General features: G+C 75.9%; 55 protein-coding genes, 3 pseudogenes and 1 riboswitch (2 of these 59 only partly in view). Of the genes and pseudogenes, 31 read left to right on the plus strand and 27 right to left on the minus strand.

Going from position 1 to position 54,001, the window contains the following annotated elements; all coding sequences use genetic code 11:
* The 3 genes in view from ACOQFB_RS02825 to ACOQFB_RS02835 are tightly spaced (at most 54 nt apart) and all read left to right on the plus strand, a layout consistent with a single transcriptional unit that may run on beyond the window.
* Window positions 1-612 carry the 3' portion of a glycosyltransferase family 4 protein gene (locus tag ACOQFB_RS02825; protein ID WP_421610404.1) on the plus strand. Its footprint begins 492 nt before the window's first position, so only the last 612 of its 1,104 coding nucleotides appear in the window; its start codon lies off the left edge, out of view; the stop codon is at window positions 610-612.
* Window positions 613-628: 16 nt separating this feature from the next.
* On the plus strand, window positions 629-1,852 hold the full coding sequence (locus ACOQFB_RS02830; protein WP_059436590.1) for an acyltransferase family protein: 1,224 nt from the start codon (window positions 629-631) through the stop codon (window positions 1,850-1,852).
* Window positions 1,853-1,906: 54 nt separating this feature from the next.
* Window positions 1,907-2,860 carry an alpha/beta hydrolase gene (locus tag ACOQFB_RS02835; protein ID WP_059436591.1) on the plus strand — a complete coding sequence of 318 codons (954 nt, stop codon included), beginning with the start codon at window positions 1,907-1,909 and terminating at the stop codon, window positions 2,858-2,860.
* Here ACOQFB_RS02835 and ACOQFB_RS02840 read toward each other — a convergent pair.
* Window positions 2,844-3,833, minus strand: a complete 990-nt coding sequence (locus ACOQFB_RS02840; protein ID WP_421610403.1) for an alkaline phosphatase family protein — start codon at window positions 3,831-3,833, stop codon at window positions 2,844-2,846. The two genes, ACOQFB_RS02835 and ACOQFB_RS02840, sit on opposite strands and share 17 nt — an antisense overlap.
* 232 nt (window positions 3,834-4,065) lie before the next feature.
* Here ACOQFB_RS02840 and ACOQFB_RS02845 point away from each other — a divergent pair, with 232 nt between their 5' ends.
* Window positions 4,066-4,509 carry a YciI family protein gene (locus ACOQFB_RS02845; RefSeq protein WP_059436593.1) on the plus strand — a complete coding sequence of 148 codons (444 nt, stop codon included), beginning with the start codon at window positions 4,066-4,068 and terminating at the stop codon, window positions 4,507-4,509.
* A gap of 28 nt (window positions 4,510-4,537) precedes the next feature.
* Window positions 4,538-5,827 carry an RNA polymerase sigma factor gene (locus tag ACOQFB_RS02850; protein WP_421610402.1) on the plus strand — a complete coding sequence of 430 codons (1,290 nt, stop codon included), beginning with the start codon at window positions 4,538-4,540 and terminating at the stop codon, window positions 5,825-5,827.
* 849 nt (window positions 5,828-6,676) lie between these two features.
* On the opposite strand, the gene ACOQFB_RS02855 is transcribed toward ACOQFB_RS02850, so the two are convergent.
* Complete coding sequence (locus ACOQFB_RS02855; RefSeq protein WP_059436595.1) at window positions 6,677-7,198, minus strand: YybH family protein; 522 nt, start codon at window positions 7,196-7,198, stop codon at window positions 6,677-6,679.
* Window positions 7,199-7,417: 219 nt separating this feature from the next.
* On the opposite strand from ACOQFB_RS02855, the gene ACOQFB_RS02860 reads away from it, so the two are divergent.
* The 7 genes from ACOQFB_RS02860 (at window position 7,418) to ACOQFB_RS02890 (ending at window position 14,369) form a co-directional block, all read left to right on the plus strand.
* Window positions 7,418-7,810 (plus strand): cupredoxin domain-containing protein, encoded by a 393-nt coding sequence (locus ACOQFB_RS02860; RefSeq protein ID WP_421610401.1) that lies wholly within the window; start codon window positions 7,418-7,420, stop codon window positions 7,808-7,810.
* The gene (locus ACOQFB_RS02865; RefSeq protein WP_421610400.1) at window positions 7,807-10,224 is read left to right on the plus strand and encodes a heavy metal translocating P-type ATPase; all 2,418 of its coding nucleotides are present in this window, start codon (window positions 7,807-7,809) and stop codon (window positions 10,222-10,224) included. Before ACOQFB_RS02860 ends, ACOQFB_RS02865 begins: the two co-directional genes overlap by 4 nt.
* A gap of 9 nt (window positions 10,225-10,233) precedes the next feature.
* The gene (locus ACOQFB_RS02870; RefSeq protein ID WP_421610399.1) at window positions 10,234-10,599 is read left to right on the plus strand and encodes a metal-sensitive transcriptional regulator; all 366 of its coding nucleotides are present in this window, start codon (window positions 10,234-10,236) and stop codon (window positions 10,597-10,599) included.
* Window positions 10,600-10,724: 125 nt separating this feature from the next.
* Window positions 10,725-11,000, plus strand: coding sequence for a MoaD/ThiS family protein (locus ACOQFB_RS02875; RefSeq protein WP_059436599.1), 276 nt, complete (start codon window positions 10,725-10,727; stop codon window positions 10,998-11,000).
* Window positions 11,001-11,002: 2 nt separating this feature from the next.
* On the plus strand, window positions 11,003-12,175 hold the full coding sequence (gene moeB, locus ACOQFB_RS02880; protein WP_059436600.1) for a molybdopterin-synthase adenylyltransferase MoeB: 1,173 nt from the start codon (window positions 11,003-11,005) through the stop codon (window positions 12,173-12,175).
* 16 nt (window positions 12,176-12,191) lie between these two features.
* A complete protein-coding gene (locus tag ACOQFB_RS02885; RefSeq protein WP_059436601.1) occupies window positions 12,192-12,647 on the plus strand; it encodes a M67 family metallopeptidase in 456 nt (151 codons plus the stop codon).
* Window positions 12,648-12,803: 156 nt separating this feature from the next.
* Window positions 12,804-14,369: a DUF3943 domain-containing protein gene (locus tag ACOQFB_RS02890; RefSeq protein WP_421610398.1), complete on the plus strand. Its 1,566-nt coding sequence runs from the start codon at window positions 12,804-12,806 to the stop codon at window positions 14,367-14,369.
* Between the two features lie 19 nt (window positions 14,370-14,388).
* On the opposite strand, the gene ACOQFB_RS02895 is transcribed toward ACOQFB_RS02890, so the two are convergent.
* Window positions 14,389-17,253 (minus strand): DUF748 domain-containing protein, encoded by a 2,865-nt coding sequence (locus tag ACOQFB_RS02895; RefSeq protein WP_059437617.1) that lies wholly within the window; start codon window positions 17,251-17,253, stop codon window positions 14,389-14,391.
* Between the two features lie 74 nt (window positions 17,254-17,327).
* On the opposite strand from ACOQFB_RS02895, the gene ACOQFB_RS02900 reads away from it, so the two are divergent.
* The 4 genes from ACOQFB_RS02900 to ACOQFB_RS02915 all read left to right on the plus strand — a co-directional run bounded on the left by ACOQFB_RS02900 (window position 17,328) and on the right by ACOQFB_RS02915 (window position 20,254).
* Window positions 17,328-18,248 carry a pirin family protein gene (locus ACOQFB_RS02900; RefSeq protein WP_421610397.1) on the plus strand — a complete coding sequence of 307 codons (921 nt, stop codon included), beginning with the start codon at window positions 17,328-17,330 and terminating at the stop codon, window positions 18,246-18,248.
* Window positions 18,249-18,362: 114 nt separating this feature from the next.
* Entirely contained in the window at window positions 18,363-18,710 is a 348-nt protein-coding gene (locus ACOQFB_RS02905; RefSeq protein WP_421610396.1) for a TraR/DksA family transcriptional regulator, read from the plus strand.
* Between the two features lie 60 nt (window positions 18,711-18,770).
* Window positions 18,771-19,532: a class I SAM-dependent methyltransferase gene (locus tag ACOQFB_RS02910; protein WP_059437620.1), complete on the plus strand. Its 762-nt coding sequence runs from the start codon at window positions 18,771-18,773 to the stop codon at window positions 19,530-19,532.
* Window positions 19,533-19,813: 281 nt separating this feature from the next.
* Window positions 19,814-20,254, plus strand: coding sequence for a hypothetical protein (locus ACOQFB_RS02915; RefSeq protein ID WP_494492446.1), 441 nt, complete (start codon window positions 19,814-19,816; stop codon window positions 20,252-20,254).
* 7 nt (window positions 20,255-20,261) lie between these two features.
* Here the strand turns inward: ACOQFB_RS02915 and ACOQFB_RS02920 are convergent, their stop codons facing one another.
* Window positions 20,262-20,645, minus strand: coding sequence for a hypothetical protein (locus tag ACOQFB_RS02920; RefSeq protein ID WP_421610394.1), 384 nt, complete (start codon window positions 20,643-20,645; stop codon window positions 20,262-20,264).
* A 90-nt stretch (window positions 20,646-20,735) separates the two neighbouring features.
* On the opposite strand from ACOQFB_RS02920, the gene ACOQFB_RS02925 reads away from it, so the two are divergent.
* Window positions 20,736-21,113 (plus strand): DUF1841 family protein, encoded by a 378-nt coding sequence (locus tag ACOQFB_RS02925; protein ID WP_421610393.1) that lies wholly within the window; start codon window positions 20,736-20,738, stop codon window positions 21,111-21,113.
* A gap of 43 nt (window positions 21,114-21,156) precedes the next feature.
* A complete protein-coding gene (crcB, locus tag ACOQFB_RS02930) occupies window positions 21,157-21,537 on the plus strand; it encodes a fluoride efflux transporter CrcB (protein ID WP_059437624.1) in 381 nt (126 codons plus the stop codon).
* A gap of 17 nt (window positions 21,538-21,554) precedes the next feature.
* On the opposite strand, the gene mobA is transcribed toward crcB, so the two are convergent.
* Window positions 21,555-22,157 carry a molybdenum cofactor guanylyltransferase gene (gene mobA / locus ACOQFB_RS02935; RefSeq protein WP_421610392.1) on the minus strand — a complete coding sequence of 201 codons (603 nt, stop codon included), beginning with the start codon at window positions 22,155-22,157 and terminating at the stop codon, window positions 21,555-21,557.
* A 61-nt stretch (window positions 22,158-22,218) separates the two neighbouring features.
* Between mobA and ACOQFB_RS02940 the strand changes: the two genes are divergently transcribed.
* Both ACOQFB_RS02940 and ACOQFB_RS02945 read left to right on the plus strand, forming a co-directional pair.
* On the plus strand, window positions 22,219-22,554 hold the full coding sequence (locus ACOQFB_RS02940) for a hypothetical protein (RefSeq protein ID WP_421610391.1): 336 nt from the start codon (window positions 22,219-22,221) through the stop codon (window positions 22,552-22,554).
* On the plus strand, window positions 22,551-23,363 hold the full coding sequence (locus tag ACOQFB_RS02945) for an SDR family oxidoreductase (RefSeq protein ID WP_494492447.1): 813 nt from the start codon (window positions 22,551-22,553) through the stop codon (window positions 23,361-23,363). Before ACOQFB_RS02940 ends, ACOQFB_RS02945 begins: the two co-directional genes overlap by 4 nt.
* 17 nt (window positions 23,364-23,380) lie before the next feature.
* Here ACOQFB_RS02945 and ACOQFB_RS02950 read toward each other — a convergent pair whose 3' ends face one another.
* The 4 genes from ACOQFB_RS02950 to ACOQFB_RS02965 all read right to left on the minus strand — a co-directional run bounded on the left by ACOQFB_RS02950 (window position 23,381) and on the right by ACOQFB_RS02965 (window position 25,889).
* Entirely contained in the window at window positions 23,381-24,037 is a 657-nt protein-coding gene (locus ACOQFB_RS02950; RefSeq protein WP_059437628.1) for an MBL fold metallo-hydrolase, read from the minus strand.
* Window positions 24,038-24,122: 85 nt separating this feature from the next.
* The gene (gene erpA / locus ACOQFB_RS02955) at window positions 24,123-24,506 is read right to left on the minus strand and encodes an iron-sulfur cluster insertion protein ErpA (RefSeq protein WP_082100221.1); all 384 of its coding nucleotides are present in this window, start codon (window positions 24,504-24,506) and stop codon (window positions 24,123-24,125) included.
* Between the two features lie 119 nt (window positions 24,507-24,625).
* Entirely contained in the window at window positions 24,626-25,327 is a 702-nt protein-coding gene (locus ACOQFB_RS02960; protein WP_059437629.1) for an SDR family oxidoreductase, read from the minus strand.
* A gap of 4 nt (window positions 25,328-25,331) precedes the next feature.
* On the minus strand, window positions 25,332-25,889 hold the full coding sequence (locus ACOQFB_RS02965) for a cob(I)yrinic acid a,c-diamide adenosyltransferase (RefSeq protein ID WP_421610390.1): 558 nt from the start codon (window positions 25,887-25,889) through the stop codon (window positions 25,332-25,334).
* A 58-nt stretch (window positions 25,890-25,947) separates the two neighbouring features.
* On the opposite strand from ACOQFB_RS02965, the gene ACOQFB_RS02970 reads away from it, so the two are divergent.
* A complete protein-coding gene (locus ACOQFB_RS02970; RefSeq protein ID WP_421610389.1) occupies window positions 25,948-27,288 on the plus strand; it encodes a hypothetical protein in 1,341 nt (446 codons plus the stop codon).
* A gap of 7 nt (window positions 27,289-27,295) precedes the next feature.
* On the opposite strand, the gene ACOQFB_RS02975 is transcribed toward ACOQFB_RS02970, so the two are convergent.
* Window positions 27,296-28,057: a hypothetical protein gene (locus tag ACOQFB_RS02975; protein WP_421610388.1), complete on the minus strand. Its 762-nt coding sequence runs from the start codon at window positions 28,055-28,057 to the stop codon at window positions 27,296-27,298.
* 133 nt (window positions 28,058-28,190) lie between these two features.
* Here ACOQFB_RS02975 and ACOQFB_RS02980 point away from each other — a divergent pair, with 133 nt between their 5' ends.
* The 3 genes from ACOQFB_RS02980 (at window position 28,191) to ACOQFB_RS02990 (ending at window position 32,368) form a co-directional block, all read left to right on the plus strand.
* Window positions 28,191-29,159: a diguanylate cyclase gene (locus ACOQFB_RS02980; protein ID WP_059437633.1), complete on the plus strand. Its 969-nt coding sequence runs from the start codon at window positions 28,191-28,193 to the stop codon at window positions 29,157-29,159.
* Between the two features lie 168 nt (window positions 29,160-29,327).
* Window positions 29,328-30,899 (plus strand): ATP-binding protein, encoded by a 1,572-nt coding sequence (locus tag ACOQFB_RS02985; protein WP_421610387.1) that lies wholly within the window; start codon window positions 29,328-29,330, stop codon window positions 30,897-30,899.
* Window positions 30,896-32,368 (plus strand): sigma-54-dependent transcriptional regulator, encoded by a 1,473-nt coding sequence (locus tag ACOQFB_RS02990; protein WP_059437635.1) that lies wholly within the window; start codon window positions 30,896-30,898, stop codon window positions 32,366-32,368. The genes ACOQFB_RS02985 and ACOQFB_RS02990 overlap by 4 nt, the downstream gene beginning before the upstream one ends.
* 58 nt (window positions 32,369-32,426) lie before the next feature.
* Here the strand turns inward: ACOQFB_RS02990 and ACOQFB_RS02995 are convergent, their stop codons facing one another.
* The 3 genes from ACOQFB_RS02995 to dksA all read right to left on the minus strand — a co-directional run bounded on the left by ACOQFB_RS02995 (window position 32,427) and on the right by dksA (window position 34,494).
* Complete coding sequence (locus ACOQFB_RS02995) at window positions 32,427-33,194, minus strand: hypothetical protein (protein WP_059437636.1); 768 nt, start codon at window positions 33,192-33,194, stop codon at window positions 32,427-32,429.
* Window positions 33,191-34,060 (minus strand): UTP--glucose-1-phosphate uridylyltransferase GalU, encoded by an 870-nt coding sequence (gene galU, locus ACOQFB_RS03000; RefSeq protein WP_421610386.1) that lies wholly within the window; start codon window positions 34,058-34,060, stop codon window positions 33,191-33,193. The genes ACOQFB_RS02995 and galU overlap by 4 nt, the downstream gene beginning before the upstream one ends.
* 65 nt (window positions 34,061-34,125) lie before the next feature.
* Window positions 34,126-34,494 (minus strand): RNA polymerase-binding protein DksA, encoded by a 369-nt coding sequence (gene dksA, locus ACOQFB_RS03005; protein WP_059437640.1) that lies wholly within the window; start codon window positions 34,492-34,494, stop codon window positions 34,126-34,128.
* A 93-nt stretch (window positions 34,495-34,587) separates the two neighbouring features.
* Here dksA and ACOQFB_RS03010 point away from each other — a divergent pair, with 93 nt between their 5' ends.
* Window positions 34,588-35,463, plus strand: coding sequence for a hypothetical protein (locus ACOQFB_RS03010; protein ID WP_059437638.1), 876 nt, complete (start codon window positions 34,588-34,590; stop codon window positions 35,461-35,463).
* Here ACOQFB_RS03010 and ACOQFB_RS03015 read toward each other — a convergent pair.
* A pseudogene (locus tag ACOQFB_RS03015) lies at window positions 35,448-35,999 on the minus strand (HNH endonuclease); the annotation flags it as partial. The gene ACOQFB_RS03010 and the pseudogene ACOQFB_RS03015 overlap by 16 nt on opposite strands.
* Before the next feature lie 105 nt (window positions 36,000-36,104).
* On the opposite strand from ACOQFB_RS03015, the gene ACOQFB_RS03020 reads away from it, so the two are divergent.
* Window positions 36,105-37,244, plus strand: coding sequence for an integrase core domain-containing protein (locus ACOQFB_RS03020; RefSeq protein ID WP_421611034.1), 1,140 nt, complete (start codon window positions 36,105-36,107; stop codon window positions 37,242-37,244).
* Between the two features lie 54 nt (window positions 37,245-37,298).
* Here ACOQFB_RS03020 and ACOQFB_RS03025 read toward each other — a convergent pair.
* The 9 genes and pseudogenes from ACOQFB_RS03025 to ACOQFB_RS03065 all read right to left on the minus strand — a co-directional run.
* A pseudogene (locus ACOQFB_RS03025) lies at window positions 37,299-37,805 on the minus strand (DUF222 domain-containing protein); the annotation flags it as partial.
* A gap of 373 nt (window positions 37,806-38,178) precedes the next feature.
* A complete protein-coding gene (locus tag ACOQFB_RS03030; RefSeq protein ID WP_421608605.1) occupies window positions 38,179-38,991 on the minus strand; it encodes an ABC transporter ATP-binding protein in 813 nt (270 codons plus the stop codon).
* A complete protein-coding gene (locus ACOQFB_RS03035) occupies window positions 38,988-40,034 on the minus strand; it encodes a FecCD family ABC transporter permease (RefSeq protein ID WP_421608606.1) in 1,047 nt (348 codons plus the stop codon). The genes ACOQFB_RS03030 and ACOQFB_RS03035 overlap by 4 nt, the downstream gene beginning before the upstream one ends.
* Window positions 40,031-40,945, minus strand: a complete 915-nt coding sequence (locus ACOQFB_RS03040; RefSeq protein WP_421608607.1) for an ABC transporter substrate-binding protein — start codon at window positions 40,943-40,945, stop codon at window positions 40,031-40,033. The genes ACOQFB_RS03035 and ACOQFB_RS03040 overlap by 4 nt, the downstream gene beginning before the upstream one ends.
* Window positions 40,933-42,381 carry an MXAN_6577-like cysteine-rich protein gene (locus tag ACOQFB_RS03045; RefSeq protein ID WP_421608608.1) on the minus strand — a complete coding sequence of 483 codons (1,449 nt, stop codon included), beginning with the start codon at window positions 42,379-42,381 and terminating at the stop codon, window positions 40,933-40,935. Before ACOQFB_RS03045 ends, ACOQFB_RS03040 begins: the two co-directional genes overlap by 13 nt.
* Complete coding sequence (locus tag ACOQFB_RS03050) at window positions 42,378-44,384, minus strand: TonB-dependent receptor plug domain-containing protein (protein WP_059438181.1); 2,007 nt, start codon at window positions 44,382-44,384, stop codon at window positions 42,378-42,380. The genes ACOQFB_RS03045 and ACOQFB_RS03050 overlap by 4 nt, the downstream gene beginning before the upstream one ends.
* A 67-nt stretch (window positions 44,385-44,451) precedes the next feature.
* Window positions 44,452-44,634, minus strand: a riboswitch (cobalamin riboswitch).
* A 122-nt stretch (window positions 44,635-44,756) separates the two neighbouring features.
* Entirely contained in the window at window positions 44,757-45,095 is a 339-nt protein-coding gene (locus tag ACOQFB_RS03055) for a ComEA family DNA-binding protein (RefSeq protein ID WP_059438180.1), read from the minus strand.
* Entirely contained in the window at window positions 45,092-45,343 is a 252-nt protein-coding gene (locus tag ACOQFB_RS03060) for a hypothetical protein (protein ID WP_421608609.1), read from the minus strand. The genes ACOQFB_RS03055 and ACOQFB_RS03060 overlap by 4 nt, the downstream gene beginning before the upstream one ends.
* Window positions 45,344-45,560: 217 nt before the next feature.
* Window positions 45,561-45,875 carry a DUF3467 domain-containing protein gene (locus tag ACOQFB_RS03065; RefSeq protein ID WP_059438178.1) on the minus strand — a complete coding sequence of 105 codons (315 nt, stop codon included), beginning with the start codon at window positions 45,873-45,875 and terminating at the stop codon, window positions 45,561-45,563.
* A 239-nt stretch (window positions 45,876-46,114) separates the two neighbouring features.
* Between ACOQFB_RS03065 and ACOQFB_RS03070 the strand changes: the two are divergent.
* Window positions 46,115-46,878: pseudogene (locus ACOQFB_RS03070) on the plus strand (alpha/beta hydrolase).
* Between the two features lie 3 nt (window positions 46,879-46,881).
* Entirely contained in the window at window positions 46,882-48,360 is a 1,479-nt protein-coding gene (glpK, locus tag ACOQFB_RS03075; protein WP_059438176.1) for a glycerol kinase GlpK, read from the plus strand.
* A 113-nt stretch (window positions 48,361-48,473) separates the two neighbouring features.
* Here glpK and ACOQFB_RS03080 read toward each other — a convergent pair whose 3' ends face one another.
* The gene (locus tag ACOQFB_RS03080; protein ID WP_059438175.1) at window positions 48,474-48,752 is read right to left on the minus strand and encodes a hypothetical protein; all 279 of its coding nucleotides are present in this window, start codon (window positions 48,750-48,752) and stop codon (window positions 48,474-48,476) included.
* A 72-nt stretch (window positions 48,753-48,824) separates the two neighbouring features.
* On the minus strand, window positions 48,825-50,213 hold the full coding sequence (gene radA, locus ACOQFB_RS03085; RefSeq protein WP_059438174.1) for a DNA repair protein RadA: 1,389 nt from the start codon (window positions 50,211-50,213) through the stop codon (window positions 48,825-48,827).
* Between the two features lie 142 nt (window positions 50,214-50,355).
* Here radA and ACOQFB_RS03090 point away from each other — a divergent pair, with 142 nt between their 5' ends.
* Window positions 50,356-51,279, plus strand: coding sequence for a hypothetical protein (locus tag ACOQFB_RS03090; RefSeq protein WP_421608610.1), 924 nt, complete (start codon window positions 50,356-50,358; stop codon window positions 51,277-51,279).
* A 16-nt stretch (window positions 51,280-51,295) separates the two neighbouring features.
* On the opposite strand, the gene ACOQFB_RS03095 is transcribed toward ACOQFB_RS03090, so the two are convergent.
* On the minus strand, window positions 51,296-51,448 hold the full coding sequence (locus ACOQFB_RS03095) for a lmo0937 family membrane protein (protein ID WP_152643356.1): 153 nt from the start codon (window positions 51,446-51,448) through the stop codon (window positions 51,296-51,298).
* Between the two features lie 188 nt (window positions 51,449-51,636).
* Between ACOQFB_RS03095 and bioB the strand changes: the two genes are divergently transcribed.
* Entirely contained in the window at window positions 51,637-52,722 is a 1,086-nt protein-coding gene (gene bioB, locus ACOQFB_RS03100; RefSeq protein ID WP_059438172.1) for a biotin synthase BioB, read from the plus strand.
* A 3-nt stretch (window positions 52,723-52,725) separates the two neighbouring features.
* Window positions 52,726-53,910, plus strand: coding sequence for an 8-amino-7-oxononanoate synthase (gene bioF, locus ACOQFB_RS03105; protein WP_421608611.1), 1,185 nt, complete (start codon window positions 52,726-52,728; stop codon window positions 53,908-53,910).
* 8 nt (window positions 53,911-53,918) lie between these two features.
* Here the strand turns inward: bioF and ACOQFB_RS03110 are convergent, their stop codons facing one another.
* A protein-coding gene (locus tag ACOQFB_RS03110; protein ID WP_421608612.1) for a hypothetical protein crosses the window boundary here: on the minus strand, window positions 53,919-54,001 show its 3' portion. 415 nt of this gene lie beyond the right edge of the window; the window shows 83 of its 498 coding nt (coding positions 416-498); its start codon lies beyond the right edge, outside the window; the stop codon is at window positions 53,919-53,921.

Below are 54,001 nucleotides of genomic sequence, written 5' to 3' on the forward strand. Positions count from 1 at the left end.
CGCGACGACGTGCAGATCGTCCCGAACGGCGTGGACGCGGAGGGGTTCGGCCAGGGGCGCCGCCCGGCGCGCTTCGACGACGGCCGCTTCAACGTGCTGTGGGTCGGCCGCCTCGAGCCGCGCAACGGGCTCGACCGCATGCTGCGCGCGTTCGCGCGCCTGCGGGCCCGCCTCCCGGCGCGGCTGCTGGTGCTGGGCGACGGGCCGCTCCGCCGCCGCTACGAGCGGATGGTCCCGCGCGACCTCGCCGGCGACGTGGTGTTCGCCGGGGCGGTGATCGAGGGGCGGGCCGACTGGTATGCCGCCGCGCACGTCTACTGCGCCCCCACCAGCGTCGCCTCCTTCGGCGTGACGCTGCTGGAGGCCATGGCGGCCGGGCGCCCGGTGCTCGCGTCCGACATCGACGGGTTCCGCGAGGTGCTGCACGACGGGCAGGAGGGGCGGCTGCTCCCGCCGGACGACGCCGACGCGTGGGCCGGCGCGCTCGAGGCGCTCGCGCGCGACCCGGCGGGCGCCGCCGCCCTGGGCGCCCGCGGCCGGGCGACCGCGGCGAGGTACGCCTGGCCGATCGTGGCGCGGCGCGTGCTCGACCTGTATCAGCAGGTGGTCTGAGGAGCAGTCCGGGGCGATGCCGACCGAGGTGACGCCGACGGGGTACCGGAGCGAGCCGCGGCGCGCGGACCTCGACTGGCTGCGCGTGCTCGGGATGCTGGCGGTGTTCCTGGTGCACGCCGCCGAGCCCTTCAACCCCTGGGACACCTGGCACGTGCAGAGCGCGCTGCGCAGCAAGTGGCTCGGCGAGCTCGTGTTCTTCCCCGCGCCGTGGATCATGCCGCTCTTCATGGCGCTCGCGGGCGAGGCCGCCTGGCTCGCGCTCCGCAGCCGCTCGCCGGCCCGGTACGTCCGCGAGCGCCTGCTCCGCCTCGGGCTGCCGCTCGTGCTCGGGATCCTGGTGCTCGTGCCGCCGCAGGTCTGGGTGGAGCGGCGCCTCCAGGGCCGGTTCGACGGGTCGCTGCTCGCGTTCTACCCGCACTTCTTCGACGGCATCTATCCGGACGGGAACTTCGCCTGGCACAACCTCTGGTTCCTCGTCTTCCTGCTCGCGTTCTCGCTCGCGACCGCGCCGCTGCTCGCGCGGTTGCGCGCCCCCGCCGGCCGCCGGCTGCTCGCGCGCCTCGCCGCGCCGTGCCAGGGGCCGGCCGGCCTCGCCTGGCTGGTCCTCCCCGCGGTGGCGATCCGGATCCTCACCGCGACCTCGGCGCCGGGGTTCCCGCCGCTCGCCTACGACTGGTCGAACCGCGGGCTGCTGCTCCCGGCGTTCCTGTGGGGGTTCGCGGTGGCGGCCGAGCCCGGCTTCGCCGCGGCGGTGGACCGTCACTGGCGCCCGGCGCTGGCGATCGCGGTCGCCGCGTCGGTGGGGCTCTGCGCGTGGGCCTGGCCGGGAGACGTGCTCGCGAGGCTGCCGGCCGCGCGGTCGGCCGGCGGCGTGCTGCTGTGGGGCGGCTACGGCTGCGCGTCCTGGTGCTGGCTGGTGGCGCTGCTCGGCGGCGCGCGCCGGTTCCTCGCGCACGACGGCGAGGCGCTCCAGCGCGCCAGCGGCCTCGTCTACCCCTTCTACGTGCTGCATCACGGGGTGATCGTCGCGCTCGCCGCCGCGATGGTCCGCCGGGGCGCCGACTCCGCCGGGCTGCCCGCCGCGTTCGTGGGGCTCGCCGCGGCGTCGCTCGCCATCAGCGTCGCCCTCTGCTGGGTGGTCGCCGCGTGGGAGCCGCTCCGCCTGGTGTTCGGCCTCCGTTCGCGCCACCGGTCCGTCGTGCGCGAGCCGGTCCCGCTGGCTAGAGATGAGCTGTAGCGGCGCGGAAGGCGCCGCCCGGAGCCGGCTGCTCCGGACGCACGCCACGCCCGCTTGACCCCGACGCGCTCCACCCATCGGCCCACCCGGCTTCGCCGCCTCGGCGTCCTGCTCTCGATCGCGGCCGCGCTCGCCATGGCCGCCCCGGCCCGCGCCGGACGCGCGCCGCCGGCGCCGGCCGACCTCGACGCGCGGCCGGTCGAGCTGCGGAGCGGCTCCGGGAGCACGATCCGCGGCTGGCTCGCGCGCGGCCACCCGGGCGCCGGCGCCGTCCTGCTGCTGCACGGCATCGGCGCGAGCGCCGCGGAGATGGCCGGGCGCGCCCGCTTCCTCGCCGCGGCCGGCTACTCGGTGCTCGCCATCGACTTCCGCGGGCACGGCGCGAGCGGGTCGGCCCAGACGACCTACGGCGGGCTGGAGAGCCGCGACGCGCGCGCGGCGGTGGAGTGGCTGCGCGCGGCGCTCCCCGGCGAGCGGATCGGCGTCATCGGCATCTCCATGGGCGGCGCGGCGGCGCTGCTCGGCCCGGCGCCGCTGAAGGTGGACGCGCTGGTGCTCGAGTCGGTCTACCCCACCATCGACGCCGCGATCCGCAACCGGGCGCGGGCCTGGCTCGGGCCGCTCGGCGCGCTGCTCGCGCCGCTCGTCGAGCGCCTGATGCTGCCGCGCCAGGGCGTCCGCGCGGCCGACCTGCGCCCGGTGGACCGCATCGGCGACCAGGTCGCGCCGCTCCTCGTGCTCGCCGGCGCGGCGGATCCGTACACGCCGCCGTCGGAGTCGAGGGAGCTGTACCGGAACGCCCGCGGGCCGAAGGCGCTCTGGGAGGTGCCCGGCGCCGGGCACGTGGACCTGCACGCGTTCGCGCCGGCCGAGTACGAGCGGCGCGTGGGCGGGTTCCTGGACCGCAGGCTGCGGACGCAGACGGCGCTGGCGCCGGTCGGCGCGGCGCCGCTCGCCGCCGGGCCGACGCCCGTCGCGCCGCTCGCCGCGGCTACGGGTACGCCGTGAACAGGTCGGACAGGCTGGCCGAGGTGGCCGCCGTCCGCAGCAGCGGCGTGACGCCGAGGATCTCCTGCACGGTGCGCACGGTGGAGCCGTGCGTGTACGCGCCGGGCGCGGCGTAGCCGGGCTTCGCGAGCGGGGACACGGCGATGAGGCCGATGGGGTGGTCGCCCCGGTGGCCCTCGTCCCACACGATCAGGATCACGCCGCCGTCGCGGTACGCGGCGCTGTCCATGATGGCCGGCACCTCGCGCGCCAGGAACGCGTCCTGCTGCCCGACGGGATCGTTCAGCGGCGGGCAGGCGTCGTGGCCGTCGTCGCAGACGTCCGGGACGATGAACGCGTACCGCGGCACCGTCCCGGCGGCGAGGTCCGAGGCCAGCTCCTCGAACGGCCGCACGTGCGCGATGCAGCGGGCGCTGTGCGGGTCGAAGGGCCTCCCGGAGACGTCCTCGAAGTAGACGAACGGATCGTGCCGCACCGCGTACTTCCCCTCGTTGACGAGCGGGCAGGTGTCGCCGGAGATGCCCTCCGCGTACGCCTTCCACGTGAGCCCGACGTCCTCGAGGTACGTCGCGAGGTGGCAGGTCACCGGCAGCGGCACGTCCGCGGGCGGCGCGTCGAAGTGGATGCCGAGCGGATCGCCGGCCTCGAGCCACACGTAGTTGCCGAGGCTGGGGTGCAGGCCGCCGGTCCGGTAGTCGAGCGCGTGCGCGAACGCGGGCAGCAGCGTGCCGTTGACGTACGGCGCCGACGGGCTGCCGGCCACGTCCGACCAGTCCTGGTTCTCCATCACGATCACGAACACCGTCTTCAGCGCGTGCGGCGCGCCGCCGGTGGCGAGCGCCGGCGCCTCGGGTGGGCAGGCGTCGTGGCTCGTGTCGCGGGTCTGGGAGCAGGCGAGGGCGAGCGGGAGGAGGGCGGCGAACAGCGCGGGACGGCCAGGGAAGCGGTGGAGGCGGGGGACGGGGGTGTGCACGGACGTTTACTTGGGGCCGGCGCGGCGGCGCGCAACGCGGGCGGCCGTTCGAGCCCGCACGGGAACGCCGGTGGGTGAATCCCGCACCTCGCCCGGGCGCGCGCCGGCCCCCTCTGGGACGGTCGCACGCGTCGATCCGGCGGCTCCCGGATCGTCGCAGGGCTAGACGCACGGAACGCGGCGGCTCGGGCCGCCCGGCCCGTCGCACCAACCCGGACCACGGAGAGACACCATGCGGTTCATGATGATCGTGAAGGCCAGCCCGGAGAGCGAGGCGGGAGCGCCGCCCAGCCGCGAGCTGATCCAGGCGATGACCCGGTACAACGAGGAGCTGGTGAACGCGGGCGTGCTGCTCGCCGGCGACGGCCTGCTCCCGTCGTCGAAGGGCGCGCGGGTGAAGTTCTCGAAGGGCAAGGTGGAGGTGGTGGACGGGCCGTTCGCCGAGACCAAGGAGCTGGTGGCCGGCTTCTGGATGATCCAGGTGAAGTCGAAGGAGGAGGCGATCGCCTGGGCGCGGCGCTGCCCGAACCCGATGGGCGAGGGCGCCGAGGGCGTGCTGGAGCTGCGGCAGGTGGCGGAGGCGGCGGACTTCCCGCCGGAGGTGTTCACGCCGGAGGACGCCGCCAAGGAGACCGAGATCTTCGAGCGCGCCAAGCGCAACGCGGCGAACCCGTGACGGCCCCGGCGGCGCGGAGGCGCGCCGGGTGACTCGCCCGGACGCGCACCGCGCGGTCCACGCGGTGTTCCGCATCGAGGCGCCCCGGCTCATCGCCGGGCTGGCGCGGATGGTGCGGGACGTCGGGCTGGCCGAGGAGCTGGCGCAGGACGCGCTGGTCGCGGCGCTGGAGCGGTGGCCGGAGTCGGGCGTCCCGGAGAACCCGGGCGCCTGGCTCATGGCCACCGCGAAGCGCCGCGCCGTGGACGAGCTGCGCCGGAAGCGCATGGTGGAGCGCAAGCACGAGGCCCTGGGGCCGGATCCGGAGGCGCTCGGGCCCACCGCGCCGCCCGCGCCCGACGCGGCGGTGGACGAGCCGGTGCGCGACGACCTGCTCCGGCTCGTGTTCATCGCCTGCCACCCGGTGCTCTCGCGCGAGGCGCGCACCGCGCTCACGCTCCGGCTGCTGGGCGGCCTCACCACCGAGGAGATCGCCCGCGCGTTCCTGCTGCCCGAGCCCACCGTCGCCCAGCGCATCGTGCGGGCGAAGCGCACGCTCGCCGAGGCGCGCGTGCCGTTCGAGGTGCCGGGCGGCGCGGACCTCCAGGCGCGGCTCGGCTCGGTGCTCGAGGTCGTCTACCTCGTCTTCAACGAGGGCTACACCGCGACGGCGGGCGACGACTGGATGCGCCCGGCGCTGTGCGAGGACGCGCTGCGCCTCGGCCGCATGCTGCAGGCGCTCGTGCCCGGCGCGCCGGAGGTCCACGGGCTGGCCGCGCTCATGGAGCTGCAGGCCTCGCGCGCCGCGGCGCGGACCGGCCCGTCCGGCGAGCCGGTGCTGCTGCTGGAGCAGGACCGGAGCCGGTGGGACCCGCTGCTCATCCAGCGCGGGCTGGCGGCGCTGGAGCGCGCCGAGCGGCTCGGGGGCGCGCTCGGTCCCTACGCCCTGCAGGCCGCCATCGCCGCCTGCCACGCCCGCGCCCGCGCCGCCGCCGCGACCGACTGGCCGCGCATCGCCGCCCTCTACGACGCGCTGGCGGAGCTGACGCCGTCGCCGGTCGTCGAGCTGAACCGGGCCGTGGCGGTGGCGATGGCGTTCGGCCCCGCGGCCGGGCTCGAGCTGGTGGACGCGATCGCGGACGAGCCGTCGCTGCGCCGCTACCACCTGCTGCCCAGCGTGCGCGGCGAGCTGCTCTCCCGCCTCGGCCGCCACGAGGAGGCCCGCGCCGAGCTGGAGCGGGCCGCCGGGATGACGCGGAACGCCCGCGAGCGCGACCTGCTGCTCGCCCGCGCCGCCACGTGCGCGCGCGGTTCCGGCGGCGGCGGTTCGGGCCCCTGAGGAGATCCGCTCGCCCTGAGTTCGTGGGGTCGTGACCAGGGCGAGCCGTTCCCGAGATCCGCTCGCCCTGAGCCTGTCGAAGGGCGAGCGGCCGATGCTCATGTGTCATCGTCGCGTGCACTCGAAGCCGGGAGGCCGAGGGGGCGCGGTCCTGGTTTGCGCTCCCGCCCTCGCCCGCTCTCGCGACGTGGAGGCGGAATGCTCGGCGCGGGACTTCGGTCGTAGGACGCGCGCGGATCGCGTTCGACGCGCTTGGGCGCGCTCGCAAACTCGGCCGCGCGTATCGCTGGCGCGACGCGCGGCCTCAGACAGTGCTCGCCGCGCACGCCGGCTGGATACGCGCGCGGGACGTGATCGTCTCGCGCTGCGCCTGCGCTGACAGTCGCGGTCGCGGGCGAGGGCGTCCGCGCTGCGGACGGGGGCCGTACTGGCGGCTTCGAGCGCCAATCAGAAGAACGGCGCCTCCACCCCGCCTCCCCTCCACGTCAGGCCGCCCCGGAGGCGATCCGGGCGTTCGCGCCGGAGCGCAGCGCAGCAAGCGTTCGGCACGTCCCCAGGATCCTGGACCTGCACCGCCGTGGACAGCCGCTGCGCAGGGACCGGCGCAGCCGGCGCTGGAACCGATCCCGCGGCTGGCCCGTCCGGTGCGTCGGCTTCATCGATCCCGCGGCCCCGGTTCCGGCCATCCCTCCACGTCCCGGGCCTTGCGGAGCGAGCACCGCCGCGAATGCCCGGAGCGCCGACCTAGCGGCCCGCCTCCAGGACAGGGCCCGCTGGAGGCGGACCCGCGAGGAGGGGGCTCGCTGCACGCGGCCCCGCGAGGACCGGGCCGCGGGAAGCGGCCGTTCGCTACGGAGGCGTCGGCGCCTTGCGCTGCGGGCGAGGGGCGGTCTTGGCGCCCGGGCCGCCGCCGTGAAGGAAGAAGTACGGGCGGACGTCGAGCAGTCGCCACGCGCCGTCGGCCCGGCGCGCCAGCACGACGGCGTGCGCGACCCACGGCCGCGGCGCGCCCGGCGGCGGGTGGCCTCCCGAGAGCGTCTGGCGAACGTCGAGGAGCGCGACGTCGCCCAGCAGCCGGACCCGCTCGACCGCGAGCTGGTTGTGCACGCCCTTCAGCACCTTCTCGAAGTCGTTGCGGAACTGCGCCGTGACCTGCTCGCGCCCGACCGCGCGCTGGCCCATGGGGTTGATGAACGTGCCCTCGGGATCGAACAGCGCGCCGACGCGGTCGGCGTCCTGCGCGCCGAAGGCGGCCTCGAACTCGCGAACGGTCTTCTCGAGGTCGGGCGGGAGGGTGGCGTGCTCCGCGCGCGCGGGCAGCGCGGGAAGGGCGAGCAGCAACGACAGCAGGCCAGCAGCTCGAGACGTCATGACGTTCTCCGGTGCCGCCCGCCGGGAGGGCATGCGGCGGCGCGGTGATACGCAGGCGGGCAGACGCTCGCCGGAGCGGATCGGGGGGGCGCCGGACCGGGGGTACGCCGGCCTTGAAGGGGTGGAAAGGCGGCCGGCTTGACATACCCCCCCCCCTATCTATGTTCCGGGCACCAAAGAATAGGGGGTGGGGGTATGATACCGCCCCGGGAGCGAATCGTGGACTTCGTGGAGATGCTGGTGGTCGCAGGCGGCGTGGCCGCCATCGCGTGGGTGAACTGGTACTTCTTCCTGGCCGAGAAGCGGAAGGGCGCCTCGGAGGCGAAGGTCGGGGCGGCCGGCGTGCAGCAGGCCGTGATCCGGGTGGAGGGCGGCTACACGCCGTCGCGCGTCCGGCTGCGGTCCGGGCAGCCCGCCCGGCTGGTGTTCGATCGGCGCGAGGACTCGAGCTGCTCCGAGGAGGTGGTGATCCCGGAGTTCGGCGTTCGCCGGTTCCTCCCCGCGCACCAGCGGACGACCATAGACCTGCCGCCCGCGAAGGCCGGCACCTACGAGTTCACCTGCGGCATGAGCATGCTCCGCGGCAGCCTGGTGGTGGAGGACGCGCGATGACCAGCCCCGCCGATCCCACCGTCCGCGGGCGCGAGCCCGCCGCCGTTCCCGGCGTCGCCGTCGAGGGGAGCCCCGCCGACCGGCGCGCGCGCGTCACCATCAACGTCTCCGGCATGACCTGCGCCGCCTGCCAGGCGCGCGTGCAGAAGGCGCTCTCCGGCGCGCCCGGCGTGCTCGACGCCAGCGTCAACCTCATGACCGCCGAGGCCGCCATCTCCTACGACCCGGCGGTCGCCGCGCCCGAGGCGCTCATCGAGCGGGTGCGCTCGACCGGCTACGGCGCCGCGCTCTCCGAGCCCGGCGCCGACGCGCTCGAGCAGCAGGACGCCGCCCGCGCGAAGGAGTTCCGCGAGCTGCGCGCCCGCGCCCTGGTGGCGCTCGCCGCCGGCGCCGTGGCGATGATCGCGTCGATGCCGCTCATGGCGGCGCACGCGCACCACGGCCTCGGCGCACCCACCGACCCGTTCATGAGCTGGAGCATGCGCGTGCTCGATCCCGTGCTGGAGCGCGCGCTGCCCTGGCTCTACGCGATCCCGGAGCAGGTGCTCTCCTACGGGCTGCTCGCGCTCACCACCGCCGTCATGGCCTGGGCCGGGCGCCACTTCTACACGCGGGCCTGGGCCGCGTTCCGCCACCACTCGGCCGACATGAACACGCTCGTCGCGGTCGGCACCGGCGCGGCGTACCTGCTCTCGCTCGCCGCCACCGTCGCGCCCGGCTTCTTCGTGGCGCGCGGCGTCCCGCCCGACGTGTACTACGAGGCGGTCGTCCTCATCATCGCGCTCATCCTGGTGGGCAACACCATGGAGGCGCGCGCCAAGCGGCAGACCTCCGTCGCGCTCCGCAAGCTCATGCAGCTCCAGCCCCGCACCGCGCGCGTGGTGCGCGGCGGCGCCGAGGTGGACGTGCCCGTGGAGGACGTGCGCGAGGGCGACGTGGTGGTGGTTCGCCCCGGCGAGCGCCTGCCCGTGGACGGCGAGATCGTCTCCGGGGCGAGCGCGGTGGACGAGTCGATGCTGACCGGCGAGCCGCTGCCCGTCGAGAAGCGCGCCGGCGACCGCGTCATCGGCGCGACCGTCAACGGCACCGGGTCGTTCCGCTTCCGGGCCACCGGCGTGGGCGCGGACACGGTGCTCGCGCACGTGGTGAAGCTCATGCGCGAGGCGCAGGGCTCGCGCGCGCCCATCCAGAAGCTGGCCGACCGCATCAGCGGCATCTTCGTGCCGGTCGTCCTCTCCATCTCCATCGCCACGTTCGTGGTCTGGTTCGTGGCCGCCGACGCCGCGCCCGCGGTCCGCGCGCTGGTCGCCGCGGTGGCGGTGCTGGTCATCGCCTGCCCCTGCGCCATGGGCCTCGCGGTCCCGACCGCGGTGATGGTCGCGACCGGCAAGGGCGCCGAGCTGGGCGTGCTGCTCAAGGGCGGCGAGGCGCTGGAGCGGGCGCACACGGTGGACACGGTGGTGCTCGACAAGACCGGCACGCTCACGCAGGGCAAGCCGGCGGTCACCGAGGTGCGGCTCGCGCCCGGCGCGCCGGTGGGCGAGGACGCGCTGGTCGGCCTGGTGGCGGCGGTGGAGCGCGCCAGCGAGCACCCGCTCGCGGCCGCCATCGCGGCGCACGCGGCGGCGCGCGGCGCGGCGGTGCCGGCGGTGGAGGCGTTCGAGTCGGTGACCGGGCGCGGCGCCCGCGGCCTGGCCGGTGGCCGGCGCGTGGTGGTGGGCAACGCCGCGCTGCTCGAGACGGAGGGCGTCTCGACCGCGCCGCTGGAGGCGGAGGCGGGCGCGCTCGCCGCGGAGGGGCGCACCGCGGTGTTCGCGGCGGTGGACGGGCGGCTGGCCGGCCTGCTCGCGGTCGCCGACGAGCTGCGGCCGACCTCGCGCGAGGCGGTGGCGCGGCTGCGCCGGATGGGCCTCGAGGTGGTCATGCTCACCGGCGACGTGCGCCGCAGCGCCGAGGCGGTGGCCCGCGCGGCCGGCGTCGAGCGGGTCGTGGCGGGCGTGCTGCCGGAGGGCAAGGTGGCCGAGGTGGAGCGGCTGCAGGCGGAGGGCCGCGTGGTGGCCATGGTGGGCGACGGCATCAACGACGCGCCGGCCCTGGCGCGGGCGGAGATCGGCATCGCCATGGGGAGCGGCACCGACGTGGCGCTCGAGGCCGCCGACGTGACGCTGATGCGGCCGGACCTGCGCGCGGTGGCCGACGCGATCGCGCTCTCCCGGCGCACCATGCGGACCATGCGCCAGAACCTGTTCTGGGCGTTCGCCTACAACGTGGTCGGCATCCCGGTGGCCGCCGGCGTGCTGTTCCCGGCGTTCGGCCTGATGCTCTCGCCGGTGCTGGCGAGCGCGGCGATGGCGTTCAGCAGCGTGAGCGTGGTGACGAACAGCCTGCGCCTGCGGCGGTTCCGCGGGGCCTAGGAGGAGGCGATGGCGACGAGGGAGAGCAAGGGGACCGCGGCGCTCGCCGCCTGCGCGTGCGCCACCGGCGAGCACGTCGGGCCCGGGGGGCGGGCGGTGGCGGTGGACGCGGCCGGCAAGGAGGCGAACCTCAAGCGCCTGCGCCGCATCGAGGGCCAGGTGCGGGGCCTGCAACGGATGGTGGAGGAGGGGCGCTACTGCGCCGACGTCCTCACCCAGATCGCCTCGGTGCACGAGGCGCTCCGGGCGGTCGGCCGCGAGCTGATGCGCAACCACCTGAAGCACTGCGCCACCAGCGCCATCCAGGCGGGCGGCCCCGAGGCCGACGCGATGTACGACGAGCTGCTGGATCTCATGTACCGGCAGGTCCGCTGAGGCCGCCGGCCCCGGCGCGTGGATCTTCGTGCCCGGGCGCGCCGGGGTCGGCAAGATCCGGGGTGTTGGTGTAGGGTCCGCGCCGGGTGCCCGCGGCGCCTGCGAGGACCGAGAGGAACGAACGAATGTCCGCAACCCTGAGGCTGCCCGCGGTGCTCGCCCGGGCCGCCGGCGGGACCACCGTCCACGAGGTGCGCGGGGCCACCGTGGGCGAGGTCGTCGCCGAGGTGGCCGGCCGCTTCCCCGAGCTCGGCACCCGGCTGCGCGACGCGCGGGGCGAGCCGTATCCCTACGTGATGTTCTACCTCGACGACGAGGACATCCGGTTCCAGCAGGGCTTCGCCACGCCGGTGCCCGACGGCGCCGAGATCGTGGTCGTCCCCGCGATCGCCGGAGGGTAGCGATGTCCATCGGCCGCCCCACCTCCGAGCTGCCCGAGCTCTCCCGGGAGGAGATCCTCCGCTACAGCCGCCACCTCATCATCCCCGAGGTCGGGGTGGAGGGGCAGCGCCGCCTGAAGGCCGCGCGCGTGCTCCTGGTGGGCGCGGGCGGGCTCGGCTCGCCGAACGCGCTCTACCTGGCCGCCGCCGGCGTCGGGACGCTCGGCATCGTCGAGGCGGACGTGGTGGACCTCACCAACCTGCAGCGGCAGGTGCTGCACGGCACCAAGGACGTCGGCCGCAAGAAGCTCGAATCGGCGCGCGAGCGCATCCGCGACGTGAACCCGCACGTGAAGGTCATCGCGCACGACGCGTGGCTCACCTCGGAGAACGCGCTCGAGATCCTCTCCGGCTACGACCTGGTGGTGGACGGCACCGACAACTTCGCCACGCGGTACCTGGTGAACGACGCCTGCGTGCTGCTCGGCAAGGTCAACGTCTACGGGTCGATCTTCCGCTTCGAGGGCCAGTCCACCGTGTTCTGCACCGCGGACGGCCCCTGCTACCGCTGCCTGTACCCGGAGCCGCCGCCGCCGGGCATGGTGCCGTCCTGCGCCGAGGGCGGGGTGCTGGGGATCCTGCCGGGCCTGGTCGGTCTGGTGCAGGCGACCGAGGCGGTGAAGCTCATCACCGGCGTGGGCGAGCCGCTGGTCGGGCGGCTGCTGCTGGTGGACGCGCTCGGGATGGAGTTCCGCACCGTGAAGCTGCGGAAGGACCCGCGCTGCCCCGCCTGCGGCACGCGCGAGATCCAGGCGCTCATCGACTACCAGCAGTTCTGCGGGATCCGCGGGGCCGAGCCGGAGCAGCCGCCGGACGGCGTCCCGACCATCACCGTCGGCGAGCTGGACGCCCGCCGCCGGCGCCACGAGGACTTCGATCTCGTGGACGTGCGCGAGCCGCACGAGTGGGAGATCGGCCGCATCGAGGGCGCGCGGCTGGCGCCCCTCTCCACGTTCGCCGAGGCGCTCCGCACCTTCGACAGCGCCCGCGACCTCGTCGTCTACTGCAAGAGCGGGCAGCGCAGCGCGAAGGCGGTCCGCCAGCTCCAGGAGGCCGGCTTCAGGCGCGTGTGGAACCTCGAGGGCGGGATCCTCCGCTGGGCGGAGGAGATCGACCCGACCGTCCCGCGCTACTAGCCGAGCCCGCCCGCCCGTGAGCGTCGAGATCGAATACGGCGCGGCGCTGCTCGCCCGCATCGCGGCGCTGTGCGAGGCGGACCCCGGGCGCGAGGCGTGCGGGTTCGTGGTGCGCCGCCGCGGCGTGCTCGAGGTCGAGCCCATCCCGAACGCCGCCGACCGCTACCACCGCCACGATCCGCTCGGATTCCCGAGGACCAGCCGCGACAGCTACCTCATGGACCCGCACGCGCACCTCCGGCTCCTCCAGGCGCTCGACGCCGAGGGCGGCGAGGTGGTGGCGGTGTGGCACTCGCACGTGGAGGTGGGCGCGTCCTTCTCGGCGAAGGACCGCGCCGACGCGCTCGCCGACGGCGTGCCGGTGGTGCCCGGCGCGGAGTACCTGGTGTTCGGCCTCCGGGGCGGCAAGGTCACCGAGGCGAGGCGCTTCCGCTTCGAGGGCGGCGACTTCGTCGAGGCCGCGCTCGGCTGAGCGGGCCCCGCCGCGCGCTTGACGCGGCGCAAGCGGCGGCCGCCGCCGCGGCGACACCGGCGCTCACCGGCGGTGGTGGAATTCCGACAGTCCGGGGCGACGCCTCCGCGATCACGCGGCTTTTCGCGCGGCAGCCCGCTTGCACTGGCCGCGGTCGTGCAGAAGCCTCTCCACCCCGTCGCCCTCGTCGCCGCGCTCGCCTGGCTGGCCGCCCCCCTCGCCGCCGCGGCGGCGGAGGCGGCCGCGGCCGCGTCGCCGGCCGTGCAGGGCCGGGCGGGGCTGAAGCCGCCGGCGCCCGGCGGCACCCCGCGCGGCGTCGCGGCGGCCGGGCTGGCGCCCGCGCACCGCGAGGCGCTCGCGGCCGGCCTGCCGGACCTGCGCATCCCGCCCCGCGAGGCCGGGCCGGGCGTGGGCACGCTGCCGGAGGACGCCTGGCACGACCCGCTCCCGCGCCGCGGCGCCGCGTCGCGCTGGACGGTGCCGGCGGTCGAGTCGCTCTCGGTGAACCTGGCGATGATGGGGTGGAACCGCTGGGTGGGCGCGGCCCCGTGGGCCGACATCTCCGGCGACTCGATCGGCCGCAACCTGCGCAGCCGCTGGGTGCTCGACGACGACCAGTTCTGGGTGAACCAGTTCGGCCACCCGTACCAGGGCACCTGGGCCTTCTCGGCGGCGCGCTCGGCCGGCCAGGGCTTCTGGGTCTCGTCGGCGTACGCGTTCGCGGCGAGCGGGCTCTGGGAGATCGCCGGCGAGACGGAGCGGCCCTCGCGCAACGACCAGGTCACGACCACGGTGGCCGGCATGGTGCTGGGCGAGATCCTGGGCCGCTTCTCCGACGCGCTGCGCGCGGAGGGCGGGACCTGGAACGGCGTGGCCGCGGCGGTGCTCTCGCCCATGGGCGCGGTGAACCGGCGCCTGCTCGGGCCGACGCGCCCGGAGCGCGCCACCTCGTCGCGCTGGGCGCTCGCCATGGGCGGCGCGACCGGCGACGCCACCGGCGACCGCGGCACCTGGGGCGGCGGGGTGGGGCTCGACTTCGCCTGGGGCCTGCCGGGCGATCCCGAGCTCGCGCTCGAGAAGCCGTTCGACCACTTCGTGCTGGAGGCGCGCTACGGCTTCGCGCGCGACCCGGACGCGACCGTGCGGGCGCGCGGGCTCCTCGCCGGCCGCAGCTTCGAGGCGGCGCCGGCGCGCGGGCTGTACGGGCTCTTCCTGCTGTTCGACTTCGACACCCCGCAGCGCTTCCGCGTCTCCACCAGCGCGCTCGGCGCGGGCGCGAGCGCGCGCGCCGACCTGGGCGGCGGCCTCGCGCTGGAGGGCGATCTCGTCGGCGCGGCCGTGATCCTCGGCGCGGCCGGCAGCGTGGACCGCGGCGACGACGGCAAGGGGCGCGACTACCGGATCGGCCCCGGCGCGCAGGCGCTCGCCGGCCTCGACCTCGTGGCCGGGACGCGCGCCCGCCTGGGCGTGGTCGCGCGCCAGTACCTGATCTTCGGCGAGGGCGAGGTGGCCGGCGACGAGCGCATCGCCGAGCTGGGCGCGCGGGGGTCGGTGCGGATCCTCGGCGCCCACGCGGTGGCGGTGGACGTCAGCCGCCACCTCCGGCACGCCACCGCCGACGCGAGCGGCCCGGTGCGCGAGGCCGGCTGGGCGTTCCAGGTCTCCTGGGTGATCCAGGGCGGCGTCGCCCCGAGCGCCGCGGACTGGGCCGTCGAGCTGTAGGGTCCCCTGGCGCCGGGGGTCAGCGCACGCTGAAGTAGACGCGCGCGCCGCCCTCCTTGCGGGCGCGCTCGCCGCCCTGCGCGAGGAAGAGCCGCGCCTGGTCCAGGCCGGCCGCGAGCAGCGCCTCCCGCGCGCGCTGCGCCCGCTCGGCCGCGAGCGCCCGGTAGGCGTCGTCCGGCACCTGCGCCGCCGCCGCGAGCCGCTCCTCCATCTCCTGCGGCGCGGGCGCCGGCGCGGCCTCGCCCTTCGCCGCCGGCGGCGGGGCGGGGAAGGCCGCGTGGTACGCCGCCTTCACCAGCCGGACCCGCTCCTCGGCGCCGAGCGTCACCTCGTCGAGGCTGGCCGGGGCCGCGCGGAGCGTCTCGGCCTTGGCGCGGCGGAGCGCGCGCTCCAGCGCGGCGCGCCGCAGCGCGGGGCCGTCCTGGGCCGCGTCGGCGGAGCCCTCCAGCTCGAGGCCGAGCGTGGGCCGCTGCCCGAGCGACCGCGCCAGCAGCGCGATGCGCTCCTTCGCGGCCGGCAGCGGCTCGGCGGTGCCCGGGGTGAACTCCATCATGGACAGGTCGGCCTCGCCGCCGCCCACCAGCGACGCGAGCGCGGTGAACGGCGAGGTGGCCACCTTCACGAGCACGTTCAGGATGGTGCGCCAGATCACCTTGCCGAGGCGGAACTCGGGGTCGTCGAGGTTCCCCTCCACCGGCACGTCGAGCAGGATCACGCCCTCGCGATCCTGCAGGAGCGCCAGCGCCAGCCGCACCGGGACCTTGGTCGCGTCCGGGCTGTCGGTCCGGTCGCCCAGCGTGAGCTGGTTCACGCGGACCACGTTGGTGGAGGTGAGCGCGCGGTTCACCACCGTGTACCTGAGATCGAGGTCGAGCTTCCCCTTCTGCAGCCCGTAGCCCAGGAACTTGCCGGCGTAGGGGCCGAGCGGCGAGAGGTCCACGCCCTCGGAGGCGACCACCAGCTCCGTGTACGCCTCCTTCTGCAGCGGGTTGAGCGTGCCGGTGACGCGCACCGGCGAGGCGCCCTCCACCTGCAACCGCACGTCCACGCTCGACCGGACCTTCGGGTCCGAGGACAGCCGCGTCACCGTCGCCTGCGCGCCGGTCAGGTTCACCACCGCCGCGGGCGTCACCGAGCGGTCCACCATGGCGAGCCGCCCGCCCACCACCTCCACGCTGCCGATGGCGGTCTGCCACGCCGGGCCGGCCGGCGCCGGCTGGGCCGGCGGCGGCGGGAGCGCGCGCGCCACGCTGGTGGCGCCGTCCTCCCAGACGTAGGCCTTCACCCGCGGCTCGAGGAGCCGCACCCGGCGCACCGTCGCGCGCGGCGGGGTGGAGGCGGCGTCGATGCCGGTCACCTCCAGCGCCTTCCACCGGAGCAGGTCCTCGTTGCCGGCCTCCGCCACCGCGAGCGCGTCGAGCCGCACGTCGCCGGCGAACGTCCAGCGCGGCGCCTTGCCCCCGAGGTCGTAGCCGACCGTCGCCTTCGCGCCGGCGCGCCCGCCGGTGAGCCGCGCCACCAGCGACGCGTCGAGGTACGGCGCGAGCGGCACGAGGTCCAGCGCCTCCGCCTCCAGCGCGAGGGTGCCGCGGTCGCCGAACGGGCGGACCTCGCCCTTCACCGCGAGCCGGCCGCTGCCGTTCCAGGCGAGCGAGGCGGTGAGCGGGCAGGCCGTCTCGGGGCCGGGGCGGATCCCGTCCAGGGTCACCGCCACGTCGGTGAGCGGCAGCCGCACCGGCCGCGCCGTGGAGCGATCCTCGAGCTCCACCGCCAGGCCCGAGACCGCCAGCGCGCCCACCGACCACCTCCACGGCTCGGGCGACGCGGGGGAGGGCGGCGGCGCCATCCGCGCGAGCTCGAGCTTGCCGTCCTGCTCCAGGCGGGCCCGCACCGATCCGCCGCGGACCGCCACGGTCGCGACCGACGCCTCCTTCGCGAGCGCGTCCACCTGGATGCCGGCGACCTCCACCCGCGGCAGCCGCACCGGCGCGTCGGCCTCGCCGCGCGGCGCGAGCGCGAGGCGCTCCACGGTGAGCTTGCCGCCGGAGGTGCGCAGCACGCGGGCGTCCGCGCCCCACGCCAGCTCGTAGGCGGTCTCGAGGTCGAGCACGCCCTCGGCCAGGTCCACCGGCGCCTCGTCGTGGATGTAGGGCGCGTACTTGGGCAGCTGGATCCGCTCGAACGCGAGCGTGCCCGAGGAGCGGAGCGGCGCGCTGCGGACCGTGCCGGTCCAGCGGAACGTCTCGCCCGACTCGGTGGTGCCGGTGAACGAGTACGGGCTGTCGCCGCCGCCGCGCGTCCGGAAGGCGTCCAGGCGGACGGTGAGCGGGCCGAGGGTGGTCTCGAACGCGGGCTTGCGGGTGGCGTCGCGGAACACCACCCGCGCCTCCTCCACCGCGAGCCGCCCGATGGAGAGCCCCAGCCCGCCGCCCTCCTTCTCCGGGGCCGCGGGGGCGCCCGGCTCCGCCGCCTTCGCGTCGCCGGCCAGCAGGTCCTCGAACGTGAGCGCGCCGCGCGGGTCGAGGCCGACGTGCAGCGCCGGGCGCACCAGGCGGATCTCGGCGAAGCCGAGGTCGCCGGCGAGCAGGCGGAGCGGGGCGAGCCGGACGTAGAGCGAGTCCCACGCCGCGAACGGCGCGCCGTCCGCGTGCTTCACCCGCAGTCCCTCCACCGTGACCGAGAGCGCGAGCGGGTTGACCCGCACGCGGTCGATCTCGACCGGCCGGTGGAGCGCCGCGGACGCCTGCTTCACCGCGATCCGGCGGACCAGCGACGGCGCGGCGAGGAAGCCGAAGGCGGTGTAGAGGACCAGGAGCGCGCCCAGGACGGCGGCGGCGCGGAGCCAGCGGCGCCGGCGCGGCGCCTTCGGGGTGGTGTCGGACATGTGCGCCCCTTAAACCCCCGGAGGGCGCGGCGCGCAAGCCGGCGATTCCGGGGCCCCAGCCGAGGACGATGACCATGGGTGAGGATGCGGCGAGCACGGCCCGGCACGGGGCGATCGAGACGGTGCTGGTCCCGCGCACGCGCGAGCTCGGCGGGGTGCGGGTGGGGCGCGTGCTGCCCGCGATGCAGCGGCGGATGGTGGGGCCGTTCGTGTTCCTCGACGAGATGGGGCCCGTGCTGTTCCGCGGCGGGGACGGGCTCGACGTCGCCCCGCACCCGCATGTCGGGCTCGCGACCGTCACGTATCTCTTCGAGGGCGAGCTGCTGCACCGCGACAGCCTCGGCTCGGTGCAGGTGATCGCGCCGGGCGCGGTGAACTGGATGACCGCGGGGCGCGGGATCGCGCACTCGGAGCGGACGCCGCCCGCGGCGCGCGCCGCCGGCGGCCGGCTGTCCGGGATCCAGAGCTGGGTGGCGCTGCCGCGCGCCCACGAGGAGGACGAGCCCGCGTTCGCGCACGTCGCGGCCGAGGCGCTCCCGGCGCTGGAGGACGGCGGGGTGCGCCTGCGGGTGATCGCCGGGGCGTTCGCCGGCGCGCGCTCGCCGGTGCGGGTCCTGTCCGAGACGCTCTACGTGGACGCCGCGCTCGCGGCGGGCGCCCGGCTCGAGGTCCCGGCGGACCAGGAGGAGCGGGCGGCCCTGGTGGCGAGCGGCGAGCTCGAGGTGGACGGCGCCCGCTTCCCGGCCGGGCAGCTCCTGGTGCTGCGCCCGGGGGCGCCGGTGGTGCTGCGCGCCCCGTCGGACGCGCGCGTGCTGCTCCTCGGGGGCGAGCCCATGGACGGCGAGCGCCACGTTTGGTGGAACTTCGTCTCCAGCTCGCGCGAGCGGATCGAGCAGGCGGCGGCGGACTGGCGGGCCGGGCGGTTCCCGTCCATCCCCGGTGAGCGGGACCCCGTCCCGCTGCCGGAGCGGCCGCCGGGCATGCGCATCCGCTGACGGCGCGCCGTGGCGCGCGATGCCGCAGGCCTGCGGGGGACGCGGCGGACGCGGCGCCGGAGGCTATGCTGGTCACGTTCCCCCGCGCGAGGGGAGCCGGAGAGGAGGACGGTCATGGTGCGCAGCGCAGGGAGGCTCACCGGGGCGCAGCTCGAGACGCTCCGCGGGAAGCTCGAGGCGGAGCGCAGGCGCGTGCAGCGCCTGCTCGCGACGCCGGTCGAGGCCGTGCCGGCGGAGGGCGAGCGCACCGAGCCCGAGGAGGTCGCCCAGCGCTCCACCGAGGCCGCCCACCACCTGGGCGTGGCGGAGCGCGAGCGCGCGCTGCTCGCCGACATCGATCGCGCGCTGGCGAAGCTGGACGCGGGCACGTACGGCGTGAGCGAGCGCACCGGCGAGCCCATCGCGTACGAGCGGCTGGCGGCGGTGCCCTGGACCCGCGTCGCGGCCGAGGACGAGGAGTAGGCGCCGGCTCGGCCGGGGAGGTCGGTTGACGGCGCACCGCCGCGTGCGCTCCCTCGGCGCATGACCTTCGCCGTCCCCGCCGCGGCCTACGACCGCTTCATGGGCCGCTACTCGCGGCCGCTCGCGCCGCGCTTCCTCGACTTCGCCGGCGTGGGGGAGGGGCCCGCGCTCGACGTGGGCTGCGGCCCGGGCAACCTCGCCGCCGCGCTCGCCGAGCGGCTCGGGCCCGCGCAGGTGGCGGCCGTCGATCCCTCGGAGCCGTTCGTGGAGGCGTGCCGCGCGCGCGTGCCCGGCGCCGACGTGCGGCGCGCGTCCGGGGAGGCGCTGCCGTTCGAGGACGGGGCGTTCGCGGCGGCGCTCTCGCAGCTCGTGCTCTCGTTCGTGAAGGAGCCGGACCGGATGGCGGCGGAGCTCGGCCGCGTGGTGCGGCCGGGCGGCGTGGTCGCGGCGTGCACGTTCGAGGCGGGCGGCCTCGCGCTCGCGACCGCGTTCTGGGACGCGGCCATCGCGCTCGATCCCGCCGCGCCGGACGACGCGCGGATCCCGTTCCGGCGCCTGCCCGAGCTGCAGGCGCTGTTCGCGCGCGCCGGCTTCCGCGAGCTCCGGGCCGGGACCCTGGACGTCGAGGCGCGCTACGACGACTTCGAGGACGACCTGTGGCGCTCGCTGGGCGCCGGCATCGGACCCATGGGCGCCTACCTGGCCGCCCAGCCGCCGGAGCGGCAGGCGCTGCTCCGCGACGGCTGCTGGGAGCGGCTGGGGCGTCCCTCCGGCGCGTTCACGCTTCCGGCCCGGGCCATCGCGGTGCGCGCCCGGGTCTGAGACCATCGGGGAGCGGCCGGATCGGCGCGACGCACCGCGCGATCGTGGCGCATCGCCCCGGCGATATCGGCGATCCGTCCCACCTCTCCGCGGCGTCCCATGCTGCCGCACCCGCATCGCGTCCGGAGGTCGTGTGTCACGGTAGCAGTGGCTACCCGGTCCGCGCACCACAGCCTACGCTTCACTCCACGGTTCACGGGGTGCGTGCGGTGCGCGTCGCGATTCCAGCCCTGCTCTTGCTGACGGTGTCCACGTCCTGCGGTCGGGGGCCGGACCTCGTCGTGCACCAGACCGCGGTCGTGCTCGACACCACCGCGCCGTTCGCGCACCACCCGGACTTCGCGCGCCGCCTCGAGTCCACCATGTCCGCCGCGCTCGAGTACTGGGGCGGCGACTGGAAGGCCCTGGCGCACCGGACCGTCACCTTCCAGGACGAGCAGTTCGTGGCGTGCGGCGGGATGGGGACGGCGCTCGGCTGCTTCGACGGCGACATCCGCCTCACCACGCGCGATCCGTCCATCGGCACGTTCCGCTGCGTCGAGGCGACGGTGCTGGTGCACGAGATCGGCCACGCGGTGATCGGCGACCGCGACCACCGCGACCCGCGCTGGATGGACTTCGAGCGCGTGGCGCAGGAGCTGGCGGGCCGCATCGGCTACCCCGACGGCAGCGCGCCCTGCGAGCTGTACCCGAGCGTCTGGCGGCACCTGCCGGGGAGCTGAGGCGGCGCTACCTCGCCTCGCGCCCCCCGGTCTTGCGCTCGAGCTCGTCGATCTCCAGCTGGAGGTCGGCCGCCTTGCGGCAGGCGCGCGCGTTGCTCCGCTCGCGCAGGAACGTCTCCAGCCGCCCCGACATCCCCACCGGGCGCTCGCCGCGCCCGAGCGCGAGGCACTGCTGCTCGAACCAGCTGCGGTCCACCTCGCCGAACAGCCGGCCGATCACCCCGCCGTCGTCGCCGCCCTCCGGCGCCGCGGCCTCGCGGTAGTCCGCGTAGAGGTCGTCGAGCGTGCTGCGGAGCTCGCGGCGCGAGTCGAGGAGCTTCTGCTCGGGCGTGCGGCAGCCGAGCGCGAGGGCGGCGGCGAGGACGGCGGCGGCGAGGATGCGTCGAGGCATGGCGGCATGGTATCGCGGAGCACGCCCGCGCGCCCTGCGGGCCTTGCCCCGGCGGGCGCTCCCGGACAGGATCCCGCCCGCGGAGGAACCTTGGACTACGACGCCGATCACGCCCCCGACCCGAGCGCCTGGCTCGCGGCGGACGAGGACGAGCGCCTCCGCGCCGTCGAGGCGCACCACTCCGGCCTCGCCTCGCACGCGCGCATGCCGAAGCCGCGCCTGCACGCCGCCCTGCACCTCGTGGTCGAGGCGCAGCTCGCGAGCGGCCAGCCGCCCGAGGCGCGCCGCGCGCTGGAGCGGCTCCTGCGGGGCGGGCTGCCGCGGCACGAGGCGGTGCACGCCATCGGCCTGCTCGTCGCGAACGCGGCCAGCGCCGCGCTGGAGGGGCGCGCGTTCGACGCCGGCACCTACGCCCGCGAGCTCGACGCGCTCACCGTCGAGGGCTGGCGCGCGGCGGGCAAGGAGTGACGCGCCCGGTTGCCGGGAGCGCACCGCCGCGGTAAACGGACGCGTGGCCCGCCTCCTCCTCGTCTGCCTCGGCGGCGCGCTCGGGAGCGGCGCGCGCTACCTGACCTCGGCCTGGGCGCTGCGGGCGTTCGGCCCGGACTTCCCCCGGGGCACGCTGCTCGTGAACGTGTCCGGCTCGTTCCTCCTCGCCGGGATCATGACCGCGTCCTTGCAGAGCGAGGCGTTCCCGCCCGACCTGCGGCTGTTCCTGGCGGCCGGCGTGATGGGCGGGTTCACCACCTACTCCTCGTTCAACTACGAGACGCTCGCGCTGCTCGAGCAGGGGCGGCTCGCGGCCGCGGCCGGGTACCTGCTCGCCACCGTGCTGGGCTGCCTCGCCGCGGCGGTCGTCGCCACGCTGCTGGTGCGCTGGCTGGCGGGCTAGGTCTGCCGCGCGCGCGGTCAGCGCGAGAGCCCGAGCCGCGCCGCGTCCTCGGGCGTGTTCGCGTTCTCGAACGCGCGGCCCAGCGGATCCACCGCGCGCCAGTCCGCCTCCTCGACGATCCGCGCGCCCACCCGCCGCGCCAGCCCCTGCAGCGAGGGATCCCCGGCGCGCAGCTCCGCCTCGAGCACCGGCACGCAGGCGCGCGACCAGAGCGCGTGCAGCGGCTGCAGCCGCCCGCCCCAGCGCACCACCACCGCCGGCGCGCCGGCCCGCAGCCCGGCCAGGAACGCGATGGGCGCCTCGGCCAGGAACGGCATGTCGCACGCCGCGGTGAAGACCCACTCCGTGGACGCGGCGGCGAGCGCGGCGTGCACGCCCGACGGCGCGCCCTTGCCCGGGAGGGCGTCGGGGATCACGCGCGCGCCGAGCGCCGCGTACGGCGCCGCGTCGTTCGCGACGACGAAGGCGTCGTCGAACAGCGCACGGAACAGGCGCAGCGCGCGGGCGGCGATGGGCTCGCCGTCCACGCGGAGCAGCCCTTTCGGGAGCCCGCCCATGCGCGTGGCCTTGCCGCCCGCCACGAGCGCCCCGGTGCAGCCGGCGATGCGGACCGACGCCATGCGTCGAGTCTAGCGCGGAGCGCTGGAACCCATGGGTGATCCGGGTTAAAACGGCCGGCTCATGACCCCGGAGCAGCGGCTCGAGACGTTCCGCAAGTTCGTCGAGAAGAGCCCGGACGACCCCTTCGCACGCTACTCGCTCGCCATGGCCCTGCGCTCCGCGGGCCAGGGCGAGGAGTCGGCGCAGGAGTTCCGCGAGCTCGCCCGCCGCGTTCCGGACTACGTGCCGACCTACCTCATGCTCGGGCAGGTGCTCGAGACGCTGGGGCGTGACGGCGAGGCGGCGAAGGCCTACCAGGACGGGGTCGCCGTGGCGACCCGCAAGCAGGACGGACACGCGGTGAGCGAGCTGACCCAGGCGCTCGAGGCGGTCCGCGCCAGAGGAGCTCAAGGATGAGCGAGCAGAACGAGACCGCGGTTGCCCACCTCCCGCTCGGCGGGCTCATGAAGGGCAAGCGCGCGCTGATCACCGGCGTCGCGAACGAGCGGTCCATCGCGTGGGCCATCGCGGAGGCGTTCCGCGCCGAGGGCGCCGAGCTGGCGTTCACCTATCCCGGCGAGGCGATGGGCAAGCGGGTGCGCCCGCTGGCCGAGCAGGCCGGCGCGAAGGCCATCCTCGACTGCGACGTCGCGAAGGACGAGGACATCGCGCGCACCGCCGCCGAGATCGGCAAGATCTGGCCGCAGGTGGACGTGCTGGTGCACTCGATCGGCTACGCGCCGCGCGAGGCGCTCGACGGCCGGTTCACCGACGTCACCACCCGCGAGACCTGGCGCATCGCCCTCGACGTGTCGGCCTACTCGCTCATCGGCCTGGCCCGGGCGTTCAAGCCCATGATGAAGCCGGGCGCCTCCATCGTGTGCCTCACGTACTACGGCGCCGAGAAGGTGGTCCGGAACTACAACGTGATGGGCGTCGCGAAGGCCGCGCTGGAGTGCTCGACGCGCTACCTGGCCGAGGACCTCGGGCAGGAGGGCATCCGGGTGAACGCCATCAGCGCCGGCCCGCTCAAGACGCTGGCCGCGGCCGGCATCAAGGGCATGCGCACCATGCTCGGCGAGAACGCCGACAAGACGCCGCTGCGCCGGAACATCGAGCAGGACGACTGCGCCCGCGCCGCGCTCTACCTGTGCTCGGACCTCGCCCGCAACGTGACCGGCGAGATCCTCCACGTGGACGCCGGCCAGAAATCATGGGCGTGGTGAGCATGTCGTAGCGGACGCTAGATGAACCGCCCCCGCCGCGGCGACTCGCCGACGAACGGGTTGGCGCGGCGCTCCTCGCCCAGCGTGCCGGACGGCCCGTGGCCGGGGTGGAAGCGCACCGCGTCGCCGAGCGGGAACAGGCGGTCCTTGATCGACCGCTCCAGCGCGTCGAAGTCGCCGCCGGGGAGATCGGTCCGGCCGACCGACCCGGCGAAGAGCGTGTCGCCGGTGAACAGGACCTGCTCGCCGGGGAACCACAGGCTGCACGAGCCGGCGCTGTGCCCCGGCGTGTGGATCACCTGCGCCTCGCAGTCGCCCACCCGGAAGGCCTCGCCGTCCACGTGGTGGTGATCGACCTGCGGCGCCTCCACCGGGTCGAAGCCGAACATCTCGGCCTGGCGGGGCAGCGCCTCGAGCCAGGCGTCGTCGGCCGCGTGGATCTGCAGCGGCGCGCCGGTGGCGGCGCGGGCCTCGGCGCCGCCGCCCACGTGGTCGATGTGACCGTGGGTGCAGAAGATCCGGGTGATGCGCCAGCCGGAGGGCCCGGTGAGCGCGAGCGCCCGGTGCACCTCGGCGCCGGGATCGACCAGCACGGCCTCGCCGGTCCGCCCGCAGGCGGCGAGCCAGCAGTTCGCCGCGAACGGGCCGACCACCGCGTGGCGGACCACGAGCATCGCTTCCTCCAGACGCGAAGGGCCGAAGGGTCTCCCCTCCGGCCCGCGCGCACCGCCCGGCCACGCGGGCCGGCGAGGCGAATGCCTAGTACGAGAAGGACGAGCCGCAGCCGCAGGTGGTGCGGGCGTTCGGGTTGTTGAACTTGAACCCGGCGCCCTGCAGGCCGACGACGTAGTCGATGGTCACGCCCTGGAGGTACATCGAGCTCATCGGATCGACGTAGAGCTTGATGCCTTCCTGCTCGAGCGAGATGTCGCCGTCGCGCGGGTCCTTCTCGAAGTCCATCGAGTACTGGAACCCGGCGCAGCCGCCGCCCATGACGCCGACGCGGATGCCGTAGCCCGCGAGGCCCTCGCGCGCGATGGCGTCCTTCACCATCTCGATCGCCTTCGAGGTCAGGCTGACGAAGTTCGGGATCCCCATGTCGGGGGAGAGCGCGGTCGGGGCGACGACGGTGGTGGCTTCCATTTCTTCGAGTTCTCCATCGAGGGACGCGCCCTCGTTGACGTGGCGCAAGGAGTCTAACAGGGAGGGTTGGGCGCTTCAACGCGCGGTTGGGCCCGCACCGACAGGGCTTTTACCGTCCTTCAGCCGGCGCGCCCCGACAGGTGGCGGCCCCCGTCCACCGGCAGCACGGCGCCGGTCACGAACGGTGCGTCCGCGAGATAACGCACGGCGGCCGCGACGTCTTCCGGCGTGCCGGGCCTTCCGAGCGGGATGCGCGCCGTGAGGGCGCGGCGGCGCGCCGCGGGGTAGTGCTCCGGCCAGAGCACGGTGCCGGGCGCCACGCCGTTCACCCGCACCCGGGGCGCCAGCTCGAGCGCGAGGCACTCGGTCAGCCGCGCCAGCGCCGCCTTCGACGCCGCGTAGGCGGCGTAGCCCTTCCACGGCACCAGCCCGCCGCCCACGTCCACGACGTTCACCACCGAGCCGCGCGACCGCGCCAGCAGGGGCGCGAGCGCCCGGACCAGCAGGAGCGGCGCCCGCGCGTTCAGGTCCATCTGCGAGTCGAACGCCGCCGCGTCGGTGCCGGCGAGGGGGAGCGCGTCGAACACCGAGGCGCTGTTCACCAGCAGGTCGAGGCGGCGGTGCCGGGCGCGGAACGCGGCCGCGAGCCGGGCCGGCCCGTCGGCGGCGGCGAGGTCCGCCTGCAGCGCGGAGGCGAAGCCGCGCGGGCGGTGCGTGCGGTAGTGCGCGGCGACGGTCCACCCGTCGCGCGCCAGCCCGCGGGCGATCGCCTCGCCGACGCGGACCCCGGCCCCGGTCACCAGCGCGATGCGGTCGGCCACGGCGTCACCTCTCCCGGCGCGGGTCCCAGGCGGTCTCCGGCTTGCGCGCGCGGTGGTTCGCGACGCGCGCCGCCACGAACAGGAAGTCGGAGAGCCGGTTCAGGTAGGCGAGCGCGACCGGCGAGACCTCCGCCTCGGCGGCGAGCGCCACCACGCGGCGCTCGGCGCGGCGGCACACGCAGCGCGCCAGGTGCAGCTGCGCGGCGGTCCGGGTCCCGCCGGGGAGCACGAACTGGCGCAGCGGGGGCAGCTCCGCCTCCCACGCGTCGATGGCGCCCTCGAGCCGCTCCGCCCAGCGCGGCTCGACCGCCGGGATGGCCGAGCGGGCCTTCTCGCCGTGCGGCGTGGCCAGCTCCGCGCCCACGCAGAACAGCTCGTCCTGGATCCGCGCGAGCTGCGCGTCGATCTCCGGGTCCTCGACCTGCGCGCGCACCGTGCCGAGGCAGGCGTTCAGCTCGTCCACCTCGCCGTAGGCCTCGACCCGCGCGTCGCTCTTGCGCACCCGCGGCCCGCCGAACAGGCCGGTCTCTCCGGCGTCGCCGGTCTTCGTGTAGATCTTCACCCTGCGGTCCCTAGCAGAGCCCGTGGACGCGCCGCAACGCCCGCGGTAGGACCGGCGCATGACCGACGTCTTCGAGGGAGGGGCGCTCGCCGCGATCGGCCGCGAGGCCGCCGAGCGCGCCTGGGCCGAGGGCCTCACCGTGCGGAAGCCGGACGGCACGGTGGTGCCGATCCCGCTGCTGGCCGAGCCGGAGGTGCTCTCGCGCGCCGCGCTCGACGGGCTGGCGCGGGAGGCGGAGCGCATCCTCTCGGGCAGCGTCAAGCTGGCGCGGGCGCTGGTGGCCTCGGGCGACGCCCGCGACCGGGCCGCGCTGGAGGAGCCGTTCTCCGGCCTCGAGGCCGAGGCCATGGCGCGCCTGTTCGACGAGGCGCCGCTCGCGGTGATGATGGCGCGGGTGGACTTCCTGGTGCCGGAGGGCGGCGGCGCGCCGCGGGCCCTCGAGCTGAACGCCACCATCCCGGCCATGTCCGCCTACGCCGACCTGGCCGCGTTCGCCTGGATCCGGGCCGCCGCGCGCGCCCGCGGCAGGTCGCCGCGCGAGGCGGAGGCGCTGGTGGCGGCCTGCGGCAGCCACATGGAGCGGCTGCGTGAGGCGCTGGTGGCGGCGTACCGGGCGCGCGGCGGCGGGCGGGCCCGCCCGTCGATCGCGCTGGTGGCCCGGCCGGGCGACGCGCAGATCGGCGAGCTGCGCCGGCTGGCGGCCCACTTCCGGCAGATGGGCCACCGCGCCGAGAACCTGGTGCCGGCGGAGTGCGAGCCGGAGGCGTGGGACGTGCTGTACCGGCACGTCTGGGCGCACAAGGTGGACCCGGCCGATCCCTTCGCGCGCGCGCTGCGCGCGCCCGGCAGGTACGTGCTCCTCAACCCGGTGAACGGGCTGCTCGAGGCGAAGGCGCTGTTCGCGCGCCTCTCGGAGTGCGCCGAGGACGGGGCGCTCGCGGAGCGCGCCGGGCTGGACGCGGAGGAGCGGGCCGCCGCGGGCCGGCTGCCCTGGACGCGCCGGCTCACCCCCGAGGTGGCGGCGCGCCTCGTCGCCGACCGCGAGCGGTTCGTGCTGAAGCGGAGCTGGGACTACGGCGGCAAGAGCGTCCACCTCGGCGCCGAGACGGCGCCGGAGGCGTGGGCCCGCGCGGTCGAGGAGGCGCTCGCCGATCCCCGCGCCGGCGGCTGGGTGGCGCAGGAGCGCGTGTTCGCGGTGCGGCGGCCGGCCACCCGCGTCGCGCCGGAGGGCGTCTCGCGGTCCGACCTGTACCGCGACGTGTCCACCTACTGCGGCCTGGGGCCGTCGCGCCCGTCGGGCTCGGTGGTCCGCGCCGCTGCATCACCGATCGTGAACATCCTGGGCGGCGGCGGGCTCGCCCCGGTGATCCCCGAGGACGTGATGGAGGCGCTGCGGTAGGCGAGGCCTAGGCGCCGGCGGCGGTCGCCTCGGCCGCCGCCGGCGGCAGGCGGAGGTCGCGGATCGAGGGGACGCGCGCGAGCACCTCCACCGGCCGGCCGGAGTGGTCGGTGTCGAGGTGCACGCACAGCGCGTCCGGCCAGGCCCGCGCGTAGGCGTTCACGTGGGCGGGCTCGTTGTCGAACGCCGCCACCACCGGCCCGATGCGCTCGACGCGGCCGCGCGCGAGCGCCTTCCAGGCCTCGTCCCCGAGCGCCTCGTCCGGCTTCATGAACAGGTGCACGCGGGCGCCGTCCGGCAGCGGGAAGCCCGCCGCCCGGAACACCTCCAGCGTCCCCGGCTCCATCGCCGCCGGCCGCCCGGTGACGTAGGCCACGATCGCGCCGGCGTCGGCCGTCGCGCGCACCAGCCCGGGCGCCCCGGGCAGCGGCAGGTCGAGGCGGCAGTAGGCGCTCGTGAAGAACCGCTCGGCCCAGAACGCGCGCGCGGGCCGCAGGTGGCGCGCCACCTCGTCCGGCGGGAGCCCCGCGGCGGCGAGCGCGGCCGCGAGGTCCCAGCTCGTCCAGTGCTCCGGGCGCGCCCCGAGGAGCGCGGGCACGCCCGCCGCGCGCCCGTAGTCGCGCAGGATGCGGGCCTGCCGCGGCCGGTTGTCGAGCAGCGTCGAGTCGAGGTCGAACACGACCACGCCGTCCGGCGCGCCGGCCCGCGCGCGGGCGAGGACCGCGGCCAGGATCGACGCCTGCTCCTCGATGCGTGCCCGCCCCGGCATGGGGCGAACCTATGCCCTTGGGCGGGGGTCGAGGAACGCTCCCGATGTGGGCGGCCGGCCGCGGCGGCGCGCCGTGCCTGCGCGGCCGGTGCGTGGCGGAGGTGCGCGGAAGCAGGTATGTTTCCAGGCTCCGATGGCCCCGCGCGCCAAGATCCTGGTGGTGGACGACTCGCGCACCCAGCTCGACTGGCTCGTGCGGGTGCTCGAGCGCGAGGGGTACGACGTCCGCACCGCCGCGGACGGCAAGGACGCGATCCGCAAGGTGCGCGGCGAGCCGCCCGACCTGGTGCTGCTCGACATGATCCTGCCGGACATGGACGGGCTCGAGGTGCTGCGCATCGTGAAGGCGCGGCCCGAGGACCAGTTCATCCCGGTGATCATCCTGTCGGTGAAGTCCGACCTCGACTCGAAGGTCGCGGGCCTGCGCATCGGCGCCGACGACTTCCTGGCCAAGCCGTTCGCCGAGGCGGAGATCCTGGCGCGCTGCGCGGCGATGCTGCGCATCAAGACGCTCCAGGACCAGCTCCGCGAGACGCAGCGGCGGCTCCGCGAGCAGACGCTCACCGACGACCTCACCGGCCTCAAGAACCGGCGCGCCTTCGACGAGCGGCTCCAGGAGGAGTTCCGGCGCGCGCACCGCTACTCGGATCCGGTGTCGCTCATCATGATCGACCTGGACCACTTCAAGCTGGTGAACGACCGCTACGGTCACCCGTTCGGCGATCTCGTGCTGCGGGGCGCGTCCGAGCAGCTCCGCGCCTCCACCCGCGACCCCGACATCTGCGCGCGCTACGGCGGCGAGGAGTTCGCGGTCATCCTCCCCAAGACGCACCTCTCCGGCGCGCTCGCGGTGGCGGAGCGGATCTGGAAGGAGCTGTCCGCCCGGAATTACCCCGTTCCGGCTGGGTCCGCGGGACCCGAGACCGCCATCCAGGTGACCGCGTCGATGGGCATCGCGTTCTACCCGTCGAAGGACATCGGGTCGCCCGAGGCGCTGGTCCGGTACGCCGACGAGGCGCTGTACCAGGCCAAGAAGGCGGGACGTAACACGATTTGTCTCTACCAGGCGCAGGCGTATCGCTACGAGGCGAGCGACCGTTAGAGGGCGGGTTGCCGTGTACCGCGTCTCCGGTACGCCGAAACCCGGAGGGTGTGATATCACCCGGGGGCGATGAACGACCCGGGGAGTGAACCTCCCAACCGCCTGGAAACAGGGACCTCCGATAGCGGACCGGCTGGACCCCTCTGTGCACCTTCGAGGGCGCAGCCGATGGTACCCCCGGAATCCCAGGCCGGCAGCGGCGCCCTGGACGCCCGCCCCGACTCCACCGTGCTGGTGGTGGACGACGACGAGCACGTGCGCCGCGCGCTCGGCCGCGTGCTGCGCCGCGCGCGCTGCCGCGTGATCGACGCCGGGAACGCGAGCGGCGCGCTGGCGCTGCTGGAGCGCGAGCCGGTGCAGGTGGTGGTCTCCGACCACCGCATGCCGGGCACCTCCGGCGTCGAGCTGCTGCGGATCGTGAAGGAGCGCTGGCCCACCGTGCAGCGCGTCCTCCTCACCGGCCACGCCGACTCGGCGGTCATCGAGGAGGCGGTGAACCGGTCGGAGATCTTCCGGTTCATCTGGAAGCCCTGGGACGACGCGCACCTGCGCATCACCGTCCAGAGCGCGGTGGACCAGCACTGGATGCTCGAGGAGAACCGGCGCCTCGAGCAGCTCCTCGCCGAGCGCAACGCGCAGCTGGAGAAGCTGAACCGCGACCTCGACGGCCAGCTCGCGGCGCGCTCGGCCGCGCTGGTGCGGGCCGCCGAGGAGTGGCGCGCCAGCTTCGACGCCATCGGCGACCCGCTCGCGATCTTCCGGGGCGGCGGCTGCGAGGTGGCGCGCGCCAACGCCGCCTTCGCGCGCGCGGCCGGCGTGGCGATCACGCAGGTCGCCGGGCTGCGCTGCCGCGAGCACGCGTTCGGCGCGCTCCCGTGCCCGGCCTGCTGCGACCTGCCGCGCGGCGGCACCGCCGAGCGCGAGCTGGCGTTCGGCGATCGCACCTGGGTGATCCGCTCGTTCCCGTTCGGCGACGGCGGCCTGGTGGTGACGTTCAAGGACGTCACCGACGAGCGCGAGGTGAGCCGGCGGCTGTTCCACGCCGAGAAGATGTCCGCGGTGGGCCAGCTCGCCGGCGGCGTGGCGCACGAGATCAACAACCCGCTCGGCGGGATCCTGGCGTTCGCGCAGCTCATGAGCCGCGAGGAGCGCTCCCCCGAGGACATGGAGAGCCTGCGGCTCATCCAGGACGCCGCGAACCGCGCCAAGCGCATCGTGGAGTCGCTGCTGCGCTTCTCGCGCCGCCCGCGCGAGGAGGAGCGCGGGCCGGTGGACCTGCGCCAGGTGGTGGACGACGCGCTGTTCCTGCTCTCGCCGCAGCTCCGCGCCGGCCGCTTCGAGGTGGCGCGCCGGTTCGAGCCGGCGGTCGCCGTCGGCAACGGCAACCAGCTCCAGCAGGTGGTGGTGAACCTGCTGGTGAACGCGCTGCAGGCCATGGGCGACCGCGGCACGGTCACCGTCGCGGTGGGCCCGGCCGCGCCCGGGCGGCTGCGCCTCTCGGTGGCCGACACCGGGCCGGGCGTCCCCGAGGACGCCGCGCCGCGGATCTTCGAGCCGTTCTTCACCACCAAGCCCGAGGGCCAGGGCACCGGCCTGGGCCTGTCCATCTGCTACCAGATCGTCGAGGAGCACGGCGGGACCATCCGCCTCGAGCAGCCCGGCCCGCACCCCGGGGCCTGCTTCGTGCTCGAGCTCCCGGCGGCGCAACCGAGGCACGAGCGAGGAGAAGCGGTCCCATGAACGAGGCAACCGAGGCGCGGCCGGCCCGCGTGCTGGTGGTGGACGACGAGCCGACGCTGCTGCGCGCCATGGAGGCGCTGCTGCGGCGGAAGGGGCACGAGGTCGTCGGCCTCGACTCCTCCATCGCGGCCACCCAGCGGCTCGCGCAGGAGGACTTCGACGTCGCGCTGTTCGACATCAAGATGCCCCAGCTGTCCGGCCTCGAGCTGCTGAACGCGGTGAAGCACCGCCGGCCGGAGGTGGAGGTCATCATGATGACCGGCCACGCCACGGTGGAGACCGCGCTCGCCGCGGTCCGCGCCGGCGCCTACGACTACCTCACCAAGCCGTTCGAGGACGTGGAGGTGGTGGCGCGCGCGGTGGCGAAGGCGGCCGAGCGGAAGATGCTGTTCGACCGCAACCGCCAGCTCGAGAGCGCGCTGCGCGAGCGCGAGGGCACGCCGGCCGAGGGGCTGGTGGGCAACTCCGCGCCCATGCGCGAGGTGACGCGGATGGTGGAGGCGGTGGCGTACAGCGCCACCACCGTGCTCATCACCGGCGAGAGCGGCACCGGCAAGGAGCTGGTGGCGCGCGCGCTCCACACCCGCAGCCCGCGCCGCAGCCACCCGTTCGTCGCGCTCAACTGCGGCGCGCTCACCGAGACGCTGCTCGAGTCCGAGCTGTTCGGCCACGTGAAGGGCGCGTTCACCGGCGCGCAGCGCGACCAGCGCGGCCTGTTCGACGCGGCCGACGGCGGCACGATCTTCCTGGACGAGATCGGCGACATCCCGCTCTCGACCCAGGTGCGCCTGCTGCGCGTGCTGCAGGAGGGCGAGATCAAGCGCGTCGGCTCGGCCGACCCGGTGCGGGTGGACGTGCGCGTGCTCGCCGCCACCCACCGCGACCTGCCCAAGCTGGTGAAGGCCGGCCGGTTCCGCGAGGACCTGTTCTACCGGCTCAACGTGATCAACATCCCGCTGCCGCCGCTGCGCGAGCGCGTCGAGGACATCCCGCTGCTCGCGCACCACTTCGTGCGCCGCTACGCCGAGCGGCTGGGCAAGAAGGTCCGGACGGTCGCGCCGGAGGCGCTCGAGCTCATGTGCGGCTACCGCTGGCCGGGCAACGTGCGCGAGCTGGAGAACGCGATCGAGCGCGCCGTGGTGCTGTGCCGCGGCGACTCGGTGGTGCCCGGCGACCTGCCGCCGGCGGTGACCGGGCGCACCGCGCCGCTGGTGCGCGAGGTGCCGGCGTCCGGCGACGAGGCCGCGTGGCTGGCGCTCTCGTACGCCGCCGCCAAGGAGCAGGCGCTGCGCCGGTTCGAGAAGGGCTACGTCGAGGCGCTCATGCGCGCCTGCGACGGCAACATCTCGGCGGCCGCGCGCAAGGCCGGGATGGACCGCTCGAACTTCAAGCGCGTGCTCCGCAAGTACCGCACCGACGTCGAGCCGGACGCCGAGGACGAGGGCGGCTCCTCGCGCGCGCTCGCCTAGCGCCGCTCGCCGCCCGCCCGCCCCGGGGCCGCCGCCGCGGCCCCGCCGGCGGGGCGCCTCACCAGCCCGCGTCGGGCAGGGCGGGGTTCGCGTGGGCGCGCTCGGTGGTGAAGCGCAGCCGCAGCGCGTCCTGCTCCGCCACCTCGACCGCGCGCGGGAACCAGTCGCCGCCCGCCGGGGAGCCCCAGCCCAGGAGCCGCACGTCCTGGAGGGCGCCGCCCTCGGCCGCGACGAGGCGCAGCGGCTGGAACGCCTCCTTGTCCACGAAGGCGACCGGCCGACCCTCGCGCGAGCGCCCGCCGATCACGTACGCCAGGTGCCCGTCGAAGCGGCCCAGGCCGATCTCCGAGACGGCCACGCCGCGCCGGGAGAGCGCGGCCGCGTAGGCGCCGGAGGCGTCTCCGGCCGTGGGCGCCGCGAGCAGCGCGCACGCGGCCCGGACCAGCGCGGCCGCGGCGGGGACCTGGTCGAGCCCGCCGCGCCCGCCGAGCCGCCCGTCGCGGGCGAGCGAGACCGCCGGGCGCTGCGCCTCGGCGACGCCCGCGGGCGCGAGCTCGAGCCGGCAGCGGCCCGGGACCTTCATGAGGAAGCGGGCGGGGGCGGACACCTCGCCGGTGGCCGAGCGCGGCAGCCCGGCGGACGCCGCGAGGCGCTCGGCGGCCGGCCCCTCCACCTGGAGGGTGCCGGTGACCTCGAGCGAGGAGAGCGAGAGCGAGGCGCGCTTCTCGCCCATGCGGCGCAGCACGGCGGAGGTGTGGAGGACGTAGGCGAGCGAGGGCATCGCCGCCGCGAGCGCGGCGGCCGCGGCCAGGCGGCGGAGGTTCACTTGACGAGCTCCTTCATGAGCGCGCGGAGCGGGCCCGCCAGCTCGGGGCGCTTCATCGCGTACAGGATGTTGGCCTTCAGGTAGCCGAAGCGGTCGCCCGCGTCGTAGCGCTCGCCCTCGAACCGGTACCCCAGCAGCCCCTCCTCGCGCGCCAGCACCGCCAGCGCGTCGGTGAGCTGGATCTCCCCGCCCACGCCGGGCTTCACGCGCTCCAGGATCTCGAAGATGCGCGGGGGCAGGACGTAGCGGCCGATCACCGCCAGGTTGGAGGGCGGGTCCGCCTTGGGCTTCTCGACCAGGCGGTCGATGCGCACGGTGCGCGGGTCCATCGCCTGGCCGGCGGCGATGCCGTACATGTGCGTGTCCTCGCGCGGCACCTCCATGAGCGCCACCGTGCCGAGCCCGTGCCGCTCCCAGCAGTCGGCGAGCTGCTTCGCGCCCGGCACCGGCGCGTCGATGATGTCGTCGCCGAGCATCACCACGAAGGGCTCGTCGCCGATGGCGTCGCGCGCGCACAGCACCGCGTGACCGAGCCCGAGCGGCTCCTGCTGGCGGATGGTGAGCACGTTCGCCATGTGGGCGATGTCGCGCATCTGCTTGCGCAGCTCGTGCTTTCCGGCCTTCTCCAGCCGGTCCTCCAGCTCGCCGGCGATGTCGAAGTGGTCGACGATCGAGTCCTTGCCGCGCGCGCAGATGAGGATGATGTCCCGGACGCCGGCCGCGACCGCCTCGGCCACGATGTACTGGATGGTCGGCGTGTCGACGATCGGGAGCAGCTCCTTCGGGACCGCCTTGGTGGCTGGGAGGAACCGGGTGCCGAGGCCCGCGGCGGGGATGACGGCCTTGCGGATCTTCTTGGGCGCCATGGTGCCGCCAATCTAGCCCGGCCCCGGGCCAGGCACCACCGGTGAGCGCCGCCCCGGGCCGGGCGCTATCTCGGCCGCTCCACGCGCTCCGCCTCGGTCTTGCACGCGATGCACAGATCCGTGACGGGCCGCGCGCGCAGGCGCGCCGCGCTGATGGGCGAGCCGCAGGACGTGCAGGTGCCGAACGTGCCCGCGTCGAGGCGGGCCAGGGCCGCCTGCACCTTCCCGAGCAGCCGGCGGTCGCGGTCGCGCAGGCGCAGCGCCCAGTTGCGGCGCTCCTCCGCCGTGGCGCGGTCGTTCGGGTCCGGGATGGCGATCTCGCCGCCACCCTCCGAGTCGGCCATCTCGTGGACGGCGCGCTCGCCCTGGCCCACCAGCGTCTCGAGCTGCGCCGCCAGGATGCGGCGGAAGCGTTCGGTCTCGCGTGCCTTCATGACGACCTCCGCGTGGCGATCGACGCTAGCGCTCGCGTCCGCGCGCCACAAGCGTCCTTGCCGGGGGCGCGACACGTCCCGTATCCTCGGCACGTGCACGCACGGATCCTGTGTCATGCGGCCGCGCTCCTCGTCGCGGGCGCCGCCGCCGCCGCCGAAGCTCCCCCCGCCGGCGGCCTCCCCGACGTGGCGGGCCCCCGGGCGCTCGGCCTCTCCGCCTCGATCGGCGTGGCCGCCAACAACGAAGGACTCTACGTGAACCCCGCCGCCGTCGGCGCGCGGCGCCGGTACGCGTTCGAGGCGGGCGGCATGCTGGACCGCCGCGGCTCGGAGTCCCCCGGGCAGTTCCTGAACGCGTCGGTCGTGGACGCGATGTCCTCCTCGGTGACGGCCGGCTTCGGCTTCACGCGGGCCGCCAAGGGCGACGCCGTCGGCAACCAGCTCACGCTCGCGCTCGTGACGCCGCTCGTGGAGCGGATGTGGATCGGCGCGGCCGGCAAGTGGCTCGACCTGCGCGGCCCCCTCGCCCTCGGCCGGGAGGAGATCCGCGCCGCGACCGTGGACGCCGGCCTCTTCTGGCAGGTGTCCGAGCTATTCTCGCTCGGCGCGGCCGGCTACAACCTGGTCGCCATCCACCAGGACCAGATCGCGCCCATGGGCTTCGGCGCCGGCCTGGCGATCGGCAACGACCAGGGCGCGCAGCTCACCGCCGACTGGCGCACCGACCTCGACCGCCTCGGCAAGACCAGCAACCGCTACTCCGTCGGCGCCGAGGTGCTGGCCGGCCGCATGCTGGCGCTGCGCGCAGGGTTCATGAAGGACGAGACGCTCGACACGAACTGGTGGTCCGCCGGCCTCGGCATCGCCGCGCAGAGCGGCGCCGCGCTGGACGTGGGTTACCGCCAGAGCACGACGGACCCGAGCGCCCGCCAGATCGCCGCGTCGCTCAAGATCTACATGTTCAACTGATCGCCGCGTCGCCGCGGCGCGTACGCGTCCATCACCGCGTCCCCGAAGACCCGGCGCGCCTCCGCGAGGTTGTGCCCCCGACAACGGATCCGGAGGTTGTCCGCGGTGGAGGGACCTCCACACGCCCGCGGCACGATGTGGTCGAGCTCGAGCTGGTGCGTGGAGCCGCAGCGCTCCCCGGACGCGAGGACGAAGGTGCACCGCCCGCCGTCCCGGGCCCAGACCTCGCGGCGCACGTGGGCAGGGACGTGGTCCGGCTGGGAGGGGCGAGCGGTCTTCTGTGGCCGGGCCGTGAACCCCTTGCGCCGCGCGCGGTCGGCGAGGAGCAGATCGAGGGCGGCCTCGAGGACGTTCTCGCGGGAGGCACCGGGCATCGAATGCGAGAGCGCGTCCCGGGCCGCGTCGAGCTTCTTCAGGAAGGCCTTGGAGACGGTGAGGTGCATCCGAGCCTGGTCGCCGTCGAGCCAGTCCACGGAGCTGGGCTTCGGGGCGGCGGTCGCCGCTCGCAGTTCGACAGGCTCACTGCGAGCGGAGGGCGGCGGCCCCATTTCATGCGCGGTCCGAACCGGCAACATCGGTAACGGTCAGACCGGAGACATGGGTAACAGTCCGAGCCCATGCCCTGGGCCCACACCGACCCGATGAGCGAACGCCTCCGATTCGTGCTCGCAGCGCGCAAGCACAAGGCCACCTTCACGAGCCTATGCGCCGCGTTCGGCGTGGCGCCGAAAACCGGCTACAAGTGGCTGAGCCAGTTCGAGGCCGAAGGCCCGGGAGGGCTGAAGGATCGCTCCCGACGGCCAAAGAGCAACAGCCGGTCCATCGCCCCCGAAGTCGCCGAACGGCTGATCGAGCTACGCCAGGAACTGGGCTGGGGGCCTAAGAAGCTCGTGGTCGAGCTCGAGAAGGAGCGGCGGTGGGAAGTGCCGGCGGCCAGCACCGTGGGCGAGCTGCTGAAGCGGCGCGGGCTCGTAAACCCGCGCAAGTTGCGCATGCGCAACAGGCAGCCTCGTACGCAGCCGCTTCGGCACGCAGACAAGCCGAACGCGGTCTGGGCGATGGACTTCAAGGGGTGGTTTCGACTGGGCGACGGCACGCGGTGCGACCCACTGACGGTGACCGATGCATTCAGCAGATACCTGCTCTGCTGCAAGGGCGGCACGTTCGGCGTTGGCGGCGCGGGACGGGAGGTCTGGGGCGAACTGGTTCGAGCGTTTCGGGAGCACGGGCTGCCGGAAGCCTTTCGAGTCGACAACGGTCAGCCCTGGGCGGCGCCCAAGGGCCAGCTCGCCATCACGAAGCTCGCCGTCCAGATCCTCAAGCTCGACATCGCCATCGAGCGTATCGAGCCGGGGAAGCCGCATCAGAACGGCCGTCACGAGCGCTTCCACCTCACGCTGCAAGAGACAGCGCGCCCTCCCGAGAGGAACATGCGCGCCCAGCAGCAGCGCTTCGATGCGTTTCGCCGCATCTACAACGAGCGGCGCCCGCACGAAGCGCTCCAGCAACGCACTCCGGCCGATGTGTACGTCCCCTCGCGGCGGAAGTTCCCGACCCGCATCGCAGAGCCGGACTACCCGCGCTGCTTCGAAGTCCTCACCCCGAACCAGTGGGGCCTCGTCACACTCCGGCGTCACCAGTACTTCATCAGCGTGGCGACGCGAGGCGAACGCGTCGGCTTCGTCGAGGTCGAGGAGGGCTGCTTCGAGGTCTACTTCTGCAAGCTCCTGCTCGGCCGCATCCACACTTCTCACCCGGACCTGGGCCTCGTCGCCGCCTGACGAGTGTTACCGATGTCTCCGGTCTACTCGTTACCCATGTCTCCGGTTGCACAGCGCATGAAGTGAAGCAACCCGTGCGGGTTCCCGGGACGCAGCGTCGCGTGAGTCGGCCACCGAAATGACCGCAGGCACGGTGGCCCGGATCGGAACGACGACCTCGCGTCGGGGCGGGTTCTCGACCGGTCGGATGGAAGCGGCGACGGCGGCGGCGTCGCGGCTCGAGAGACCGAAGAACCGCGGCATGATCTCGGCACAGTTCTCCGTCGTCACCACCTTCGCCAGCTCGCAGACCGACGAGAGGCACAGTTTTCCATCCCGGAGCGCCTCCTGGACGGCGGGGTAGCGCTGGATGAGGTCGGCCGCCGTCTTGCGGAGTTGCGCCGATCCCGCCGAGAGCTTCAGCTCCCGATGCAGGAACGAGAACAGCGAGGTGTGCCCCCGCTCACGCCACAGCGCCCGGCGGTCGAACTCCGCGAGCGCGACCAGGAACTCCGACATGGCGTGACGCTCGGAGCGGAGGAGAGCGACGAGACGGTTCGTGAACTCGAGTGCGATGTCCATGCCCGAAGCATCGCACGCGAATTTCGCGCTCCGTCAAACGCACGAGAACGCCTCAGGATGCGCGAACGCGGCATGGGTGCCGCGACCCCTCGACTCCCGCTGGCGCGCCGCGCCGCCGCCCGGGAGACGCGCTGAGGACCCTCGCTCGCGCCTGCCCGCCTGCGGAATCCGGCCGACGTCGAGAACACGTCAAGCGTTCACTGCAAGACAAATGGGTGCTTCACCCGCGCGCCCCACGCGTCCCCGCGCCCCGCGCCCCAACATCAGGCCTCTCGCGAGCCGATCTCGCCGTCGCGGTTCCGGTCACACGGCACCGCCCCCGACCCCGCCGCACCCCCACAGCCCATGAACGCCCGCCCATCAGAACCGGCGCCTACTCCCCCCGCCCGATGGCCGGCAGCACCACCGGCGCGCCCGTCACGCCGTTCTCGCCGCGCCACACCGGCACCTCCCACACCTCTCGCACCCGTTCGGCCGTGATCACCTCGTCCGGCGCCCCCTCGGCGACCACGCGGCCGCGCGAGAGCACCACCAGGCGGTCGCACGCGGCGGCGGCCAGGTTGAGATCGTGCAGCACCGCCACCACGCACAGCCCGCCGCGCGCGGCCACGCGGGCCATCCGCATGGCGGCCACCTGGTGACCGAGGTCGAGGAACGCGGTGGGCTCGTCGAGCAGCAGCACCCGCGGCTCCTGCGCGAGGGCGCGGGCGAAGAACACGCGGCGCCGCTCGCCGCCGGAGAGCGCGTCGAGGCGGCGGTCGGCCAGGTGCACGAGGTCGCACGCCTCCAGCGCGCCCTGCACCGCGCCGTGGTCGAAGCGGGACGGCACCGCCAGCAGCCCCTGCCGCGGCGCGCGGCCCATCATCACCGCGTCACGTACGGTGAAGGGCCACGTCAGCCGCGGCTCCTGCGGGACGAGCGCGCACACCTGCGCCACGGCGCGCCGCGGGGCGGCGGCCGGGTCGAGCCCGGTCAGGCGCACCGTGCCCTGGGCGGGCGCGGCCAGGCCGGCGATGAGCCGGACCAGCGTGGACTTGCCCGCGCCGTTCGGCCCCAGCAGCCCCACGAACTCGCCCTCCCGCGCCGAGAACGACACGTCCTCGAGCGCCGCGCGGGCGCCGTAGCGGAACGTGACCCCGCGCACGTCCACCATGGGCGCCCCCGCGCCGGCGGCCGGGCCGCTCATCGCGCGCCCTCCGCCTCGGGGCGCCCGGTCCGCCGCAGCAGCCACAGGAAGAACGGGCCGCCCAGGAACGCGGTGACCGCGCCCACCGGCGGCTCGGTGCCGAGCGGGAGGAACGCGAGGCGCGCCAGCGCGTCCGCCAGCACCAGGAACGCGGCGCCGAACAGCGCCGACGCCGGGACGAGCAGCCGGTGGTCGGGCCCGACCACCCGCCGGACCAGGTGCGGGACGATGAGCCCCACGAACCCCACCATCCCGGCCAGCGCCACCGCCGCGCCGGTGGCGGCGCTCGCCGCGAAGAACACCGCGGCGCGGTCGCGCCGCACGTCGAGCCCGAGCGACGCCGCCTCCTCGTCGCCGAGCGTGAGCAGGTTGAGCCGCGCCGAGAGCGCCACCAGCGCGCCCACCGACAGCAGCACCAGGGCGGCGCCGAGCGCCAGCGTCCCGGGCGCCTCGTAGCCGACCGCGCCGAGCAGCCAGTACATGAGGCGGCCGGCCTGCTCCGGCGGGACGAGCATCTTGAGCAGGGTGATGACGCCGGCCGCGAACGCGTTGAACACGATGCCCACGAGCAGCGCCGCCTCGGGCACCAGGCGGCCGCCGATCCGGCCCAGGCCGAACACGATGGCCGTCGCGGCGACGGCCCCGGCCACCGCGCCCGCCGCGACCGGCGGCGCGCCGCCCAGCGCCTCGCCGGCGCGCCCCGCCAGGCGGGTCACGCCCGCGGCGGCGACCAGGATGAGCGAGCCGCCCAGCGCGGCGCCGCCCGAGACCCCGAGCACGAACGGCTCCGCGAGCGGGTTGCGCAGGAGCGCCTGCAGCGCGGTGCCCGCCGCGGCGAGCGCGCAGCCGACCAGCGCCGCGAGCACGGCGCGCGGCAGGCGCAGGCCGAACAGGATGGCCGCGTCGGGATCGGCGCCGGCCCAGGCGGCCCGGAACGAGATGGGCTGCGGGCCGAGCGCGCAGGAGATCGCCACCGCGAGCGCGATCGCGAGCGCGCCGGCGCCGAGCGCCAGGGCGAGCCGGGTGCGGCGCGAGGCGGTCACCGCGCCTCCGGGTGCAGCCCGCGGAACAGCGTCTCCAGCCCGCGGATCATCCGCGGCCCGGGGCGGAGCAGCGCGTCGTCGGGGAGGCGCACCACCGCGCCGCGGCGCACCGCCGGGATCGCGGAGAGCCGGACGATGCCCTCGGCCGGCTCCTGCGGCGCGCCGTCCACCACCACCTCCGGATCGAGCGCCACCGCGCGCTCCAGCGGGAACACCGGCCAGGGCCGGGAGCCGCCCACCACGTTCACGGCGCCCGCGATGCGCAGCAGCTCGTCCGGGAAGCTGCCCGGCCCGGCCACCACCAGCGGCTCGCGGCCCACCAGGAACAGCGCGCGGCGGCGCGGCAGCGACGCGGCGCGGGCCCGCACCCGCTCCACCTCCGCCGCGAGCTCCGCGGAGAGCCGCGCCCCGGCCTCCGGCGCGCCCAGCGCCTCGCCCACGATGCGCGGGGTGGCGAGCACGTCGGCCACGCTCACCACCGGGATCGCGACCACCGGGAACGGGCGCGACGACGCCTGCGAGAGCTCGGCCACCCGGCGCACCGCGGCGAGCGCGCCGCCGTCGGAGATCCAGAGCACGAGGTCGGGGCGGAGCCCGAGGATCGCCTCCGGGTTCGGGTCGATGAAGCCGCCCACGCGCGGCACGTGCCGCACCTCCGGCGCGTCGTCGAGCTGGGTCACGCCGACCAGGCGGTCGCCGAGCCCGAGCGCGAGCACCACGTCGGTGAGGCTGGGCGCGAGCACCACCACGCGGCGGGGCGGCGTGGCGGGCCGGGGCCCGGCCCACACCGTCCCGCCCTCGGCGGCGCCGCGGCCGCTCGGGCGGAGCAGGTCCGCGACCCCGCCGGCCCGGGCGGCCGGCGCGGCGAGCGCGAGCGCCAGCGCGGCGCAGCCGGCGGCTACGGCGCGCACGCCACGTCCGCGGCCCAGGCCCAGCCCGCCTGGCTCTGCGGGCAGATCTCGCCGGCGGCGAGGCGCTCGCCGGTGGAGGGATCGAAGCGCCACACCGAGCCGGACCACTGATCCGTGACGTAGGCCATGCCGCCGCACAGGGCGATGTTACCCGGCGCCGAGAAGTCCGGCCCGGCCACCGGCGCGTGCAGGGTGATCCCCGCGTCGCCCAGCTCCACCGGGAGCACGGCGCCGCTCCCGCCGCACGCCACCCAGAGCATCCGCCCGTCGGCGCTCGCGGCCAGGCCGCCCGGGTTCAGGCAGCCGCCGCCCAGGTCCACCGAGGAGAGCGCGTCGTCCGCGGCCGGGTCGATGACCGCCAGCTTCCCGTTGCCCGCCGGGTCGGTGTAGTAGCCCCACTCGCCCAGGCGCAGGTTCGCCAGCGTGACGAACACGCGCCCGCCCGCCACCACGGCGTGGGACGGGAAGGGGAGGCCCGGGGCGTCCGCGAGCGCCCGCAGGTCCACGCGCCGGACGATCCCGCCGGTCGCCGGGTCGATGACCGCGACCTCCTGGCCGCCCGAGGTCGGGTCGAGGCCGTACAGCGCCGCGTAGGCGCGCCCGTTCGCGAACGCCACCCAGCGCGGGTTCACCCCGGTCGTCCCGAGGACGACCTCGTCCACCACGCGCCGCGCGGCGGCGTCGTACACGACCAGCGAGCCGGCGGCCGCGTTCGCGACCCACAGGCGGTCGCCGGCGACGGAGAGCGCCTCGAGGTCGCCGCCGCCCAGCACCGTCTCGACGCCCGCCGCGCCGAGGTCGAGCGGGAACGACACGAGCGAGTGCGAGAGGGAGGCCGCCGCCCAGAGCCGGCCGGCCGCCACGCCCAGCGCGATGGGGCCGTCGCCGGCCGCGCGGGGCAGGCCGCCGCGGAGCGCGGCGTTCGCCGGCCGCACGTCGTCGGTGGCGAAGCAGGCCACGTACACGTCCGGCCGGCACGCGCCCTCGCGGCAGCTCTCGCCGCGGTCGCAGCGCACGCCGCAGGCGCCGCAGTTCCACCGGTCCGACGACGGATCCGCGCACGCGCCGCCGCAGGACAGCTGCCCGGCGGGGCAGGCGCTGGCGCAGACGCCGCCGGCGCAGACCTGGCCCGTGCCGCAGGCGTTGCCGCAGGCGCCGCAGCTCGCGGGGTCGGACGACAGGTCCACGCAGCCGCCGCCGCACTCGACCGTGCCGGGCCCGCACTCGCACGCGCCCGCGTTGCACTCCTGGTACGCGCCGCAGGCGGTGCCGCACGCACCGCAGTTCGAGGAGTCGATCTCGACCGAGGTGCAGGCGCCGCCGCAGACCTGCTCGCCGGCGGCGCAGACGAGCTCGTGGTCGCTGCTGCAGGCCGCGAGCGCGAGCGCCGCCGCGGCGAGGGCCGCCCTGAGGGCGGGGAGGGGCATCCGGATCATGGGGTGGGGTCTCCTGGCGTCGATCCGGCGCGCAGGGTGACCATCACCATGCGGCCGGGAAGGGGGTTTCCGATGGGATCGGTCAGCGTCCGGTCGTCGAGCAGGTTGCGCGCCTCGAGCCCGAGCCGCAGCCCGGCGCGGCGGGCGAGGCGCACCGAGGCGCCCGCGTTCCAGAGCAGCGCCTCCGAGACGCGGTCCGCGTTGCGCGCGTCCCGCCACTGCGGGCCCACGTAGTGCGCCTCGAGGTGGGCCTCGGCCGGCCCGGGCGCGACGGCGGCGCGCGCGAACAGCCGGTGGCGGGGGCGGAACGGCAGGTCCCGGCCCACCTCGGCAGCCTCGCCGCGCAGCGTCTCGGTCCGCAGGTACGTGTACGCGGCGCCCAGCGACAGGCCGAGCAGGCGCGGCGCCGGCGCGGTGGCCGCCTCGAGCTCCAGCCCGGCGACCTGGGCGCGGCCGGTGTTGAAGGGCTTCATCCGCCCGAGGGCGGTGGCCTGGTAGACGATGAGGTCCTCGTAGCGCGTCACGTGGCCGCCCACGCTCGCCATGCCGCGCGCGCCCTCCGCGACCAGCGCCGCGTCGGCGGAGAGGCCGGTCTCGGGGCGGAGCGACGGGTTGGGCAGCGCGCCGCCCTGCTGCAGGTAGAGCTCGGCGAAGCCGGGGGCGCGGAAGGTGCGGCCGGCGCTCGCGCGCGCCGAGAGCGGCCCGAGCACCCGCACGCTGCCGCCGAGCTTCGCGGAGAGCCCGGCGAACGGGCCCACCCGCTCGGCGCGGACCGCCGGCGAGAGCCGCACCCGGCCGGCGGCGAGGCGCGCGTCCTCGGACAGCGTGGCGGAGAGCTGCGCGCGCGTCCGCGTGTCACCCAGGCCGTCCGCGCGGAGCGCCTCGCCGTCCGCGCCCAGCGCGGCCCGGAGCGCGCCGTGCGGGTGGAGGAGCACCGCCTCGGCCTCCGCGCCGGCGGCGCCGCCGCGCTGGTGCACCGGGTCGCCGCCGGACAGGCTCCCGATGCGCGTGTCGAGCAGGTCGGCGCGCCCGGTGAGGCGCGCCCCGAGCGTGAGGCCGGGCGCGGGACCGGGGCCGGACAGCCGGACCGACGCGAGCGCGCGGGCGTCGCGCTGCCAGTCGTCGGGCGTGTCGTTGCCGGGCCAGCCGGCCAGCTCGCGGCGGCCGCCGGAGAGCTGCAGGAGCGCGTCCAGGCGGCGCTCGCCGAGGCGGGCGGTGAGCTTCGCGATCCCGCCGGCGCGCGCGCTGCCGTTGTTCTCGCGCGTGAACGTCTGGTACGGGCTGCCGGGCAGCGAGCTCTGCGGGCGCTTGCGGTAGGTGAAGTCGCCGTCGCTCCGCTCCGCCCCCGCCGCGCCGAACAGGGTCCAGCGCTCCCCGCCCGCCGCCGCCTCGGCCGAGGCCGCGGCGGTGCCGAACTCCCCGCCGCTCGCCTCGGCCGACCAGCGCCCCGGCTCGCCGCCGCGCGTGACCACGTTCACGACCCCGCCCAGCGCGCCCGCGCCGTAGTGGGCGCCCTCGGCGCCGCGCAGCACCTCGATGCGCTCGATCCACTGCCGCGGGAGCGTGGACAGGTCCACGCCGCCCCCGAAGGCGGTGTTGAGCGGCAGGCCGTCGAGCAGCACGAGCACGCCGCTCGCGCTCGAGCCGCGGATGGAGACCGTGGAGAGCTGGCCGAGGCCGCCGTACGCGCTCACCGCCACGCCGGGCGCGGTGGCGACCAGCTCGGCCACCGCCTTGGCCTCGCCCGCGTAGCGGCCGGCCTCGACCACGGTGACCGCGCCGGTGGGGTCGCGCGTCGCCTCGGCACCGGGCACGCGGATGACGAGCTCGTCGAGCTCGACCGGCGCGGTGCCGGCGTCGGGCGCCCCGGCATCCGCCGGGGCCGGGGACGCGCCGTCGGCGCGCGCGGCGGCCACCGGGCCGGCGCCGGCGCAGACGGCCGCGGCGGAGAAGACGAGGGCGAGCGCGCGCGCGCGCCGCCCGAGGGGAGGCCTCGAGTCCAAGTCGCCGGGTCTCCTTCGGACCCGCGGACTTCACGTGCCGCGAACCATTCGCGGCGGACCCGGAGGGAGGTCTCCTGGCTTCCGGGGCCGCGGAGCAGCGTCGCTCCGCCAGGCACCCTCCACCTTCCCGCCGCGGGCATCCGCGGCAGTGGCGACGGCATCGAGGGTGCTTCACCCCGGCTACAGTGGCGGGACCGCGCCGGACTTGGACCGGCTTCCCTGTTCCTCCGAGCCGAAAAGCATCCCCGGAGTAGCGGAGGCGCACGGACCCGTCAAGCGTCGCGGGCGGGCGGCGCCGATTCCGGAGCGCGCGCGGGCGGATGGCGGACCGGCCGGCCGGTCGCGGGGCGCGGCCGGCCGGTCCCGGCCCGCTCAGCGCCGCGCGGAGGCGGTCCGCTGCGGGGCCGCCGGGGCGGCGGGTGCGGCGGCGCCGCCCACCGTGACGCTGGCGCGCACCTTCGCGAGCCAGGCGGGGCCGAGGCCCTTCACGGCGAGCACGTCCTCGACCCGGCGGAACGGCTGCCGGGTGCGGTGCGCGACGATGGCCTGCGCGCGCTGCTGCCCGACGCCGGGGAGCCGCATCAGCTCCACCACCGGCGCGCGGTTCAGGTCCACCTTCTCGCCCTGCGCGAGCGCCTTCTTCGCCGCGAGCGCCGGGGCGGCGGCGAGCAGCGCGGCCGCGACCGCGAGCGCCCTCCACCGCGGGCTCACTGGCGCACCTCCACCGTCTCGAAGCCCTCGCGCCGCGCCGGGGCGTTCCCGCCGCGCTCGGCCGGCGGCTTGGGCTCGCGCACCTGCAGCGTGGCGGTGCCGATGGGCAGCGCCTCGAGCTGCAGCGTGATGCTGCCGTCGCGGTTGACGTAGGCCGCGCCGATGCGCGGCCAGTAGCGCTTCTCGCCGTCCTTGCTCTCGGGGATCGCGTAGACCGCGAGCCGCCGGCTTCCGTTCGTGTCGCTCATGTGCCTCTCCGTGGGTTCGGACCGCCGCGCGAGGTGCGCGGCGGCGAGCCGGGGAGAGCAGCCGGCGTGCCCGCTCCCAACCCCGCGGGAACACGGAGGGCAGGCCTTGAACGTGCGTTCAGCCGGCGGACCGCCGGCCGCGCCGCGGACCTGGGGGATGCGTCCTGCAGGGAGGGGCCCCGGCCGCAGGCCGGGGAGGGATGCAGTCCCCGTCGGATCAGTTCACGATCCCGCCCTGCGGGAACGCCGGCGCGTCGCCCAGCTCGATCGGGCCGAAGCGGGCCTCGTAGCGCGCCAGGTTCTCCTGGATGGCGAGGAGGAGCCGCTTCATGTGCTTGGGCGTGGTGATCGCCCGCGCGCGCACGGTCGCCTTGGGCGCCTGCGGCTGGACGTAGATGAGGTCGAGCGTGAACTCGGTCTCGGTGTGGTTCACCATGGCCATGTTGACGAAGGCGCCCTGCGCGGTGACCGGGTCGATCTCGATCTGCACCGGGATCGCGTGCGGCGGCGGGGTGGCGGGCTTGTCGGACATGCCCCAGGCTTAGCAGGAAACGCCCCGCCCCGCGCCGCCTTCACGAAGCGTCAATTCGCCCCGCATCCCGAGGGGGCCGCCCGCAGCGGAGGATTGAAAGGCGGCCCGGCCAGGGGTAACGCTCGTGGAGCGTGGTCCGGACCTCCAGCGCGCGTGGCGACGAGTTCGACCTCCCGGGCGGCCCCGACGCGGTCCTGCTGCTGCACGGGCTCACCGGCTCGACGTTCGAGGTCCTGCCCGTGGCGGAGCGGCTCCACGCCGCCGGCATGCGCTGCCTCGCCCCGCGGATGGCCGGCCACGCCGGCGGCCCGGAGGCGCTCGGCGACGTCTCGTACACGGAGTGGATCGCGCAGGCCCGGCGCGACCTGGAACGGCTCGCCGGCGCGCGCCGGACGTTCCTGGTGGGCTGCTCGATGGGCGCCCTGGTCGCCTGCGCCCTGGCCCACGATCACCCGGAGCGCGCGGACGGCCTGTGCTCCTCGCGCCGGCGCTCGAGCTGCAGCTCCAGGGCCGGCTCGGCGCGCTGCTCGGGCGCCTCGGGCCGCTCCGGCGCGTGGTGATCCCGAAGGCGGCCGGCTCCGACGTGCGCGACCCGGAGATGCGCGCGGCGAACCCGGCCTTCCCCGGCGTGCCGCTCGGGGCGGTGGCCGAGCTGGCGAAGCTGGCGCGGCACGTGGACGCGCAGCTGCCCGGCATCGCCGCGCCGGCCCTGGTCATCGCGGGCGGGCACGACCACACCGTCACGCTCGGCGGCGCGCGCCGCCTGGCGCGGCGCATCGGCTCCGGCCCCGCCGCGCTGCGGGTGCTGCCGGAGAGCTGGCACCTGGTCGGCATCGACGTGGAGCGGGAGCGCTGCGCCGAGGCGGCCGCGCGCTTCCTGGAGGCGCTGCCGATCCCGGGCGGCCGCCGCCGGGAGGCCGGGCCCGCGCCGTCGCGGCGGCGGAAGGCGGGCGCGACGGCGTCGAAGGGGAAGGGCGGCGCCGGGCGCAGGCGCAGGAGGTGAACCGTGGCCAGCTACGTCCTCGCCATCGACCAGGGCACCACCGGCACCACCGTGCTGGTCCTCGACCGGCGGCTCTCGCCGCGCGCGCGGGTGAACCAGGAGTTCCGGCAGATCTTCCCGAAGCCGGGCTGGGTCGAGCACGACCTCGAGGACATCTGGGGCTCGACCGTGTCCACGGTGCAGCGCGCGCTCCGCGAGGCGGGCATCCGCGGCTCGGACGTGGCGGCGGTGGGCATCACCAACCAGCGGGAGACCACCGCGCTCTGGGATCGGCGCTCCTCGCGCCCGGTGGCGCACGCCATCGTCTGGCAGGACCGCCGCACCACCGACGCGTGCGCGCAGCTCCGCTCCGCCGGGCACGAGCCGCTGGTGCGCGACCGGACCGGCCTCGTGCTCGACCCGTACTTCTCCGGCACGAAGCTGCGGTGGCTGCTCGACAACACCAAGGGCGCGCGGCAGAAGGCCGAGAACGGCGAGCTGGCCTTCGGGACCATCGACAGCTTCCTGGTGTGGCGGCTCACCGGCGGCGCGGCGCACGTCACCGACGTCTCCAACGCGAGCCGCACGCTGCTCATGGACCTCCGGGCGCGGCGCTGGGATCGCGAGCTCCTGGACCTGTTCGGCGTCCCGCCGAACGTGCTGCCGGAGATCCGTCCGTCGTCGGAGGTCTACGGCACCACCCGCGGCGTGAAGGTGCTGCCGGACGGCATTCCGGTGGCGGGCATGGCCGGCGACCAGCAGGCGGCGCTGTTCGGCCAGGCCTGCTTCCGGCCGGGCGAGGCGAAGTGCACCTACGGCACCGGCGCCTTCCTGCTCCAGAACGTCGGGCCGGAGCCGGTGATGTCGTCGCGCGGGCTGCTCACCACGGTCGCGTGGACGGTGGGCGGCGAGACGGCGTACGCGCTGGAGGGCTCGTCGTTCATCGCCGGGGCCGCGGTCCAGTGGCTGCGCGACGGGCTGGGGCTCATCGCGCGCGCCCCCGACGTGGAGGCGCTCGCGAAGCAGGTGAAGTCCACCGGCGAGCTCGTGTTCGTGCCGGCGCTGGCCGGGCTGGGGGCGCCGCACTGGCGGCCGGAGGCGCGCGGCCTCATCGCGGGCATCGACCGGAGCACCACCGCGGCGCACCTGGCGCGCGCCACGCTGGAGGGGATCGCGTTCCTCATCCACGACCTCGCCGAGGCGATGCGCGCCGAGGCGGGCAAGCCGTTCCCGGTGTTCAAGGTGGACGGCGGCGCCTCGCAGAACGACCTGCTCATGCAGTTCCAGGCCGACCTGCTCGAGGTGCCGGTGGAGCGGCCGCGCATGATCGAGACCACCGCGCTCGGCGCCGCGTTCCTGGCCGGCCTGGCGGTGGGCTTCTGGAAGGACCGCGAGGAGATCCGCCGCGCCTGGCAGGTCGGCAAGCGCTTCGAGCCGAGGATGAAGCCGGTCGAGCGCGAGCAGCACGTCGCCAAGTGGCGGAAGGCGGTCCAGTCGGCGTAGCAGGTGGCCCGCTCATGGTTCGACGGGGCTCACCATGAGCGGCTCCGCACGTCCGCTCGCCCTGAGCTCGTCGAAGGGCGGGCGGAGGTCGGGAGCCCCGAACGCCCACCGGCTCAGCGCGCGCGGCGGACCTGCGCCAGCACCTCGACCTCGGCGAGCGGGCGGCGCAGCGCGACGAGCGCGCGGAGCCCGAAGCACACCTCTCCGAGGAGGCAGCCGAGGAAGGTGATCGCGACGAGCTGCGCCGGGACGGCCGTGCTGATGAACAGCGCCCCGGACACGAGGAAGGTGGTGTAGGCGCCGAGGTACCACTCCGGGCGCTCGACCCGCACGTCTCGCGGCCGGAGCTCGACGATGCCATCGGGGCGGAGGCGTCGGACGACGTGGTTCATCGCAGGTTCATCTTGCGAGAGCCCACGCGGCGGCGCAACCCGGCGACCCGTTCCCGTGGGGGCGGGTGTGGGCTACGCGAGCCGGTCGAGGGCGTCGGCGACGGTCGTGACGCCCACCAGCTCGATGCCGTCGGGCGCGTCCGCGTGGCGGAGGCTGGCGGCCGGGACGATGGCGCGCTGGAAGCCGAGGCGGGCCGCCTCCGCCAGGCGGATCCCGGGCTGCGACACCGCCCGCACCTCGCCCGCCAGGCCCACCTCGCCCAGCACCAGCGTCCGGGCCGGCAGGGCCCGCTCCCGGAAGCTCGAGGCGAGGGCGGCGACCACGGCGAGGTCGGCGGCCGGGTCGTCCACCGACAGCCCGCCGGCCACGTTGACGAACAGGTCGCAGGGCAGGATCTCCAGCCCGACCTTCTTCTCGAGCACCGCGGCGAGCAGCGCCACGCGGTTGCCGTCCACGCCGAGCGCGGTCCGCCGCGGCGTGCCGTAGCCGGTGGGCGCCACCAGCGCCTGCACCTCCACCAGCACCGTGCGCGTGCCGTTCAGCACCGCGGTCACCGCGCTCCCGGGCGCGTCCTCCGGACGCTCGGCCAGGAACAGCGCCGACGGGTTCGCCACCTCGGCCAGCCCGCCCGCCTTCATCTCGAAGACGCCGATCTCGCTGGCCGAGCCGAAGCGGTTCTTGTGGGCGCGGAGCACGCGGTAGGGGTGGGCGCCGCCGCCCTCGAAGTACAGGACCGTGTCCACCATGTGCTCGAGCACGCGCGGGCCGGCGATGCTGCCGTCCTTGGTGACGTGCCCGATCAGGAAGATGGGCGTCTCGGTGGTCTTGGCGAGCGCCATGAGCCGCGCGGTCACCTCGCGGATCTGCGTGACGGTGCCGGGCGCGCTCTGCAGCTCGGGCAGGTACTGCGTCTGGATCGAGTCCACCGCCACCGCGGCCGGGGCGAGCGCCTCGGCCGCCTGCAGCACCTTCAGCGCGTCGGTCTCGGCGAGCACCTGCAGGTTGCGGGCGGCGACGCCGAGCCGGTCGGCCCGGAGCTTCACCTGGCGCGCCGACTCCTCGCCGGAGACGTAGAGCACCGGGCGGTCCGGGTTGGCCAGCGCCACGCGATCGAGCGCCGCGAGCACGAGGGTGGACTTGCCGATGCCGGGGTCGCCGCCGAGGAGCACGAGCGCGCCGGGCACCACGCCGCCGCCCAGCACCCGGTCCAGCTCGCCGATCCCGGTGCGCTGCCGCTGCTCCTCCCGCGCCTCCACCTCGCGGAGCGGCAGCGGCCTCGCCGCCGCGTGCGTGCCCCAGCCGCGCGGCGCGGCGCCGGCCTTCGGCTCCGGGGCGGCGAGCTCCTCCTGCAGCGTGTTCCACTGCTTGCAGGCGGGGCACTGCCCGAGCCACTTCGGGCTCTGCTGCCCGCACTCCGCGCAGGCGAACACGGTGCGGACCTTCGGCGCGGCGCGCGACATGGAGCAGGCGTTAGCACGCACGTCCGACACGTGGGCGCCCGCCGCGCCGTCTCTTGCCGATCCGGGCCGCGATGCACGATCCTCCGCGCCGCTCGACGCTCGGTAGCCCGCACGGGCTGCGGGCGGACTCCCACCTCAGCCGATGCCCTCGCACCCGTCCCGCCGCCTGCCCGCCGCGCTGCTCCTCGCCGCCCTCGCCGTGCTCCCCGCCGCCGCGCGCGCCGCCGACCTCGATCGCGACGGCCTCGACGACGCGCTCGAGGACGCGCTGCTGGCGCGCTTCGCGCCGGTGGTGGTGCTCGCGCCGGACGAGCCGGTGCGCCCCGCGAGCGCTCCCTGGCTGCTCGCGCGCGCGGCGCTCGAGACGGCGCCCGGTCCCCCGCCCCGCGTGCTCCAGGCCTCGGCGCTGGGCGCGCTCGCGGCGCTGCTCATCCCGGGGACCGAGGAGCCGGGCGCGCGCCTGCGGCTCGACGCCGCCGCGCAGGCCGGCAGCCCGGATCCGGCCGACTGGACCGCGTACGGCCACGCGTACCGCGCCGCCGACGGCGGGATCCTCCTCCAGTACTGGTTCCTGTACCCGTTCAACGAGGCGTTCTGGGCGTTCGACCACGACGGCGACTGGGAGCACATGACGGTGCGCCTCGACGCGGCGGGCCGGCCGCTCGGCGCCTGGCTGGCGCGCCACGCCGACGCGCAGCCCGGCCCGTGGTTCGGCTGGAGCGCGCTGCGCCGCGAGGGCGAGCACCCGGTGGTCCTCTCCGCGCGCGGGACGCACGCGAGCTACGCGTCGCCCGACGACGCGCCGCGCTGGGAGCGGCTCTGCCCGGAGGCGGAGCCGGCGCGCGCCGCCGCGGCGGGCTGCCCCCTCTGGCGGCCGGGCGCGCCCGGCTTCGGCGGCGTCGTGAACATGGGCGAGCGCGGCGCGGCCCGCGTCGCGTTCCTCGCCTGGCCCGGGCGGTGGGGCGCGACGGGCGCCTTCGGCCGCGACAGCCGCGGCGCGCCGCCGCCCGGCCCGGCGTTCCAGCGGGGCTGGTGCAGCGAAGGCGCGCCCGGCGCGTGCCCCTGAGCGCCGGGCGCGCCCCCTATATCGCTGCGGAGCCGCGCCGGATCACCGCCAGGATGAGCGTGATGACGGCGAGGATGAGCAGCAGGTGCACCCACCAGCCCACGGTGGCGCCCGACACCAGGCCCACCGCCCACAGCACGAGCAGGATGACTGTGATCGTCCAGAGCATGCGCCCCCCTCCCTTGCATCGAAAGGTACGCACGCGGCGCGGGGTGGAACCGTGCCTGCGGCAGGCGCATGCGCGCCGGGCAGGGCGCCGTCCGCCGGGGCCGCCGGCCGCCCGGGCCGGGGGTCGTCAACCGATGATGGGCCGCCCGGTTGACGAGCGGATCCCCGCCTGTCTATCGTGCGGGCCCCATGTGCGAGACCGCTTCCAGGACGCTGCCGCCCGGCATCGAGCCGATCTCCGGCGACGAGGCCCGCCGCCTCATCCACCACACCTCCGGCCCCGAGCTCGAGGCGCTGCTCGATCGCGCCGAGGCCGTCCGGCGCGCGGTGCACGGCGACGAGGTCGCGCTGTGCGGCATCACCAACGCGAAGAGCGGCCGCTGCCCCGAGGACTGCGGCTTCTGCTCGCAGTCGGCGCGCTTCGAGGGCGCCGACGCGCCGGTGTACCCGATGATCGGGGCCGGCGAGATCGTGGAGCAGGCGCGCAAGGCGGAGCGGGCCGGCGCGCGCGAGTTCTCGATCGTGGCGAGCGGGACGCGCCTCTCGAGGGAGCAGGAGCTCGCGACCGTGGAGGACGCGCTGCGGCGGCTGCGGGCCGAGACCGCGGTCGAGCCCTGCGCCTCGCTCGGCCTCATGCGCGAGCCGGAGCTGCGGCGGCTGAAGGACGCCGGGCTCATGCACTACCACCACAACCTCGAGACCGCGCGCAGCCACTTCGAGAACGTCTGCACCACGCACACCTTCGACGAGCAGCTCGAGACCATCCGCGCCGCGAAGGGGCTCGGGCTGAAGCTCTGCTCCGGCGGCATCCTGGGCATGGGCGAGACGCCGGAGCAGCGCGTGGAGTTCGCCGAGGAGGTCCGCGATCTCGGCGTGGACTGCGTGCCGGTGAACTTCCTCAACCCGCGCGCCGGCACGCCCATGGAGCACCTGAAGGCCATCACGGCGGAGGAGTGCCTGGCGGCGCTGGCGGTGTTCCGCCTGATGATGCCGGGCGCGCACATCTTCGTGATGGGCGGGCGCGAGGTGAACCTCGGCGACCGCCAGCACCTCATCTTCCGCGCCGGCGCGAACGGCACCATGGTGGGCAACTACCTCACCAGCGCCGGGCGCGCGCCGGATCTCACCGTGGGGATGGTGGAGCGGCAGGGCCTCACGCTGCGGCCGCCCGACACCGGCAAGGCGTGGGCGTTCGACGGCCACGCGCCGTCCGACGCCGACTGGAACCGCCGCGCCGCGGAGCCGCGCCCGCGGGCGCTGCCGGTGGTCCGCTGAGCGATGGCGCGCGGCGCGCTCGACTGGATCGGCGCCGAGCTGGAGGCCCTCGACGCGAAGGGCCTGCGCCGGTCGCTCGAGCCCATCGGCCCGGCGCAGGGGCCGGTGGTGACGGTGGGCGGCCGCGCGCTCGTGAACCTCTGCTCCAACGACTACCTCGGGCTGGCCGCGGATCCCCGGGTCCGCGCGGCGGCCGCCGACGCGGCGGCGCGCTTCGGCGCGGGCAGCGGCGCGGCCCGGCTGGTCGCGGGGGACCTGCCGCCGCACGGCGCGCTGGAGGCGCGGCTCGCCGCGTGGAAGGGCCGCGAGGCCGCGCTGCTCTTCGGCTCGGGCTACCACGCGAACGCCGGCGTCCCCGGCGCGCTGGTGGGGCGCGACGACGCGGTGTTCTCCGACGTCCTCAACCACGCCTCCATCGTGGACGGGTGCCTGCTCTCCCGCGCCGAGCTGGTCCGCTACCGGCACTGCGACGTGGACGAGCTGGCCGGGCTGCTGGCCCGGACGCGCGCCCGCCGGAAGCTGGTGGTGACCGACGCGATCTTCTCCATGGACGGGGACGCCGCGCCGCTCCGCGAGCTGGCCGAGCTGTGCGACCGGCACGGGGCCATGCTCTACGTGGACGAGGCGCACGCGGCCGGCGTGCTCGGGCCGGGCGGCGCGGGCCTGGCCGAGGCGCTCGGCGTCCAGGACCGGGTGGACGTGCACATGGGCACGCTCGGCAAGGCGCTCGGCGCGTTCGGCGCCTACGTGGCCGGCGAGCGGCGCCTGGTCGAGCTGCTCCTCTCGCGCGCCCGGCCGTTCGTGTTCAGCACCGCGCTCCCGCCGCCCGCCTGCGCCGCCGCGCTGGCCGCGCTGGAGGTGGTGGCGACCGAGCCGTCGCGGCGGACCCGGCTGTTCGCGCTGTGCGCGCGGATGCAGGCGGGGCTGGCGCGGCTCGGCTTCGACGTGGCGCGGGTCGCGTCGCCGATCTTCCCGGTGGTGCTGGGGAGCGAGGCGCGCGCGCTGGCGGCCGCGGCGGCGCTGCGCGAGCGCGGGTGGTTCGTGCGAGCCATCCGCCCGCCCACCGTGCCGCGCGGCACGAGCCGCCTGCGCGTGGCGCTCTCCGCCGCGCACGACGAGGCGCAGGTGGACGGGTTCCTGGCGGCGCTGGCGGAGGTGCTGCCGGGGCTGCCGCCGCCCCCGGGCTAGCGCGCGCCTCAGCGCGCGTGGCCGAGCATGTACCACTGCTCGTACATGCTGCTCCGGCCGGGCTTGCCGCTCGAGCACGAGGTGAACGTGC

Source organism: Anaeromyxobacter sp. Red801, from assembly GCF_049201065.2.
Taxonomy (GTDB): domain Bacteria; phylum Myxococcota; class Myxococcia; order Myxococcales; family Anaeromyxobacteraceae; genus Anaeromyxobacter.

What these genes read in the sequence shown, in the direction of transcription:
- ACOQFB_RS02830 (WP_059436590.1), top strand. Translation starts at nt 629, where the DNA reads ATGCCGACCGAGGTGACGCCGACGGGGTACCGGAGCGAGCCGCGGCGC.
- ACOQFB_RS02845 (WP_059436593.1), top strand. Translation starts at nt 4,066, where the DNA reads ATGCGGTTCATGATGATCGTGAAGGCCAGCCCGGAGAGCGAGGCGGGA.
- ACOQFB_RS02855 (WP_059436595.1), bottom strand. Translation starts at nt 7,198, where the DNA reads ATGACGTCTCGAGCTGCTGGCCTGCTGTCGTTGCTGCTCGCCCTTCCC.
- ACOQFB_RS02865 (WP_421610400.1), top strand. Translation starts at nt 7,807, where the DNA reads ATGACCAGCCCCGCCGATCCCACCGTCCGCGGGCGCGAGCCCGCCGCC.
- ACOQFB_RS02870 (WP_421610399.1), top strand. Translation starts at nt 10,234, where the DNA reads ATGGCGACGAGGGAGAGCAAGGGGACCGCGGCGCTCGCCGCCTGCGCG.
- ACOQFB_RS02875 (WP_059436599.1), top strand. Translation starts at nt 10,725, where the DNA reads ATGTCCGCAACCCTGAGGCTGCCCGCGGTGCTCGCCCGGGCCGCCGGC.
- moeB (WP_059436600.1), top strand. Translation starts at nt 11,003, where the DNA reads ATGTCCATCGGCCGCCCCACCTCCGAGCTGCCCGAGCTCTCCCGGGAG.
- ACOQFB_RS02895 (WP_059437617.1), bottom strand. Translation starts at nt 17,253, where the DNA reads ATGTCCGACACCACCCCGAAGGCGCCGCGCCGGCGCCGCTGGCTCCGC.
- ACOQFB_RS02900 (WP_421610397.1), top strand. Translation starts at nt 17,328, where the DNA reads ATGGGTGAGGATGCGGCGAGCACGGCCCGGCACGGGGCGATCGAGACG.
- ACOQFB_RS02905 (WP_421610396.1), top strand. Translation starts at nt 18,363, where the DNA reads ATGGTGCGCAGCGCAGGGAGGCTCACCGGGGCGCAGCTCGAGACGCTC.
- ACOQFB_RS02910 (WP_059437620.1), top strand. Translation starts at nt 18,771, where the DNA reads ATGACCTTCGCCGTCCCCGCCGCGGCCTACGACCGCTTCATGGGCCGC.
- ACOQFB_RS02920 (WP_421610394.1), bottom strand. Translation starts at nt 20,645, where the DNA reads ATGCCTCGACGCATCCTCGCCGCCGCCGTCCTCGCCGCCGCCCTCGCG.
- mobA (WP_421610392.1), bottom strand. Translation starts at nt 22,157, where the DNA reads ATGGCGTCGGTCCGCATCGCCGGCTGCACCGGGGCGCTCGTGGCGGGC.
- ACOQFB_RS02940 (WP_421610391.1), top strand. Translation starts at nt 22,219, where the DNA reads ATGACCCCGGAGCAGCGGCTCGAGACGTTCCGCAAGTTCGTCGAGAAG.
- ACOQFB_RS02945 (WP_494492447.1), top strand. Translation starts at nt 22,551, where the DNA reads ATGAGCGAGCAGAACGAGACCGCGGTTGCCCACCTCCCGCTCGGCGGG.
- ACOQFB_RS02950 (WP_059437628.1), bottom strand. Translation starts at nt 24,037, where the DNA reads ATGCTCGTGGTCCGCCACGCGGTGGTCGGCCCGTTCGCGGCGAACTGC.
- erpA (WP_082100221.1), bottom strand. Translation starts at nt 24,506, where the DNA reads ATGGAAGCCACCACCGTCGTCGCCCCGACCGCGCTCTCCCCCGACATG.
- ACOQFB_RS02970 (WP_421610389.1), top strand. Translation starts at nt 25,948, where the DNA reads ATGACCGACGTCTTCGAGGGAGGGGCGCTCGCCGCGATCGGCCGCGAG.
- ACOQFB_RS02975 (WP_421610388.1), bottom strand. Translation starts at nt 28,057, where the DNA reads ATGCCGGGGCGGGCACGCATCGAGGAGCAGGCGTCGATCCTGGCCGCG.
- ACOQFB_RS02980 (WP_059437633.1), top strand. Translation starts at nt 28,191, where the DNA reads ATGGCCCCGCGCGCCAAGATCCTGGTGGTGGACGACTCGCGCACCCAG.
- ACOQFB_RS02985 (WP_421610387.1), top strand. Translation starts at nt 29,328, where the DNA reads ATGGTACCCCCGGAATCCCAGGCCGGCAGCGGCGCCCTGGACGCCCGC.
- ACOQFB_RS02990 (WP_059437635.1), top strand. Translation starts at nt 30,896, where the DNA reads ATGAACGAGGCAACCGAGGCGCGGCCGGCCCGCGTGCTGGTGGTGGAC.
- galU (WP_421610386.1), bottom strand. Translation starts at nt 34,060, where the DNA reads ATGGCGCCCAAGAAGATCCGCAAGGCCGTCATCCCCGCCGCGGGCCTC.
- dksA (WP_059437640.1), bottom strand. Translation starts at nt 34,494, where the DNA reads ATGAAGGCACGCGAGACCGAACGCTTCCGCCGCATCCTGGCGGCGCAG.
- ACOQFB_RS03020 (WP_421611034.1), top strand. Translation starts at nt 36,105, where the DNA reads ATGAGCGAACGCCTCCGATTCGTGCTCGCAGCGCGCAAGCACAAGGCC.
- ACOQFB_RS03030 (WP_421608605.1), bottom strand. Translation starts at nt 38,991, where the DNA reads ATGAGCGGCCCGGCCGCCGGCGCGGGGGCGCCCATGGTGGACGTGCGC.
- ACOQFB_RS03045 (WP_421608608.1), bottom strand. Translation starts at nt 42,381, where the DNA reads ATGATCCGGATGCCCCTCCCCGCCCTCAGGGCGGCCCTCGCCGCGGCG.
- ACOQFB_RS03060 (WP_421608609.1), bottom strand. Translation starts at nt 45,343, where the DNA reads ATGAGCGACACGAACGGAAGCCGGCGGCTCGCGGTCTACGCGATCCCC.
- ACOQFB_RS03065 (WP_059438178.1), bottom strand. Translation starts at nt 45,875, where the DNA reads ATGTCCGACAAGCCCGCCACCCCGCCGCCGCACGCGATCCCGGTGCAG.
- ACOQFB_RS03080 (WP_059438175.1), bottom strand. Translation starts at nt 48,752, where the DNA reads ATGAACCACGTCGTCCGACGCCTCCGCCCCGATGGCATCGTCGAGCTC.
- radA (WP_059438174.1), bottom strand. Translation starts at nt 50,213, where the DNA reads ATGTCGCGCGCCGCGCCGAAGGTCCGCACCGTGTTCGCCTGCGCGGAG.
- ACOQFB_RS03090 (WP_421608610.1), top strand. Translation starts at nt 50,356, where the DNA reads ATGCCCTCGCACCCGTCCCGCCGCCTGCCCGCCGCGCTGCTCCTCGCC.
- ACOQFB_RS03095 (WP_152643356.1), bottom strand. Translation starts at nt 51,448, where the DNA reads ATGCTCTGGACGATCACAGTCATCCTGCTCGTGCTGTGGGCGGTGGGC.
- bioB (WP_059438172.1), top strand. Translation starts at nt 51,637, where the DNA reads ATGTGCGAGACCGCTTCCAGGACGCTGCCGCCCGGCATCGAGCCGATC.
- bioF (WP_421608611.1), top strand. Translation starts at nt 52,726, where the DNA reads ATGGCGCGCGGCGCGCTCGACTGGATCGGCGCCGAGCTGGAGGCCCTC.